Genomic DNA, 52,709 nt, shown 5'->3' on the forward strand with positions numbered 1-52,709 from the left:
TGATTTCACCGCAAAGTATCGCCATTGCGGTTTCGGCAACCAAAATGGAAGGACAGGCGAATCAGATAATGTCCGGCACTATGAAGTACTGCTGTGCCTATATTGTAATCCTTGGATTAAAAGTTGGTCTCTTTTATTACTGGTTTATGGCTTAACGTTATTTTGCGCAACGACGACTGCTCATCAACTGGCAAATGCCTCTGTTTTCCTGTAGCCACGCCACTTTGACGGGGCTATGCTTACTAGCGAAAACATAACAATTACAGAGGCAATGTCATGGATCAGGAACTACTGGATGCGGGTTACCGGGCCTATACCGGCGAGAAAATCGATGTCTATTTCAATACGGCCATTTGTCAGCACTCGGGTAATTGCGTGCGCGGTAGTGCGAAGCTCTTTAATCTGAAACGTAAGCCGTGGATCATCCCGGATGAAGTGGATGTGGCAACGGTTGTGCATGTTATTGATACCTGTCCGAGCGGCGCGCTGAAATACCGCCAGAAATAAGTGAGGAAATGATGGAGATACTCGAAGGCCACAACAAATTTTATGTGAATGATGCTGCGGGTAATCAGGTCGCCGAAATCGTATTTGTACCGACGGGCGAACATCTGAGCATTATTGAGCATACGGATGTCGATCCCAGCCTGAAGGGGCAGGGCGTCGGTAAACAGCTTGTCGCGAAGGTGGTTGAAAAGATGCGCGAGGAGAACCGCAAGGTTATTCCGCTTTGCCCTTTCGCCAAACATGAGTTTGATAAAACGCGCGAGTATGACGATATCCGCGCCTGATGCGTTTTACCGGTCATCGCCGTGGGTTTCTGCCCACGGTCTTTTCCGGCGCCCCGCTGTTTATTATCGGTTTCTCATAAACCCAGCGATTACCGTGGTCGTTGATAAGCTCGTACCTGACGGTACGACAATGTCCCACTTTCCCGGATAACGCTAGCGGTTGTGAAGACAGCGGAGCGATCATCAGCGGCGTTGCGCTGGTGTTGTCACATGCCAGCGCTGCCAGCGTGATGTACCACGGCGTCGGGTTATTAACATAAAGCTGCGCCTCCTGCGGCTGGAATGTGAAGGTCAGCCGTTCGCCATCCTGCTCTCTCAATGGCCCAACGCCCTGTGGACGAATAAACACTTTCATGCGGATGCGCAGCGGCAGCACGAGTTTTTGCCGCGTTTTCGCGTCCTGATCGGTCATCGGCGGGATCTGGTAGATATTCAGCCAGTAAAGCGACTCCCGCTCGCGCGCTAACCCAGGCTTCTCTGCGAGCTGTAACTTTACTGTCCGAATTTCCGTCGGCTGCATTTTGAATACGGGCGGTATCGCGACGATGGGCGTGATGGTCTCAGCAGGCTGACTCAGCGGATTGCCTTCATCCGTCCAGATTTGAACCAGGGCAGGGTGCTGCGCTGAATTTGCCAGCGCCAGCGAATAATGGCTCTCCCCGGCGTTAAAAATAACGCGAGTCACTTCCGTATTGACCACGGCCCGTGCAGGAGTCGCTGTCCATCCTGTCCAGACGATAAAAAGCGTGTATGTGGGCCAGTTACTGAAAACTGACCACCACCTGGAGCTGTGCATAGACCGTTCCTGCTGTTACGTTTTCCCCCGGAATCGCTTCCAGAGAGGCGGTAAAGTCGCCGCTGTAGAGGCTGGTTGAGCCGCTGGCGGTTTGCGTGGTCAGATCCTGATAGCCGTACCAGCCGCCCGCGTTGCCCGTGGCTGTGGCTATTTGGTTGGGCAGAAGATTCAGCGCATTGCCATTTTGCTTGTCGCTGTAGAGGCGAATGCCGACGCCTGATGCAACGCCGTTTACGCCATAATGATTGTCGAGTAGCCATGTATAGGCGCCGGAACCGGTCTTGAGGCCCAACTGAGAGGCCGCATTGGCTGCGGTGGGATTGCTGACCAGGAATCCCATCGCTACATATGCTCTTAAGCTGGTGGACGCCGTCGTGCCGGACAACGCCCCGGTTTCGCATTCAACGCTAATGCTAAAAGGAGCCTGACTGCTGCCGCCGCTGATGAGTTCGCCAACGCTGGTAGGCGGTAACCTGACAATGGCAGGATAGTCGTTGACCCGGCAGGCGGCGCCGCGCACGAACACGGTCTGGCTGGTTAACGTCCAGCCGCCGGGCCACTGCGCCGCGCCCCAGCCGCTATAGTTGGTTCGGCTGTCAGCGCCCTCGAAAAGCCCTGAACTCATGCCGCCACCGTGGAAAGCGATATAGCCTGCCGGTCCCGCGTAGGGATAGGTATAACGGTTGGAACCATCAACGCCTCTGGCGCTGTCATCAACCCGAAACAGTTCAACAAATACGTCGCTAAAGGCGCTGGCTGGGACGTAGATATAGGTGCCGTCATTGAACATTTCACTTTCCGGGATTGCGCGCGCTTTCCAGTAACGGGAGTAATATTCTCCGGTTTTTAGATTGGTCAGCCTGACCGCCACGTTTTTAACGTAGGTGTAGTAAGCGCCGTCGATTCCCGGTACGTCGACCATGCCTCCCCAGTAATCGTCGCCGTTGGTGGCATAGTATTCATATACCTGGCCGATTTCGGAAACGGTACAGCGAAACATAATCTGATTGGCCGTGACGCCCTGCGTTCGTCCATTGGGGACGAAACTGGCAGCGGCGCTGCCCAGCAACGTGCCTTCGCTCTGAAATCCCGTCCCGTTGCTTAAGGTAATGACGCCGGGCAAGCCCAGTTTCCCTTTTACATCGCCATCCCCCACGCCGCCCCAACTGGCGCCCACATAGCCTGCGTCTTTCGCCGCCTGAGAAAGGGGGCTGGCTGACGTGACTTTGATGCAGGCGGACAGGGCAGGATGCGCAACCATGCCGCTGAATAACAGGCCGTAAAAGAGCTGTCTGATTTTCATACGTTATTCCTGACGACAAGGTAGTGTGAGCTGATACAGCGGCGCATGCGTTTTAGCCGGTAGTTGATACCAGACCTGGCACCGCTGCGTGGATTTTTGCCCCCACTGTACGAACAGCACGCCGGATTGTTCCGCCAGTCGGGCGTAAATTTGCCCGCCCTGGCCGACCATTCCCACGGATTCGCCGTGGCCGTCCGTCACGTCAGCGCCCATCGGCGGCTGCTCGCCATCGGGAAGCGTTGTGTTGATGAGCGCCGCTTTACCGCTGGTGGTCGTGAATTTCACGCGGGAAATCGCGCCGGCGTAGGGCACGATGCGCTTGCTGCCGCTCTGTAGCTCAACTTCGGCATTCATGTTTCCGCTGTCCAGGCTTACGGTGTTATAGCGATAGGGGGTCATGGAAGGGAGCAGGGCATAGCCGAAATAATCAACCGTTGCGCCTTGCCCGTTACGTACCGCCGCGCCGCGTGCGCCTGGCGCTTCGATAAGCGCAAATGTATCGCTGGTGTAGGGGCCAGCGGTGATCCCGCCGCGGTGCGCAACCAGCGTGCCGGACATCCCCAGACCATATTGCTGGTAATCGCTGCCGCGGGAGGCAAAGCCGCGAAACGCGCCGACGGCGGTTCGTTGCTCCACGTTGCCGCCCCAGGTTGCGCTGCTGCCGTCGTGCTTATCTCGCTCCAGACCGCTATAAACGGCCCAGGATGTGGCGCTGTTCTCGCCCGTGGCGCCGCTTATCCCCACCGTGGCGGTGCGAACGTCGCGGCTGCGATTCATATCCAGATTTAGCTGCGTGCGGCTGGCGCCAACATCGAAGGGGATGGAGATCCCCAGTGAAAGCGTGTTTTCGGTGTATTTATGCTGGTTTTCGCGGTCAAAATCCCGGTCGTTTACACTGGTGCCGTAGCGGCTGGCATAACTGCTGCGCTGTCTGGCGGCGCTAAGATTAAAGGTGATGTTGCGCCAGCTGTTGCTGTAGCCAAACTGGAGTTGGGTGATGCGCGACGCGTCGCTGTAGTAATCTGACGTGCTGCCGGTGAAGCTAACCATGCCCCAGTCGCCCATCGGCTGGCTGAGCGTAGCGGAAAAGTTATTACGCTGGTGCAGCGTATCCGAATAATACGCCACGCTGTTTTTCTGCTGACGGCGCACGCCCAGCACATCCTGTAAATCACGATAACCGCTGGTGGAGTAACGATAGGCCGCCAGCACCAGATTTGTGCCGGTGGTAAACGTTTTGCTGTAGCTGGCCTCAATGCGCCAGCCCTGCTCGTTATCGTCGTTTTCGACTCTGGCGTTTGAGTAAACGGTATTGAGGCCGAATGCCCCGACGGATGTTGCCATTACCCCGCCCAGCAGAAACGCCTGATAATCATCGGCCAGCCGTGAACCCAAATTGGCGGTTAGCGTGTTGCTCATCCCGCGCTGCAAAACGCCTTCGACAAATTTATTCTCCACGCTGTAGTAGTGGCGAACGTAGCCCATTGCCAGCTCATAGTTCCAGTTTCCCGGTCGAACGGAATCAGGAACCGCCGAGTAGGGAACGGTAAAACTTGAGATTTGCCCGTTCGCTTCGATGACATCGACGGCCAGATCGCCCTGGCCACGGGTATTGTAGAGATCGTTAATAACAAAAGCGCCGGGCGCGACGGTGGTTTCGTAAATCACTTTACCCTGTTGGCGTACCACCACGCGGGCGGTTGTGGTCGCCACGCCGCGCACTTCCGGCGCATAACCGCGTTTGCCCTGCGGCCACATCCGTTGATCGGTGTTCAGTTTTATGCCGTTGAATGAGAGACTGCCGAACAGGCTGCTGTTGGTGTAATTGTCCCCAAACGCTATCACGCTCTCAAACTGAGGAAGAGGGCGCTGAAGCGCGGTCGCTACCGCATTGTATTTGTAGTGGCTACCCGTCTGGTTGTCATCGGCATAGCGGAGGTTCCCCTGATGGCGAAATTGCCACAGCCCGATGTTGAAACCGCCATTGATATTGCTCCACAGGTAGTCGTAGCGCAGGTGTGAGTCTGTATTTTCCGTATGATAAAAATTGGTATTGTGGCGCAAAAACAGTGCGGTCTCTCCGGCGTCCCATTCGGAAACGGGAATATACCCCCGGGGAGCGTGGTAAAGCCCGGCCTGAGGAATCGTCATATTCAGGCGCAGCTTCGCCATATCCACTTGCCAACTGATTTTTTGCCCGGTCTCGCTGATGCGCAGACAGTGCGGCGTTGAAGACGCCGCAGAGGAGCGTGTGCGAATCGCGCTGGCGCGAACCACCTCAAACGGCAGACAGGGTTCAACGGCGCTATCCGGCGTGGCGGATGCGATAAGTTCGATCTTTTCCTGCTGGCGAATCAACTGGTTATTAAGATAAACATCCAGCACGTATTCACCAGCAGGCACGCTGTCTTGGGTATGATTAAAGCGCTGGAGATCCAGACCATGACCGTATGCGGACCCCTGGAGCAGCGCGGGATCAAAATAGTAATCAGCCCTGGCCGCAGCGGAAAATGCCGTAACGCATACCATCAGGCCGAAACCCGCCGGGCGATTAAAGAGGAAAATCTTCACTGATTCTGGCTCCCTGATCGTTAATCAACGTGATGCGAACACGCTGATTTGCAGTCGATCGGGCGTCGGTAAAGACATAACGTTCACTGCTGAAAGGGGCAATCATGCCTGCTTTTTGGGCGCGGGTTTCTGAGGCATTGATCAACTGTAGCCCGGCAATGGTGATGTAATAAGGCTGATTATTTTTAATGGTGATGCCGGTTTGACCTGTCCGCGTGACCTGAAGGTTCGCCAGCATTTTTTGTGGATTACCGTTTAATTCAGCCGGACGATAAAATAACTTCACCCGGTTACGTAGCATGATCAGCAGGCTGTTTTGATTGCCCTGATCCGGGCTACGTTGGCCCACATTCGCGGGCGGAACCTGCATAAAATTAAAATAGAACAGAGATTCCCTGTCTTGTGGCAGGGACTGGGCCGCAGTAAAAACAATCCGAATAATTTGCCCTTCGCCGGGTTGAATACGAAATACCGGCGGCGTGGCGATAAAGGGAAGTTGAGCTGATTTCTCCGGCCCGTCTGCCATATTGCCGTTATCGAACCAGGTTGAGACCACATAAGGGAAGGAATCTTTATTCTTTAAATGAACATCGACAGAGTTGGCTGAGCCATTATAAATAATTCGCGTCCCGGTCATGGTAATACTGGCGGCGACGTGTTCACTCCAGAGTGTAAAAAAGATAAACAGAAACCCCGCGAGAGAATACAGGGCGTCGCGAATGGGGTTCATTTATTACTCCCTGGTCGAAAGAGGGCGGGACGAAATTCCCGCCTGGGTTAAATTACTGGTAAGAAACCGCGTATTGCATGGAGGCTTGTACCGTACCGGTGGTTGCTGCGCCCCCTGAGTAATATTGGGCCTTGTAGGTTGCCGTGGCTGATGTCTCATTTGCCGCCAGCGCTAAATCTCCGCCGCCATTAAACGCGTTGCGAAAATCGATCTCTGTATCGCTGGTGTCGAGGATCTGAATTTCAACATCGCTCGCCGAGCCATTGCTGGCCAGGTTTCCGGTCGTGGCGCTGATGTTGTTCCCGACGAAGACGGTTGAAATATTGATCCCGGAGGCTGAGCCGGTGCATCCGCTGACGCCGATGTTGAAGGTTGTTTGTCCTGCAACCTGATTGGTGTTCAAGGTGTTTACCGTGACGGTAGGCAGTAAGACGACAGGTGAGGCCTCAGAACCATTTACCGATACGGAACAGGTTTCATCAGAAACTTCTCCCATAAATGTAATGGTATTATCAGAAGCCAGCGCGCCCGCAGAATAGATCGCGGAGATCACCAGCGCCGGAATTAGGGCACGATTCAGTTTCATAACTAAACTCCATTTTCATTCAGTCGTGTTGATTTACCCTGAGAATTCAGGGTGTTCCCAATGCTCAGGGACATTCATAAAAATGGCACTGTGCTGGAATGTTGCTGTATTAAGTCAGTGTTGGCGAAAATATTGGTATTAATCCTGGTGTTGAGGCGTTGAAATAGAAAAATGTGCTGCTGCACACGCCTTCTCAGTTTTTATTCAACAATGCGTCCCAGGCGACAAATAGCCCATCTGAAAATATATCTTTTTTCTTATGCCGGAATTTTAACGACAGTAATCTTAAATATGAAAATCGTTTAAAACATCCGAATAAATCTTTTGTAATAGGTGGCGGCTATTAAAAACTGGAAATAGATCGGTTGCGTCGATATTAAGATAATTAGATATTCGCTTTATTGGTATTAATGATTTAGCCGTAAAGTCGTTCCATGTCGGTGTGTTAATTAATTGAATGTGTGATGTAAACAGATACCGGTTTTATAATAATCATCAGCATCACTATATTGTTTCTGTTGCTGACTATTAGGTGCGTACTCTTTACTTTAGGAATTTTATTTTATTTTGTTGGATCTTTTGGAGCTTAAAAGGCTTAGTTTCCAATAAACCCTATTTGATTAAGATCAACAATTGATGCAATCGTATTTAAGTTGCCAGTTGATATAGTGCGTTTTGTTCGCATGAAGCGTGTTTTCTGCGCGGAATAATGCTGATGTTGAGCGTAGGAGAGAACAATTTTTCCGCAATAAATCCGCAATGCCTGCGCGCTTGTCGCAAAAGCGCGGAACTGCAATACGCGTTGGGTAATAGCATCGAATTATACGGCCAGGCGACTTTCTGGAAAGATTCGTTAATGCGCTTCACTCATCAGAGCGGCTTACCGCCCGTCTACGGTCTGCTCATGGCTTGCGAAAAATTGATATGAACGGACGTGCAGCACTTGGGTCGCTACACGTTTGTGGAAAAAGGCGGGGAACAATTAGTGGATAATGCCCAGATAACCATGCATTCCCATATAAAGCCCCACCAGACCGATCAGTATGCTGGAGAAATAGGGGGCTTTTCTCGCCAGGGTATTAAATCCGCTCCAGCGTTTTGCGGCTTGTTGCACGCTGATGGCTGCGCCCACGCCAACGGCTACCAGCGTTAACGCCAGACCAATGCTGAAGCACAGTACCATCGTGGCTCCCAGCGTGAAGGCTTTAAGCTGGATGCAGATCAGCAATACGGTGATGGCTGCCGGGCAAGGGATCAGGCCGCCCGTCAGGCCAAACAGTAAAATCTGTCCGTTTGTCACTTCCCGGTCGTGAAAGCGGCGCTGAATATCGGTTGCATGTGCCCGTTCATGGGCATCCTGCCAGGCGTGCGATCCGTCCGTTAGCCCCTTCAGGGAAATATGAACATGCTGGTGGTCGTGGTGATGGTCGTGGTCGTGATGGTGGTGCTCATGGTCGTGATGGTGGTGAGTGTGGGCAGGAGGCCTGTTAGCCAACCCGTCCCGCTCCCCTTTCCAGGTACGCCAGAACATCCAGAACGCCGTGCTCAGAATAATGATGGCGGAGACCAGCTGTAGCCAGGGTTCCACGGATTCTGCGGTAAACGCTCTGCTGATGTACATGCCGCCCAGGGCGATAAGCCACACAACGGCGGTATGTGAAAGCGTGGCTGCCAGCCCCAGCATCACAGCCTGCTTAATCGTCCCTTTGATGGCGATGATAAACGCCGCCATCATCGTTTTGGAGTGCCCGGGTTCCAGCCCATGTAATACGCCCAACAGAATGGCGCTGGGAATGAAGAACCAGGCGTTTCCTTGCTGAAGTAATGTTGAAAATTCGCCCATGAGAATGATTCTTAGTTGTCTTATTTCCCCGCATTCTACTCCCCCCCAGTACCAAATACTACCCCCCAGTAGCGTCACAATGCTATAATCCATAATGATTTATGTTAATAAGGCGTTGTTATGTCACATACGATCCGGGATAAACAAAAACTTAAAGCTCGCGCCAGTAAAATCCAGGGGCAGGTTGTCGCACTGAAAAAAATGCTGGATGAGCCTCACGAATGTGCCGCGGTATTGCAGCAAATCGCGGCGATACGTGGCGCGGTGAACGGATTAATGCGTGAGGTGATCAAAGGGCATCTGACCGAACACATTGTTCATCAGAGCGATGAAGTGAAGCGCGAAGACGATCTGGAGGTGATCCTGAAGGTGCTGGATTCCTATATAAAATAGCCGGGACCGGTGCCCGACTGTTGTCTTCAATGCTAACGCCGTCTTTGCAGATGAATAAGCGAGCCTTTGCATTCCTTTGTGATCATTGGGAATGCGGCTTTTTCATTGGAGAGTGGATGCGAATGAATAAACAGCGTGTTTATCTTCCCGCCCATTCTTTTCTCGATCCTCTGTTTATAAGCATAGACGCTGCGGATATCCATACTCAGTAACTCGGCGATTTGATGCGGATTTTTCCCTGCAACCATGTTACCCATAATGATGAACTCCGTCTGGGTCAGGGTATTCCCTTTTGTAAAAGACAGATGTCGCCCAATAAATACTTGTCTGATTTTTTCATTTGCAACCGCCAGTCCATCATCGTGATAAATGACGACAGAAACCGCCGGATGATGTTTACGCCAGTAGTTGGCTAACGACTGCATGTTCCGATCGCTCACCAGTACAATACCCATACGTGTGCTGGCGAGATAATCAATCCACTGTTTGTCGAGAAACAGCCGCAAAAAGCTGATAGAAAAATCGACAAAAATATAACCATTTAATCGGGCATTATGATTATTATTTAAAATGCCCTCAATAACACCTCTGTTAAAGTAGATACTTTCTTCCGGCCACATACAAAAACATGCGTTAGCACAATATTGTAAACGAGGTGATTTTTCTGGCATTATTTTACAATGTAAAGAACAACTACTGCACGTAAGGTTTTTTAATTTAACATCCAGCTCCATACAGGAACCTCCCTATCCGTAGATAATTTCATAATTTCATCCGTTTTTAAATATGTCAATACTTTGCCAGACGGCGATTAGCGTGCGTAAAAAATCGATGTATATCACTTATTGCTATTTTTCTTAAAGCCTTGCGATGTATTTATAATAGTGGCTATTTACATGCTGCTTATTTTCCTGGAGCGACGTCTCGTCAGAGACAGAAACAATTTAGCATCCAGGACTTTTATAGCAAAATCCAGGAATAGTTATATTGCAAAAATGTTTAAGATATTTTGTTAAATGGCATTTATGGACAAAAGTTGCATCAATGTTAATTACTGTATCTTAATTGTAAAATCGCTATTGTTTTTCATAATTAATAAATTATGTATTTGTGTGCTTTTTAAGCTTATCGTAATAATATCAGGAGAGCATGAAAATGCTTTAAAAATAGTCTTAATTAAGAACAAATGATCTTTTTTGACTTAAGGTTTTTGATTTATAAGTAATTTTACCGCTGGCGTTTGACAGTAATCGCATAATCAAATATTTATAGTGATCTCGATATAAGAATTTTGTAGCATGGCATTCATCATGTGAATGCCAGAAGGAATACTGTGTCGGATTTGTTAAAACACGCCAGATGTTACACAATTAATAACCTGGTTGACTTTCACCCTGGAAATCGGGCGTTATCGAATAGCGCAATGCAGAAGACCGTAACGTTACAAAGTCCTGCAAGCCTTATCCTTTTATATCTTATTCAGCATAACAACACGGTGGTTTCTCAAAACCAGCTGATTACAGCGGGTTGGGGAGAGAAGAATCATGTTACCTCGGCGAATACTTTTTATCAGACGATTCTCATTCTAAGAAATGCGTTAAGTGATATTGGGTTACCGCGCGATCTTATAAAAACCATTGCCCGTCGCGGTATGATGATTTCAGCGAATATTCAGACGGATGAGATAACCGCAAAAGCATCAGCGATCGAAGCGCCGGCGCAGATTGTTGCACCCCCTATGGAGTCGAAGGGAGACACGCCAATAAAAAAGCGCCATCTCTCGTTGCCTGCGGCGCTTTGCGGACTGGCGCTTCTGGTGGTGATGATAAGCATTGCCGCCAGCCTGTTTTATATGTCTCCAGAGTCGCTGCTGTCGTCTTATGAGGTTCTGGACTCCGAGACTTTTTCATCCTGTACCGTCCTGCAAAAAGGGAATGATGTGCTGGAGCTAAATTATATTCGCTTTATGCACAAACATCGCGAGATTTGCGATAACAATAACTATGTGTTTCTCTCAGGAATGAGCAGCGCAAAAAATATCACGGCGATTATATGCCCGGAGGATGCCAGAGAAAATCCGTCCGTAAAGTGTATAACCTACTATTCGATAAATGATGAAAATTAAAATACTGGCAGCGGCTATTATTATCACGTTCTTCATTGTGGGCGGCGGAGGACTCTGGTATGCACACAGCATTAACCCGAAAATTGATTGCAGTGGTTATGCCGTCTGGGATATTGATCATGAACTTTTTGCTGGTGATATTACCTACCAGATGCATAATCATCAGGGGATCGTGACATTAACCGGCGTGTTGAATACGCCCGACGCTCATTCTTATAAAATTAGCCGGATTATTTATTTTACGTACCAGAAGTTGCAGCAAAACTATATTATTACGACGCATAATCTGGTCCGATATCCGTCTGACGAATTACAGGGCAGTCATGAACGCAAGGCCATGCCGCTTATTTATTTATCAAAGGACGCGACGTTCTCGTTTTTGATACAACCCTGGCGGGAAGGCTGGACGTTTACGACAGTCGGGTCGCCCTCACTATTATGCCGATAGATTAAAGACTGAGTAAAACGGCTCGCCCCTCTTCAGGTGGATGAGCCGTTTTGTATTGAGATTAGCCAAAAAACATCACGGACACGCAAAGCAGACCCACAATCAGGGTAAGCAGATTTCCCAGAGAGCGGTATGGTTTGAGCGCGGGGATCAGATAGGTCGACAGCGTCGGCATGATAAACAAAATCATGGCAATAAGCGGGCCGCTGATCGCATAAATCATCGAAATGGCGTTGGGATTAATGCAGCAAACGACAAAGGTAATCAGCGAGACCAGCATGATCGACAGGGCGCGATTAAATGCCCGGCTTTTCTTCACGCCAGTCTGAAGTAACGCCGTTCGTACTATCTCTGTCGCCCCTTCAATCACCCCAAAATAGGTGCCCAGAAACGATTTTGACATCGCGACAACGGCGACAATAATCCCTGAAATGGAGAGCCATGCCGGTGCGGCTGGCATCATAGACAGCGCTGACAGGATGGTCACGCCTTCATGTTTCGCGGCTTCAATATAGGATGGCGGAATGGAGAGCAGACAGCTGAAAACGAAAAACAGCACGCTCAGGCAAATGATCAGATAAGCCACCTTCATGATTTTTTTGCATTTACCCATGGCCTGCTCGCCGTATCTTTCACGTCTGTCGATAGCAAACGTGGAGATAATGGGCGTATGGCTAAAAGCGAAAACCATCACCGGAATGGATATCCATACCTGATGAAGTGTGTGCCGATCGAAAGACATCTGGCTGGTCAATAACGCGGGCTGCCAGCTTCCGGTCAAATAAAGCGACAGAAATAAGAAATAGGCGATAAGCGGAAACACTAAAAAGCCCATCACGCGGATAGTCGCATGTCGTCCCATCAGGAAAATCAGATTCAGAATCAATACGACGCCCAGACTGACCAGAACACGCACCCGCAGGTCTATCGTCATCTGCTTTGCCAGCTGTTCCGTCAGGGAATTGGTTATCGCCACGGCGTAAATCAGGACCACCACGAAAAACGCAATAAAGTATAGCGAGGTGATGAGACTGCCGATCTTCTTGCCGTAGTAATGCGTTACCGCACCGGTGATCCCTTCGCCAGCGGAGGTTTTCGAAGAGAGGATAAACTGGCACAGCGCTTTATGAGGCCAGTAAGTCAGAGGCCAGGCAACCAGTGCGGTAATAAACAGCACGATGGCCCCCGCGGAGCCCAACTGAATGGGGAGGAAAAGGGTGCCTGCGCCGACCGCAGTCCCATATAGTGCAAAACTCCAGAGAGTTTCTTCTTTTGACCAAATTTTCGACATTATTTGAACGTATCAACTATAAAATAAACAAAAAGAAGCGCAATTTACCATAAATGGCATGAGGCTGGGGAAACTAAAGCGGTGTGCGAAGGCAGGCAGGAAGCGCCGGAACGGGGAATGTTCCGGCTAAACAGAGCATTATCAGGCAGTAACGCGCTGCTGGCGGCGTCTTACTACGCGAAGACGCAACGTGTCATAGGCCCAGTTGTAGAACATGGTGTATGGCAGGAAGAAAAGGAAGAAACCGATTTCCAGCGTGAAGGCCTGCAACAGGCTGACGTTCAGCGCCCAGGCGACAATACTCACACCAATAACGATAAAGCCGCTTTCAAATCCCAGCGCGTGCAGTGCGCGAACTTTAGCGGTGCGCGTCACTACGTGTGACGGCCAGAAGCGGTCAAACAGCGCGTTATAGATGATATTCCAGATCATCGCCGTGGTTGCCAGCAGAATGGTTAAGCCTCCCATTTCCAGCACTGAGCGCTGCATCAGCCAGGCGGTAGTCGGGGCCAGAATGGCGGTGGCAATGCCTTCGAAGCAGACCGCATGGAAAATGCGTTCGAGTAGCGAACGGCGTTGGACTAAATCATGTTGCATAGGATCAAACCTTTTTTTCATCTCCGGGAAAACGGAATGTCAGGCATTTTATCGTTTAATATGATATCTAAAAGATAGAATCCATCGATAAAGTAGATAGTTCATGCGCTACTCTCCCGAAGCATTGATCGCATTTGTTGAGACGGTCTCCTGCGGCTCGTTTTCCGCTGCGGCGCGCCGGTTACGGAAAAGTCAGTCCACCGTCAGTACGGCGATTGCCCACCTGGAAGCCGATCTGGGGTTTTCACTGTTTGATCGCTCTTCACGACAGCCAGTGCTGACGGAAGAGGGCAAGCGGGTGCTCAGCTATGTGCAGGCTATTCTGTCAGCAAGCGATCGTCTGGATGAGGTGGCGTTATCCCTGTCTGGCGAAACGGAAACCCGTCTGACATTCGTGCTATCCGACACCCTGCATCCAGACGTTCTGGAAGAATTAATGGTGCAGTTCGACCGCCAGTTTCCCCATACAGAATTTGAATGTCTGATCGGCGAAGATGAAGATGTCATCGATCTCCTGCAAAAGGGACGCGCGCAGGTCGGGCTGATTGAAGCGCGCAATCATTACCCTACCGAGATGGGGGTGACGCGTCTGCCCATGCAGACCTGGATGGGACTCTACGTGGCGGCCTCGCATCCTCTGGCCGCGCAGAAAACCCTGCAATGGGATCAGCTGCATACCTGGCGTGAACTGCGGCTGAATACCTATCTGGAAAGTGGCGCCAGCGTGGCGCGCGGCCCGGCCTGGTCTGCACCTAACTATTTGTTATTACTGAGTATGGCGGTACAGGGATTTGGCTGGTGCGCATTGCCTTGCGCGCTGGTGGAAGAGTTCGCGGCTGAAAAACCGCTGGTGCAACTGGATGTGCCCGGCTGGCCGAAGGCGATCTCGATTGATCTTCTCTGGAACAAGAAGTCGCCGCCGGGCGCGGCGGGAAGCTGGCTCCGCGATCATTTACAGCAGGGGCGTATACCGGCTGATTAAAATAGCTGCAATTTCCTTTGTGATAAAACTCACCATTTTTAAACAAGCAGGATAATTATCTTTAACAATCCTCTACTATTGCGGTGTTATTTTGCGCTGAGGTGGTGATGAAAGAGGTTGTGATAGTTGGGGCTTTACGTACGCCGATCGGATGCTTCCAGGGAACGCTGTCCCGCCATTCTGCCGTTGAACTGGGCAGCATGGTGGTAAAAGCGTTGATGGAGCGTACCGGCGTTGATGTACATGCTATCGATGAAGTTATCCTCGGTCAGGTGCTCACGGCGGGCGCAGGACAAAACCCGGCGCGGCAGTCAGCCATCAAAGGTGGGCTGCCCAACACCGTTTCCGCTATCACCATCAACGATGTCTGCGGCTCCGGCCTGAAAGCGCTGCACCTGGCTACGCAGGCAATTCAGTGCGGCGAGGCGGATATTGTCATTGCCGGCGGGCAGGAGAACATGAGCCGGGCGCCGCACGTTCTTACCGACAGCCGCACAGGGGCGCAGCTCGGTAACAGCCAACTGGTGGACAGCCTGGTTCACGACGGCTTGTGGGATGCGTTTAACGATTACCACATGGGCGTTACCGCTGAAAATCTGGCGCGGGAATACGGCATCAGCCGCGAATTGCAGGACGCCTATGCCCTCAGCTCCCAGCAAAAAGCGCGGGCGGCCATTGATGCCGGGCGTTTTAAAGCTGAGATTGTCCCGGTTGTCACCCAGCGTAACGGCCAGCCTGTCGTTGTCGATACTGATGAGCAGCCAAGAACCGATGCCAGCGCGGAAGGATTGGCCCAGTTGAACCCGGCATTTGATCTCCTCGGCTCGGTCACGGCGGGCAATGCCTCGTCAATTAACGATGGCGCGGCTGCCGTCATGATGATGAGCGAAGCCAAAGCGCAGGAACTGGATTTACCCATACTGGCGCGTATTCGCGCTTTTGCCAGCGTCGGCGTCGATCCCGCACTGATGGGCATTGCGCCCGTTTACGCCACCCGACGTTGTCTTGAACGGGTAGGCTGGCAACTGGCGGATGTGGATCTTATCGAGGCTAACGAGGCTTTTGCTGCGCAGGCGTTATCCGTTGGCAAAATGCTGGAGTGGGACGAACGCCGGGTGAACGTTAACGGCGGAGCGATTGCGCTCGGTCATCCCATTGGCGCATCCGGCTGCCGGATTCTGGTGTCGCTGGTGCATGAGATGGTTAAACGCAATGCGCGAAAGGGCCTGGCGACGCTCTGCATTGGCGGTGGGCAAGGTGTGGCGCTTGCTATCGAACGAGATTAAAACCGCTTTCATTTTCCGCTTCCCCCATACAGGCGCTGCCAACCGCGCCAGCCGCAATATGTGCTGATATTTCCCCTCCCTGACGCCGCGGGTTGCAGCAATCCGGCGTTTCTTTTCAGGAGCACACGCTGCTCCCATATCCACCTGATAAACCTATCTTATTGTTTTTAATTTTATTTTAAGTATCTCCGCCTGTGCCTGTTAAAGGGAAATCTCGCGCTGACGTGATCGCAATTACACTTTTGATAATAAGATGCAGAAAAACTGAAACAACGTTTTATTTGTAATTGAAAACCCGTTTCTGGAGGGATATCATTACCGCATAAAGTAAAACGGAACGGTGTTTCGCCTTCCGTTCTGACATTCACGGTCGGTTTATTATTGGAGGTTGATGTGGACGTAAGACAGAGCATCCACAGCGCGCACGCTAAAACGCTGGACACCCAGGGGCTGCGCAACGAGTTTTTGGTCGAGAAAGTGTTTGTTGCTGATGAATACACCATGGTTTACAGCCACATCGACCGCATTATTGTCGGCGGCATCATGCCGGTAGCGAAAACGGTTTCCGTTGGCGGTGAAGTCGGTAAACAACTGGGCGTTACCTACTTCCTGGAGCGTCGTGAACTGGGGGTGATCAACATCGGCGGGCCGGGCACGATCGCTGTTGATGGCCAGTGCTATGAGATCGGCCACCGCGATGCCTTATATGTCGGTAAAGGCGCGAAAGAAGTTGTTTTCGCCAGCGTTGATGGAGCAAATCCGGCGAAGTTCTACTACAACTGCGCGCCGGCGCATACCACTTATCCGACTAAAAAAGTGACGCCAGCCGATGTCGCGCCGGTCACTCTGGGCGACAACCTCACCAGTAACCGCCGCACCATTAACAAATACTTCGTGCCGGACGTACTGGAGACCTGCCAACTGAGCATGGGCCTGACCGAACTGGCGCCCGGCAACCTGTGGAACACCATGCCTTGTCACACCCATGAACGCCGCATGGAAGTGTACTTCTATTTCAACATGGAAGAGAACGCCTGCGTCTTTCATATGATGGGGCAGCCTCAGGAAACGCGTCATATCGTGATGCATAACGAGCAGGCGGTTATCTCCCCAAGCTGGTCTATTCACTCCGGTGTCGGCACCCAGGCCTATACGTTCATCTGGGGGATGGTGGGTGAAAACCAGGTCTTTGATGATATGGACCACGTTGCAGTAAAAGATCTGCGCTAGTCGCGGACGGCAATCATGTCTGTCCGTGACAGGCACTAAGAAAATAAGGATTAACAATGATTTTGAATGCATTCTCTCTTGAAGGTAAGGTCGCGGTAGTCACAGGTTGTGATACCGGTCTGGGTCAGGGGATGGCGCTGGGTCTGGCGGAAGCGGGCTGTGATATTGTCGGGATCAACATTGTTGAGCCGACGGAAACCATTGAACGCGTCACCGCGCTGGGCCGCCGTTTTTTAAGTCTGACGGCGGATTTGCGTCAGATTGACGGTATTCCAGCCCTGCTTGAACGTGCGGTGGCGGAGTTCGGCCACATCGATATTCTGGTGAATAACGCCGGTCTGATCCGCCGTGAAGACGCGATCGACTTCAGTGAAAAAGACTGGGATGACGTCATGAACCTGAACATTAAGAGCGTGTTCTTTATGTCTCAGGCTGCGGCGAAGCACTTCATCGCCCAGGGTAACGGCGGCAAAATTATTAATATCGCCTCTATGCTCTCCTTCCAGGGCGGGATTCGCGTTCCTTCTTACACCGCGTCTAAAAGCGGCGTTATGGGCGTAACGCGCCTGATGGCGAACGAATGGGCGAAACATAACATCAACGTGAACGCTATCGCGCCGGGTTACATGGCGACGAACAATACTCAGCAACTGCGTGCTGATGAGCAGCGTAGCGCGGAAATCCTCGACCGTATTCCGGCGGGGCGTTGGGGGCTGCCGAGCGACCTGATGGGGCCGGTGGTGTTCCTGGCATCCAGCGCATCTGACTATATTAACGGCTATACCGTTGCGGTGGATGGCGGCTGGCTGGCGCGTTAATTCTGATGTCGTAAAAGCCTCGCCCCGGTGAGGCGATAACATCCGGCCTGCGCAGGGGTTCCTGTACAGGCCGGATGCGTATGGCTTACGCGTTGAGGAAATCTTCGCGTACTGGCGTGAAGGTATCCAGCAGTGTTCCCGGTTGTAAACACACGCAGCCATGCATGATATTGGGCTGTTTATATAGCGTATCGCCGGCGCGCACCACATGCTTTTCTTCACCAATAGTAAACTCAAATTCACCAGACAAAACGTAAGTCAGCTGTTCATGAGGATGATTGTGCAACGGCCCGATTGCGCCTTTTTCGAAATTTACCTCTACCGCCATCATGTTACCGTCGTGAGCCAGAATACGCCGGGTAACGCCATTTCCCAGATCCTCAAGCGTCGTCTCATTATGAAAAATAAACATGCGGTGATCCTGTTATTTATTGAAACAATGTTTCAACTAAATTAGTTCATACCGGGGGAAAAGAAAATGGCAGACCAAATGAACTGGAAACTTGATCACAAGTTTGCTTCACTGCTGTCATCAAGGTGAGAAGGAGAAGGTAATGAAAACGATTGGACTGCTGGGCGGCATGAGTTGGGAATCGACGATCCCCTATTACCGTTTGATTAATGAAGGAATCAAAGCACGCCTGGGCGGTTTGCATTCCGCCAGCCTGTTGCTGCATAGCGTTGATTTCCATGAAATTGAAGAGTGTCAGCGCCAGGGCGAGTGGGATAAAACGGGAGATATTCTGGCGCAGGCCGCACTGGGTTTGCAGCAGGCGGGCGCAGAAGCGATAGTGCTGTGTACTAATACCATGCATAAAGTGGCGGAGACGATTGAGTCGCGCTGTTCACTGCCGTTTTTACATATTGCGGATGCGACAGGGCGGGCGATTGCGCGCAAAAACATGACGCGCGTGGCGCTACTGGGGACGCGCTACACGATGGAGCAGGATTTTTATCGCGGGCGTCTGGAGCAGCGGTTTGCGATTGAAACCCTGGTGCCGGAAACTGACGACCGCGCGCAGATCAACCAGATAATCTTTGACGAACTGTGCCTCGGCGAGTTTAGCGAACGCTCCCGCCAGTATTATTTGCAGGTGATCGAACGTCTGGCGGCGCAGGGCGCTCAGGGCGTGATTTTCGGCTGTACTGAGATCGGGTTGCTGGTGCCGGAAGCGCAGAGCGCGCTGCCGGTGTTTGATACTGCGGCGATCCATGCGGCTGACGCCGTGGAATTTATGCTTTCGTAACCGGCTCCAGAATGGCCTCCAGCGGATCGACAAGACGCGGAAGGCTGGTTTGCAGGTGCTCGCTGAACGCATCCACCAGCGCGGATGATGGCCGGTGCAGCGGGCGGATCAGACTGACGGTAAACGGAACGTCGACACTGAACCGCCGCACGGTCACTCCGCTGGCGGCATAATCCAGCGCGGTGAGCGGGTTAACCACCGAAAGCCCGGCGCCCGCGCGCACCATCGCGCAAACCGACGCCGCGCTGTGGGTTTCCACGACCATCCGGCGTTTAACCTGGTGTTCGTTAAACAGCGCATCCAGCAACTGACGATAGCTGTCGGTGCGCGACAGGCTGATGTAGTTCTCTCCCTGAAAGTCGCCCGGCGTCAGCACGGATTTGGTCGCCAGCGGGTGGCCGGGCGGCAGCACGCACACTTCATTTAGCGTCAACAACGCGGTGCGTTCGGTGCCTGCCGGGGTATGCAACGTCTCCGTCAGGCCGAGGTCGTGGCGTTGAGCGGAAAGCCACTCTTCCAGCAGCGGCGACTCCTGCGGCACGATGTTCAGGCTGACATCAGGATAGCGGGCGAGAAACGGTTGCAGCAGCGTGGGTAAAAAGGACTGGGAGAAAACGGGCAGGCAGACAATCGACAGCTCGCCCTGGCGAAATTCACGCAGGCTCTCCGCCGCGTTTACAATGCGATCCAGCCCATACCAGGAACGCTGCACCTCTTCGAATAGCCGTAATCCTTGCACCGTCGGGTGCAGGCGTCCGCGCGTGCGCTCAAACAGTTTAAGCCCCAATACTTTTTCGAACCGCGCCAGCTCCCGGCTAACGGTGGGCTGCGAGGTATGCAGCAGGCGCGCCGCTTCGGTCAGGTTTCCGGCGGTCATCACGGCATGAAAGATTTCAATGTGGCGCAGGTTCACGGCTGCCATCGTTGGCTTTCCCCTCAGTGGATATCATCCATATCATTTTTGCATAGACTCGCCATAAAACGATATTTTTTATTCCCTTCAGTTTGTGGCGTAATCATAAAAAATGTCTTGCCCGGAGCCTGCTATGCCACATTCACTGAATTGCACTGATACCGACCTCAACGCTGAAAATCTGCTCAGACTACCGGCGGAATTCGGCTGCCCGGTATGGGTCTATGACGCGCAGATTATTCGCCGTCAGATCGCGGCCCTGCAACAGTTTGATGTGGTGCGCTTTGCGCAAAAGGCCTGCTCGAATATTCATATTTTGCGCCTGATGCGTGAGCAGGGCGTAAAGGTGGATTCCGTTTCGCTGGGTGAAATTGAGCGCGCGCTGGCGGCGGGATATGATCCGCAAAACCATCCTGATGATATCGTCTTCACGGCTGATGTCATTGACGCCGCCACGCTGGCCCGCGTCAGCGAACTGCGCATTCCGGTGAATGCCGGGTCGGTGGATATGCTGGATCAACTGGGGCAGGTTTCGCCGGGTCATCGCGTCTGGCTGCGTATCAATCCCGGTTTTGGTCACGGGCACAGCCAGAAAACCAATACCGGCGGCGAGAACAGCAAACACGGCATCTGGCATACCGATCTGCCTGCCGCGCTGGCGGTGATGCAGCGCCATCGGCTTCAGCTTGTCGGGGTTCACATGCACATTGGTTCCGGCGTTGATTACGGTCATCTGGAGCAGGTGTGCGGCGCGATGGTGCGCCAGGTTATCGATTTTGGGCAGGATCTGGAGGCGATTTCGGCGGGAGGCGGGCTGTCGATCCCTTATCACGAGGGAGAAGAGGCGGTCGATACGCAGCATTACTTCGGACTGTGGAACGCTGCCCGCGAGCAAATCGCTCGCCATCTGGGGCATCGGGTGAAGCTGGAAATTGAGCCGGGACGTTTTCTGGTGGCGCAATCCGGCGTGCTGGTGACGCAGGTACGCAGCGTGAAAGAGATGGGGCGCCGTCATTTTGTGCTGGTGGATGCCGGTTTCAACGACCTGATGCGCCCGGCAATGTACGGCAGCTATCACCATATTACGGCGCTGGCGGCGGACGGTCGCTCGCTTGAACATGCGCCGCTGCTGGACACCGTGGTGGCGGGGCCGTTGTGTGAATCTGGCGATGTCTTTACGCAGCAGGAAGGCGGTAACGTGGAAACGCGTGCGCTGCCTGCGGTCGCGCCGGGGGATTACCTGGTTCTGCACGATACCGGCGCGTACGGCGCGTCCATGTCATCAAATTACAACAGCCGACCGCTGCTGCCGGAAGTGCTGTTTGATAATGGTAAAGCGCGATTGATTCGCCGCCGCCAGACGATTGAAGAGTTGCTGGCGCTGGAAGTTTTTTAACCGGCAGGCCGGATAAGGTTCCTTTGCCTGATGGCGCTACGCTTATCAGGCCTACGATACTGTAGGCTGGATAAGGCGCTTGCGCCGCCATCCGGCAAACCATCAGCAATCCGACTGAAAAAATGGCCCGGTGGTCACTGAATCACGCAGCACTAATGTTCCTGTAAACGGCGGGATCGGCTCCAGCTCCTCGCCGCTCGCCAGCCGAATCGCCTGATCGATTGCGGTGGTGATCATACTGTCGATCGGCAGATAAACAGTGGACAGCGCCGGTTCCAGCCACTTCGCGCTGGGCGCGTCATCGAAGCCAAACAGCGAAATATCCTGCGGTATCCGCAGCCCGGCCTGATGCAGCGCCTTTGATGCGCCAAGTGCCATATCGTCGTTACAGGCAAAGAGCGCGGTAAAGGCGATCCCTTCCTCCAGCAGTTCACGGCACGCTTCGTACCCGCGTGTCATACTGGAGTCGCCGTATTTCACTTTCGCCGGGTCCCAGGCGATCCCGTTTTTCTCCAGCGCCTTGCGGTAGCCCGTCAGACGGGATTTTCCCGTTGGCGTGTGATTCGGTACGGTAATGCAGGCGATATCCCGATGGCCCTGTGAGATCAGGTAATCCACCGCCTGAAACGCGGCATCTTCCTGTTCAAAGAATATGGCGCGATCGCGGGCCAGACTGACATCGCGGTTGATCACGACCAGCGGCGTCTCTATGGTATTAATCAACGAGATGATCGTTTTTTCGCTCATATAGCGGGTATAGAGAATGATCGCGTCGCACTGCCTGTCGGCCAGCATTTGCACCGCCTCTTGCTCGCGTTCCGGCGTGTCATGGCCATCGGTCACGATAAGCTGCTTACCGTGCGACTCCGTCTGGCGTGACGCCTGTTGCAGCAAACGCCCGAAGTAAAATCCGTCAAAGGTCGAGACAACAAGCCCAATGCTGTTACTGGTGCGGTTCGCCAGCGATCGCGCCAAAAAATTGGGTCGGTAATCTAACGCCTGCATCGCTTTGAAGACTTTCTGGCGCGTGCTCTCTTTCACCTGTCCCGTTCCGTTCAGCACGCGAGAAACCGTCGCTTTTGATACGCCCGCGCGACGTGAAACATCCAGCATTGTTGTCATGACGCTATCCTGATTAATCGTTTGACGAAGAATTCCCGGTTTCCGACGGCGTCGAAACGGAATGCCGACGTACCAGAGTAGGGCTAAAGACATGGGTGATTTCGGGTACAGGCCGTTTTTCCGCCAGTGCGAGCGCCAGTTCGGCGGCCTGGGTCGCCATGGTCACGATCGGGTAGCGTACCGTGGTCAGACGTGGACGCACGTAGCGCGAGACCAGCACATCATCGAAACCAATCAGTGAAATTTCGCCCGGCACGTCAATACCGTTGTCGTTTAATACGCCCATTGCGCCTGCGGCCATCGAATCGTTGTAACAAGCGATCGCCGTGAAGTTTCTTCCGCGACCTAACAGTTCGGTCATTGCCTGTTCACCGCCGCTCTCATCCGGTTCACCAAATGTGACCAGCCTGTCGTTAGCCGGAATATGGCTCTCTTCCAGCGCGTCGTAATAACCCTTGAGCCGGTCTTCCGCATCAGAAATCGAATGGTTGGAACAGATATAGCCGATGCGGGTATGGCCCTGCTGAATTAAGTGACGCGTTGCCAGCCAGGCGCCGTAACGGTCATCTAACGCCACGCAGCGCTGCTCAAACCCAGGCAGGATGCGGTTAATCAGCACCATGCCAGGCATCTGTTTCATTAATGACGCCAGGTCCGCGTCCGGGATCATCTTGGCGTGTACGACTAACGCCGCGCAACGATGGCGGATCAGTTGTTCAATCGCCTGACGCTCTTTTTGTTCATTATGGTAGCCGTTGCCAATCAGTAAGAAATTACCGGTGTGGTAGGCCACCTGCTCGACCGCTTTAACCATCGCGCCAAAGAAAGGGTCGGAGACATCCCCCACGACTAAACCAATTGTCTCCGTGGATTGCTGCGCCAGCGCTCGCGCATTGGCGTTGGGGTGATAGCTGAGCGATTCCATCGCGCTGGTGACCGCGAGGCGGGATGCTTCGCTGGCTTTCGGGGAATCATTAATAACGCGAGAAACGGTGGCGACTGAAACACCAGCCAGTCGGGCTACATCCTTTATGGTCGCCATGACAGTACCTATAGTGGGTAAACGCTTACATTTCGTCAGTGTTACGGAAAATGGCTATCTGTTCAAGCAGATTGCCTGACGGGAACGCGCAAATGTGAGCGCACGCCGGGGAAGTAAGACAGAAAAGGGAGAATGCAAACCTTTGGTTACACTTTGCGAAGCGCTGTTGCGATTGTTCGCTGGTGAGGGCGTCGGGCGGATTGCTAGAGTTGAGATCCCAGAGGTATTGATAGGTGAAATCAGCTTTCGGGTTGATCACAAGAATTACACCAACCTGCGCATCATGTGCAGGTTTTTTTTTGCGATTACACCAATCTGTAACAGTAACCGATAATTTACACAACTCGTTGCATTTGTGTTCATTCCTTTGCGTTTTGCTGGTGGCGCGCAGCGTCGCCGGAGACCACAATCAAGATCCCAGAGGTATTGATTGGTGAGATTATTCGGTACGCTCTTCGTACCTGTCTCTTGCACCAACCTGCGCGGATGCGCAGGTTTTTTTTCGTCCTTCCATTTACCTGTCGCGCCTGTTCCCCATCTCGTATAATCTGCAACCATGCATCTTTACCGAACTGTGAGCAAAGGGAGTTGACATGCTTTTTGGATTTTTTCGCAACCTGTTCCGCGTGCTTTATCGTGTACGCGTCACCGGGGATGCCAGGGCGCTACAGGGTGAGCGCATCCTGATCACGCCAAACCATGTCTCTTTTATCGACGGTATTTTACTCGCCCTGTTTTTACCGGTTCGCCCTGTTTTCGCGGTCTATTCCTCTATCAGCCAGCAATGGTATATGCGCTGGTTAAAGTCGCTGATTGATTTCGTGCCGCTCGACCCGACGAAGCCGATGGCGATTAAGCACCTGGTACGCCTGGTAGAGCAGGGCCGCCCGGTGGTTATCTTCCCGGAAGGGCGAATTTCGGTGAGCGGTTCGTTGATGAAAATCTACGACGGCGCCGGGTTTGTGGCGGCGAAGTCTGGCGCAACGGTGGTGCCGGTTCGTATTGAAGGCGCAGAGCTTACGTACTTTAGCCGCCTGAAAGGTCTGGTAAAACAGCGCTTTTTCCCGCGCATTCACCTGCATATCCTGCCGCCCACCCATCTGCCGATGCCGGAGGCGCCGCGAGCGCGCGAGCGCCGCAAACTGGCCGGAGAAATGCTGCATCAAATTATGATGGAAGCGCGCATGGCGGTGCGCCCGCGTGAAACGCTGTATGAATCACTGTTAGCTGCGCAGTACCGCTACGGGGCGGGTAAAAACTGTGTTGAAGATATTAACTTCACGCCGGACACTTATCGCAAATTGCTGACAAAAACGCTGTTTGTCGGCCGCATTCTGGAAAAATACAGCGCGCAGGGCGAAAACATCGGCCTGATGCTGCCAAACGCGGCCATCAGCGCCGCCGTCATTTTTGGCGCGGTTTCTCGTGGCCGTATCCCGGCGATGATGAACTACACGGCGGGTGTGAAAGGGTTGACCAGCGCCATTACCGCTGCGGAGATCAAAACCGTATTCACCTCCCGTCAGTTTCTTGAGAAAGGCAAACTCTGGCATCTGCCGGAGCAACTGACGCAGGTTCGCTGGATTTATCTCGAAGATTTAAAAGCTGATGTGACGCTCGCCGATAAGCTCTGGATTTTTGCGCATCTGCTGATGCCGCGCCTGGCGCAGGTCAAACAGCGGCCGGAAGAGGCGGCAATGATCCTCTTTACATCCGGTTCGGAAGGGCACCCGAAAGGCGTGGTGCACAGCCATAAAAGCCTTCTGGCGAACGTTGAGCAGATAAAAACCATTGCCGATTTCACGGCGAACGACCGCTTTATGTCAGCGCTGCCGCTGTTCCACTCCTTCGGCCTGACCGTCGGCCTGTTGACGCCGCTGCTGACCGGCGCTGAGGTGTTTCTCTATCCCAGCCCGTTGCACTATCGCATTGTGCCGGAACTGGTCTATGACCGGAACTGCACGGTGCTGTTTGGCACGTCGACGTTTCTGGGCAACTACGCGCGCTTTGCCAACCCGTATGACTTCTATCGCCTGCGCTATGTCGTCGCCGGCGCGGAAAAATTGCAGGACAGCACCCGACAGCTCTGGCAGGACAAATTCGGTCTGCGCGTTCTGGAAGGTTACGGCGTGACCGAATGCGCGCCGGTCGTGTCGATTAACGTACCTATGGCGGCGAAGCCGGGCACCGTTGGGCGCATTTTGCCAGGCATGGATGCGCGCTTGCTGGCGGTTCCGGGCATTGATGACGGCGGACGTCTGCAACTCAAAGGGCCTAATATCATGAACGGCTACCTGCGGGTTGAAAAACCGGGCGTGCTGGAAGCGCCTGCGGCGGAAAATGCGCTGGGCGACGTTGAACAGGGCTGGTACGACACGGGCGATATTGTGCGTTTCGATGAAAACGGTTTTGTGCAGATCCAGGGGCGAGCGAAGCGCTTTGCGAAAATCGCCGGAGAGATGGTTTCGCTGGAGATGGTCGAACAGCTGGCGCTGAGCGTCTCGCCAGATAAAATGCACGCTACGGCGATTAAAAGCGACGCCAGCAAGGGCGAAGCGCTGGTGCTGTTCACGACAGACGGCGAGCTGACGCGTGAAAGCCTGCTGCAATATGCCCGCACACACGGCATTCCTGAACTTGCCGTACCGCGTGATATCCGCTATCTGAAACAACTTCCGTTACTGGGCAGCGGCAAGCCGGACTTTGTGACGCTGAAAAGCTGGGTTGATGAACCGGAAAAACAACATGCGTGAGTCAGTACATACTAACACTTCGATCTGGTCGAAAGGGATGATGTCGGTTATCGCCGCGCAGTTTCTCTCTGCGTTTGGCGATAACGCTCTGTTGTTCGCGACGCTGGCGCTGCTGAAGGCGCAGTTCTACCCGGACTGGAGCCAGCCGATCCTGCAAATGGTGTTTGTAGGCGCTTACATTCTTTTTGCCCCCTTTGTCGGGCAGGTGGCGGACAGCTTTGCTAAAGGTCGGGTGATGATGTTCGCCAACGGCCTGAAACTGTTGGGCGCTGCGAGCATCTGTTTTGGTTTTAATCCCTTTGTCGGCTATACGCTGGTGGGGATTGGCGCGGCGGCTTACTCTCCGGCGAAATATGGCATTCTTGGCGAGCTGACCACGGGCGACAAACTGGTGAAAGCCAATGGTCTGATGGAAGCCTCCACTATTGCCGCGATTCTGCTGGGATCGGTGGCGGGCGGCGTACTGGCAGACTGGCATGTGATTGCGGCGCTGGTCGCCTGTGCGTTGGCCTATGCGGGCGCAGTCGTCGCTAACCTTTTTATTCCGAAACTCGCGGCGGCGCGGCCAGGCCAGTCCTGGCATTTGCGTAAGATGGTGCGCAGCTTCTTCTGTGCCTGCATGTCGCTCTGGCGTAACGGGGAGACGCGTTTCTCGCTGGTTGGCACCAGCCTTTTTTGGGGCGCGGGCGTCACGCTGCGTTTTCTGCTGGTGCTGTGGGTGCCGGTAGCGCTGGGAATTACCGATAACGCCACGCCGACTTACCTGAACGCAATGGTGGCGATCGGTATTGTTGTGGGCGCAGGCGCTGCGGCGAAGCTGGTTACGCTGGAGACGGTAGCGCGTTGTATGCCTGCGGGTATTCTGATTGGCGTGGTGGTGCTGATTTTCTCTTTGCAGCACGCATTGCTTCCGGCCTATGCGCTGTTGACGCTTATTGGCGTGCTGGGCGGCTTTTTCGTGGTGCCGCTCAATGCGTTATTGCAGGAGCGCGGCAAGAAAAGCGTTGGCGCGGGCAATGCGATTGCGGTACAGAACCTGGGGGAGAACAGCGCGATGCTGTTGATGCTGGGTCTCTATTCGCTGGCCGTACTGGTGGGCATTCCGGTCGTGGCGATCGGCATTGGTTTTGGCGGGCTGTTTGCGCTGGCGATTGCGGCGCTGTGGATTTGGCAGCGCCGCCAGATGTGATTGTTGCGCCGTCGGTAGGCCTGATAAACGCAGCGCCATCAGGCAGAAGCGCCGGATGAGCGCATTACGGTGCCGGGTAGGTATAAACCTGATGCACCGCTTCGATCTCCGCCAGCACCTCTTCGCTTAACTCCAGATGCAAACTCTCAACGTTGGTTTTTAACTGCGCCATCGTCGTTGCGCCCAACAGGGTGCTGGCGACGAACGGCTGACGACGCACAAACGCCAGCGCCATCTGGGCCGGATCGAGGTTGTGGCGTCTGGCGATGTCGACGTAGGCCGCAACCGCCTTTTGCGCCTGCTCGCCGCTGTAGCGCGTAAAACGGCTAAACAGGGTGTTGCGCGCGCCGGCGGGTTTGGCGCCATTCAGATATTTACCGGTCAACGTACCGAACGCCAGGCAAGAGTAGGCCAGCAGCTCGACGCCTTCATACTGGCTGACTTCCGCTAATCCCACCTCATAACTGCGGTTCAGCAGGCTGTAAGGGTTCTGGATAGTAACAATGCGCGGCAGATCATGTTTATCCGCCAGATGCAGATAGCGCATGACGCCGAAGGCCGTTTCGTTAGAGACGCCGATGTAGCGAATTTTGCCCGCGCGCTGGAACTCCGTCAGCGCGTCCAGCGTTTCGAGCAGCGTGACAACCGGTGCCGAATCCGTCCAGCTGTAGCCCAGCTTGCCGAAGCAGTTGGTCGGGCGCTGCGGCCAGTGAACCTGATACAGATCCAGATAGTCGGTTTGCAGGCGTTTGAGGCTGTCGTGTAAGGCCTCACGGATATTTTTACGATCCAGCGCCTGATTGGGGCGAATTCCGCTGTCGTTATTACGCGATGGGCCGCTTACCTTGGAAGCGATAACCAGCTTCTCACGGCTGCCGTGTTTAGCAAGCCAGTTACCGACATAGGTTTCTGTTAGCCCCTGGGTTTCCGGGCGTGGAGGCACCGGATACATTTCGGCGACGTCGATCAGGTTAATGCCCTGATCCACGGCGTAATCGAGCTGTGCATGTGCGTCGGCTTCGCTGTTTTGTTCACCAAACGTCATTGTGCCCAGCCCCAGTGTACTTATTTCAAGCGAGCTGTGGGGTATACGGTGATAGTGCATAGCCGTTTCCTTCTTATTATGAAGTCAGTAAATCCCGACAAAGGAATATAAAAATGGCAGAGGGAAGAGAAAAGGGAAAGAGAAAATTCTAAGGCCAGCAGGGCTGCTGACCTCAACAATTAGCGTTCAATGATCTGAGAGACTTCGTCACGATTGATTTGCATCGCGTTGCCTTGCTGATCGTGGTAGCTCACCAGACCCGTATCATCGTCAATTTCTGGTTTACCGTCGGTCAGAATCATCCGACCATCTTTGGTCGCCATTACATAATCGCTGCTACATCCAGAAACAGCAAAAGCCAGTCCTACAGCGGAAATCACAACTGCCCATTTTTTCATCCATTTATCCTCACGTGGCCTGCGTCTGATAATAGTCTAGTAATAACCTGAAGTTATGTCTGATAAAAGCAGTAAAATCTTAAACTGTGAGGAACGGGAGAGGCATTGCGGGTATTCGCTCCCCTTACAGGGAGCGACAGAGTGAATCAGAGAGGGTTCTTTTTATTGCGCATCAGGTTCAGGCTCTCTACCGCGATAGAGAAGAACATGGCGAAGTAGATGTACCCTTTCGGAACGTGTACATCGAAACTTTCCAGAATCAGGGTAAAGCCGACCAGAATCAGGAAAGAGAGCGCCAGCATTTTTACGGAAGGGTGGCGGTCAACAAACTCGCCGATAGGGCGCGCCGCGAACATCATCACGCCGACGGCAATCACAACTGCCGCCATCATGATAAACAGATGATCCGAGAGGCCCACCGCCGTGATGACGGAATCAAGGCTGAAAATAATATCCAGCATCATGATCTGGACAATCGCGCCCAGGAAGGAGGAGACGCGCGTTTTCAGCCCTTCTTCCTCGCCTTCAATCGATTCGTGAATCTCTTTACTGGCTTTCCAGATCAGGAACAACCCACCCAGCAGCAGGATCAGATCGCGGGCGGAAATCGCTTCGCCGAAAACCTCGAACAGCGGGTTTGTCAGGCGTGTGACCCAGGCGATAGAAGCCAGCAAAGCCAGGCGCATTACCATCGCCGCCGCCAGCCCAAGGCGTCGGGCGTGATTCCGTTGCGCTGTAGGAAGTTTCGCCACCACCAGAGAGAGGAAAATAATATTGTCGATCCCAAGAACGATCTCCAGCAGCGTCAGCGTACCGAGCGCGAGCCAGGCGTTAGGATCGGTTACCCATGCAAATAACATCGAACAAAGTCCTGCCAAAAAAAAGAAGCGCTAATTATAGGCGCGCAATGCGGCAGGTGAAAGTCCAGTCTGTGCCTGTTAGCCCTGTAACAGGAAATGGCGGGCCAGCAGCGTGCGAGTGAAGTTCTTTTTCAGATAAAAGCCGCGCGGCAGCGTCAGAATGGTCTCTCCCTGCGCGCCAATTGCTTCGGTAAGGGCTTTGGCATTCGCCGCTTTTGGCCGCAGTTGTAAAAATTCGCCATGCCGGGCGGTGATCCGCTCAACCTGACCCAGCACAATCATGTCCATCAACTCTTCCCAGTCGAGGCGAAGTTGCTGATCTTCTTCTTCATTTGGGCTCCACAACAGTGGGGAACCGACGCGCCGATCGGCTAACGGAATACTGCGATCCCCCTCTACGGGAACCCATAACACACGTTTTAATTTGTGGCGGACGTGACTTGTTTCCCACGTCACGCCGCTGTTGCCGGTTAGCGGCGCGACGCAGACAAACGTGGTTTCCAGCGGGCGGCCAAGGCTATCGACGGGAATGGTTTTCAGCTCCACGCCAAGCGCGGCGAAATCTTGTTCCGGTTTGCTACCGGCGCTGGCGCCGAGCCAGATCTCCAGCAGCACGCCAATCCAGCCTTTATCCCGTTTCAAATCTTTGGGGGCCACTAAACCGGCCAGCGCCGCCAGTTCGCCCAGCGAGTAACCTGAAAGCTGCTGCGCCTGGGCAAGCAAAAGGGCTTCAGATGCTGGCGGAGAAAGTAGCGGGCGGAGTCCGGGCATGACGTTATACCTTAGGCGAAAAAGTGAACAATGATTTTATACCGTATGAACAGAGTTTAACGATTTCCACACGCGATGTTCAATCGCATGATTTATATTGGTTTTTAGGATCTGATTCTGCAAGTTGCGCAACAGAGCAATGGGTTTTCCAAATCTGGTCACTGAAAATAAACAGGATCTTACACCATGTTATCCACAGAAAGATGGGATAACTGTGAAAAACCGCCACTACTGTTTCAATTTACAGCCTTGACGTGCGACGAAAATCGAATTTTTACACAAATTGTGCCTAACTTATTGGCACAATCTGTGGATAAAAGCGACGGTGGTTGATCTTTCATCAGCCTGACGATCTTCAATGTGATGGCTGTCACGATTTAGCACGAATAGACGCAGGCTTTGCATTTAACTTAATGAATTTACGAGGCTATTTTTTGATGGTGTTTGCCGCCCAATTCAGACTGTTCCGGGTTTTCCCGTAGTAATTCCGTACTTCTTCACAACTATATCCACAGAAAAGGTGAATAAAATCGTCTGTGAACACACCTCTCTGTTTATAACTCGGCTATTTGCTGTGAGTTATTCAATTGTTATTAGTAGCGCGTACGCCTAACAGAGTGGTTTACCGTCTCTCTGGAGTGTGAAACAATCATTCATATATAAGGTTTATGTTGAGGTAGTCCGGTGATTGATGACGATGGCTACCGCCCAAATGTAGGTATCGTAATTTGTAATCGCCAGGGGCAGGTTATGTGGGCCCGGCGATTTGGTCAGCACTCCTGGCAATTCCCGCAAGGCGGGATAAATTCAGGGGAGTCAGCAGAACAAGCGATGTACCGGGAACTGTTTGAAGAAGTCGGGTTGAGCCGTAAAGACGTGCGGATACTTGCTTCTACTCGCAACTGGTTGCGTTACAAGTTACCGAAACGTTTGGTGCGTTGGGACACGAAGCCGGTTTGTATCGGCCAGAAACAAAAATGGTTTCTTCTGCAATTGATGAGCGCTGATGCGGAAATCAATATGCAAACCAGCAGCACCCCTGAGTTTGATGGCTGGCGCTGGGTAAGTTACTGGTACCCGGTCAGGCAGGTGGTGTCATTTAAACGCGATGTCTACCGCAGGGTGATGAAAGAGTTCGCAAGTGTCGTGATGGCGCTTCAGGAGAGTACGCCGAAGCCACAAAACGCACCTGCCTGGCGACGTAAAAGAGGTTAAAGCTACGCAAATTATGCTCACCCGCCTGCGCGAAATAGTGGAAAAGGTGGCCAGTGCGCCGCGCCTTAACGAGGCGTTGAATATTCTGGTCACTGATATCTGTCTTGCGATGGATACAGAGGTCTGTTCGGTCTATCTGGCCGATCACGACCGACGTTGTTACTACCTCATGGCGACGCGAGGGCTAAAAAAACCGCGTGGCCGTACTGTCACACTCGCATTTGATGAAGGTATCGTCGGCCTGGTTGGCAGGCTGGCGGAACCGATCAACCTTGCCGATGCGCAGAAACACCCCAGCTTTAAATACATCCCGTCAGTAAAAGAGGAGCGTTTCCGCGCTTTTCTGGGCGTGCCGATTATTCAGCGCCGCCAGCTACTGGGGGTGCTGGTGGTACAGCAGCGTGAACTGCGCCAGTACGATGAAAGCGAAGAGTCTTTCCTCGTTACGCTGGCGACCCAGATGGCGGCTATCCTTTCGCAGACGCAGCTAACCGCGTTATTTGGTCAATACCGCCATACGCGCATCCGTGCGCTGCCCGCCGCGCCCGGCGTGGCGATAGCGGAAGGCTGGCAGGATGCAACGTTGCCGCTGATGGAGCAGGTCTATGAAGCCTCCACCCTTGACCCGGCGCTTGAGCGCGAGCGGCTGACCGGCGCGCTGGAAGAGGCCGCTAACGAATTTCGTCGTTACAGTAAGCGCTTTGCCGCTGGCGCGCAGAAAGAGACGGCGGCGATCTTCGATCTGTATTCACACCTGCTTTCTGATGCCCGACTGCGTCGTGAACTGTTTGCCGAAGTCGATAAAGGCGCGGTGGCGGAGTGGGCCGTCAAAAAAGTCATCGAAAAGTTTGCCGAGCAGTTTGCCGCCCTGACGGATGGCTACCTCAAAGAGCGTGCCGGAGATTTACGCGCGCTGGGCCAGCGTCTGTTATTCCACCTGGATGACACCATTCAGGGGCCGAACACATGGCCCGAGCGTTTTGTGCTGGTGGCGGACGAACTCTCAGCCACCACGCTGGCGGAACTGCCGCAGGACAGACTGGCCGGCGTCGTGGTTCGCGACGGCGCGGCTAACTCGCATGCGGCGATTATGGTGCGCGCGCTCGGTATTCCGACCGTGATGGGCGCGGATATTCAGCCTTCGGTTCTTCATCACCGCACGCTGGTGGTGGATGGCTATCGCGGGGAGCTGCTGGTCGATCCTGAACCGGTATTGTTGCAGGAATATCAGCGGCTTATCAGCGAAGAGAATGAACTAAGCCGGCTGGCGGAAGATGATGTCAATCTGCCAGCGCATCTGAAAAGCGGCGAACGCGTTAAGGTGATGCTTAATGCAGGGTTAAGCCCGGAACATGAAGAGAAGCTGGGCAGCCGTATCGACGGTATCGGGCTTTATCGCACCGAAATTCCGTTCATGTTGCAAAGCGGTTTCCCCTCGGAAGAAGAGCAGGTGGCGCAGTATCAGGGGATGCTGCAAATGTTTAACGACAAACCGGTGACTCTGCGTACGCTGGATGTCGGCGCGGACAAGCAACTGCCCTATATGCCGATCAGCGAAGAAAACCCGTGCCTGGGCTGGCGCGGCATTCGTATTACGCTCGATCAGCCGGAGATCTTCCTGATCCAGGTGCGCGCGATGCTGCGCGCCAACGCCGCGACCGGCAACCTGAGCATTTTACTGCCGATGGTCACCAGCATTGATGAAGTGGATGAAGCGCGACGCCTGATTGAGCGTGCCGGGCGCGAAGTCGAAGAGATGATCGGTTACGCGATCCCCAGACCGCGCATTGGGATCATGCTGGAAGTGCCGTCGATGGTATTTATGCTGCCGCAACTGGCGAACCGGGTCGATTTTATCTCCGTTGGCACTAACGATCTGACGCAGTACATCCTGGCGGTTGATCGCAACAATACGCGTGTGGCCAGTATTTACGACAGCCTGCACCCGGGGATGTTACGTGCGCTGGCGATGATCGCTCAGGAAGCCGAAAAACAGGGGCTTGATTTGCGGCTATGCGGTGAAATGGCGGGCGATCCGATGTGTGTGGCGATCCTGATAGGCCTGGGATTCCGCCATCTGTCGATGAACGGTCGCTCCGTCGCGCGCGTGAAATACCTGCTGCGGCACATTGATTATGAAGACGCGCAAACGCTGGCGCAGCGCAGTCTGGAAGCGCAAATGGCGACGGAAGTGCGTCATCAGGTGGCGGCGTTTATGGAGCGCCGTGGCATGGGAGGCCTGATACGCGGGGGGTTGTGACAGGCGTAGCGCCATCAGGCAAAGGTGTTGTGCCGTTTGTAGGCCTGATAAGCGTAAGCGCCATCAGGCATTCCTGGGATTGTCATTGATAGCCTATACAGATCTTTTACATCTTCCCGGCATCACCGATGCACCCCTTGTGCTATCATTCGCTCCTTTGGAGCGCCTGTGAACGGCTGGCGCGCATATCAATTGCTGTCTATTTTCAGCGAAATAACAAGAACTTGTGGTGACAGATGACCAGTAGCTATCTGCATTTTCCGGAATTTGATCCGGTCATTTTCTCAATTGGGCCCGTTGCGCTGCACTGGTACGGCATGATGTACCTGGTCGGTTTTGTCTTTGCAATGTGGCTGGCGATTCGCCGGGCAAACCGTCCGGGCAGCGGCTGGACCAAAAACGAAGTTGAAAACTTACTCTATGCCGGTTTTCTCGGCGTTTTCCTCGGTGGCCGTATTGGTTACGTCCTGTTCTACAACTTCCCGCTGTTCCTGGAAAATCCGCTCTATCTGTTCCGCGTCTGGGATGGCGGCATGTCCTTCCACGGCGGCCTGATCGGCGTCATTCTGGTGATGGTGATCTTCGCCAGACGCACTAAACGTTCTTTCTTCCAGGTATCCGATTTCATCGCGCCGCTGATTCCTTTTGGTTTAGGCGCAGGGCGTCTGGGGAACTTTATCAACGGCGAGCTGTGGGGGCGCGTCGATCCGAGCTTCCCGTTTGCCATGCTGTTCCCGGGCTCTCGCGCGGAAGATATCGCGCTGTTGCCGTCAAACCCGCAGTGGCAGTCGATCTTTGATACCTATGGCGTTCTGCCTCGCCATCCGTCCCAGCTGTATGAGCTGGTGCTGGAAGGTATCGTGCTGTTCATTATTCTTAACCTGTTTATCCGCAAGTCGCGCCCGATGGGGGCTGTCTCTGGCCTGTTCCTGATTGGCTATGGCGCCTTTCGTATCATTGTTGAATTCTTCCGCCAACCGGATGCGCAGTTTACCGGCGCATGGGTACAGTACATCAGCATGGGGCAGATTCTCTCTATCCCGATGATTGTCGCTGGTGTGATCATGATGGTTTGGGCTTACCGCCGCAGCCCACAGCAACACGTTTCCTGAGGAACCATGAAACAGTATTTAGAACTGATGCAAAAAGTGCTGGATGAAGGCACACAGAAAAACGACCGTACCGGAACCGGAACGCTTTCCATTTTTGGTCATCAGATGCGTTTTAACCTGCGGGAAGGATTTCCGCTGGTGACGACGAAGCGCTGCCATTTACGCTCCATCATTCACGAGCTGTTGTGGTTCCTGCAAGGCGATACCAACGTCGCTTACCTGCATGAAAACAATGTGACGATCTGGGACGAATGGGCCGATGAAAACGGTAATTTAGGCCCGGTATATGGCAAACAGTGGCGCGCATGGCCTGCGCCGGACGGTCGCCATATTGACCAGATCACCACGGTCATGAACCAGTTGAAAAATGACCCGGACTCCCGCCGTATTATTGTTTCCGCCTGGAACGTCGGCGAGCTGGATAAAATGGCGCTGGCGCCGTGTCATGCGTTCTTCCAGTTCTATGTTGCGGACGGCAAGCTCTCCTGCCAGCTGTATCAGCGCTCCTGCGACGTCTTCCTGGGGCTGCCGTTTAATATCGCCAGCTATGCGTTACTGGTGCATATGATGGCGCAACAGTGCGACCTGGAAGTGGGCGACTTCGTCTGGACCGGCGGCGACACGCACCTGTACAGCAACCATATGGAACAGACGCACCTACAGTTAAGCCGCGAACCGCGCGCGCTGCCGAAACTGGTGATCAAACGTAAGCCTGACTCTATCTTCGACTACCGTTTTGAAGATTTTGAGATTGAAGGCTACGACCCGCATCCTGGCATTAAAGCGCCGGTCGCTATCTGACCTGAGCTCATCCTGTCATAACCGACGCCTTTGCGCGTCGGTTTTTTTTACTCCGTACGCCATTCTTCGGCGCTGCTTCCCGAATTTTTGCAACGCGCTGTAATACGATAACTATTTCTCGTAACGCGCCGAATAATCTGCATTCTTGCCTCGTCATTTTCTCCGCCCCCGGCATACTGCCGCTATGAAAAAACAACAGGGCTATACGCTCATTGAAACAATGGTCGCAATGCTTCTTATGGTTAGCCTTAGCGCCACAGGGCTCTATGGCTGGCAGCGTTGGCAACAGCAGCAACGGTTATGGCAAACCGCCAGCCAGCTGCGGGATTACTTGCTGCAACTGCGTGAGGATGCGAACTGGCACAACCGGGATCACATTGTTCAGGTCATCAGAGAACGCGGCGGCTGGTGCTTTGTCAGCGCTGCTTCGGCGCAAGGTGCCTGTACGCCAGACGCGCCGTTTGTCTTTATTCCAGCATGGCGCGATATCGACATGGTGGAGATCACCCCCTCGCTGGCGTTTTTTGGTCTGCGCAATACCGCCTGGGCCGGGCATATCCGCCTGAAAAACGCCGCGGGCGAATGGCGTCTGGTGGTTTCGTCCTGGGGGCGAATCCGACTCTGTGAGGGACGCGAGGCCGAAGCATGTCGGTGAACGAGCGCGGTTTTTCTCTGCTGGAGGTACTTATCGCGATGGCGATAAGCAGCATGCTACTGCTCGGCGCGGCACGATTTTTACCCGCGCTACAGCGTGAGATTCTACAGACCACGCGGCAGTTGTTGCTGGAAGATGAGATCTGGCAGCGTGCTTATACCGTGGCAAAACACCTGCAACGCGCGGGATATTGTCGGGGAAACTGCACAGGGAAAGGACTGGTGATTGCCGGGCAGGGGGAGTGCGTTATCGTACAGTGGGACGCCAATAATAACGGGCGCTGGGAGACTGCGCCGGGAAAAGAGGCCGAACAGACCGGGTTTCGTTTAAACAATAAAACGCTGGAAACATTGCGTGGGGCAACATCATGCGCAGATAAAGGGTGGGATAAAATGACCGATCCCGATACGGTACAGATTGAGGCATTTAACGTTGAGCGTCAGGAGATGCCCGGTTTTGCGCCGGTACTGACGCTGTCTCTTCAGGGGCGCAGTAAAGCGGCTTCTAAAACCGCTGTTGAGGCGCAATACAGCGTCACCGGGTTTAATCTGTGAAACGTGAACGGGGTGTGTCTTCTCTGGCGATGGTGCTTTTGCTGCTGGTATTGGGCAGCCTGCTGCTTCAGGGGGCAAACCAGCAGCAGGCGAGTTTTTCCACTCTGGTGGCGACAGAAAGCCGGGCCTTGCAGCGTCAGGCGGTGGCGCAGTCGGCGCTGGAATGGGGAAGGATGCAGTCATGGTCGGCGCAGGCTGCGGTTGAGTGTCGGCAATACGCCACGCCGAATGCCCGCGTTTGCCTGCGCCTGCTCGGGAACAACACCGCTTTATTGATTGCGCAGTATGATGGCGCATCGGTCTGGCGCCTGGGTGCTCTGGAGGAAAGCGGCGTTGTATTTTCTCCGCATGGATGGAGCGATTTTTGCCCGTTGAGTGAGGTGGCGTTATGCCAGATACCCTGAACAGGCAGCGTGGTTTTAGTCTGCCGGAAGTGATACTGGCGATGGCGCTGCTGGTGATAACCGTCACTGCGTTATCGGGTTATCAGCGGGCGTTGATGACGAGTCTTGTCGTCAGGGCGCAATATCAACAGCTCTGGCGGTACGGCTGGCAGCAAACGGCGCTGTATTCATTTTCACCTCCCGAAAGCTGGCAGGCCAACCGAATGCAGACAACACAAGCGGGATGTGTCAGCATCAGCGTTAAACTCATTTCCCCTTTGGGCAGGCAAGGCCAGATGTCGCGCTTACACTGCCCGAAAAGTCAGTAGTCAGGAGTTGCTATGTTAAGGGTCTACCACTCCAACCGTCTGGACGTGCTGGAAGCGTTAATGGAATTCATCGTTGAGCGCGATCGGCTTGACGATCCCTTTGAACCCGAAATTGTGTTGGTTCAAAGTACCGGTATGGCGCAGTGGCTGCAAATGACCCTTTCGCAGAAATTTGGTATCGCCGCGAATATCGATTTTCCGCTACCCGCGAGTTTTATCTGGGATATGTTTGTACGCGTGCTGCCTGATATCCCGAAAGAGAGCGCGTTCAGCAAGCAAAACATGAGCTGGAAGCTGATGACGCTGCTGCCGCAACTGCTGGAGCGTGAGGATTTTACGCTACTGCGCCACTATCTGACGGACGACGCTGATAAGCGCAAGCTATTCCAGCTTTCCTCGCGTGCCGCCGATCTTTTCGATCAGTATCTGGTCTATCGCCCCGACTGGCTTACCCAGTGGGAGGCGGGGCAGATGGTTGACGGGTTAGGGGAGGCTCAGATCTGGCAGGCGCCGCTGTGGAAGGCGCTGGTGGAATACACGGCTGAACTGGGGCAGCCGCGTTGGCACCGTGCGAATGTGTATCAGCGTTTTATCCAGACGCTGGAAAATGCGACAACCAGCCCGACGGGGCTGCCTTCGCGCGTCTTTATTTGTGGTATTTCCGCGCTGCCGCCGGTGTATCTCCGGGCCTTGCAGGCGCTGGGAAAGCACATCGAAATCCATCTGCTGTTCACTAACCCCTGCCGTTATTACTGGGGGGATATCAGAGATCCTGCCTGGCTGGCAAAACTGGTGGCTCGTCAGCGTCGTCACAGCTTTGAGGAGCGCGACTTACCGCTGTTTCGCGATAACCAACGCGCCGGGGAGTTATTTAATAGCGACGGCGAGCAGGATGTCGGGAACCCGATGCTGGCGTCCTGGGGGAAACTGGGGCGGGACTACATCTACTTGCTTTCCGAACTGGAAAACACGCAGGAACTGGATGCGTTTGTCGATATTCCCCCGGACAACCTGCTTCATAACATTCAGGCGGACATCCTTGAGCTGGAAAGTCGCGCCGTGGCTGGGGTGAACCTCGAAGAGTACGCCCGAAGCGACAACAAGCGTCCGCTTGACCCGAATGACGCCAGCGTGACCTTTCACGTATGCCATAGCCCGCAGCGTGAAGTGGAGATCCTGCACGATCGTCTGCTGGCGATGCTGGAGGCCGACCCGACGCTGATGCCGCGCGATATTATCGTCATGGTGGCGGATATCGACAGCTATAGCCCCTTTATTCAGGCCGTATTTGGCAGTGCGCCTGCCGAACGCTACCTGCCTTATGCCATCTCCGATCGCCGGGCGCGTCAGTCGCATCCTGTTTTGCAGGCGTTTATCAGCCTGCTGTCGTTGCCGGACAGCCGTTTTGTCTCTGAAGATGTGCTGGCGCTGCTGGACGTGCCGGTTCTGGCGGCTCGGTTTAACATCAACGAAGAAGGGCTGCGCTATCTTCGCTTATGGGTCAATGAGTCGGGTATCCGCTGGGGGATTGATGACGACAACGTGCGCGAGCTGGCGCTTCCTGCAACGGGGCAGCATACCTGGCAATTTGGCCTGACGCGTATGCTGTTGGGTTACGCGATGGAAAGCGCGCAGGGCGAATGGCAGTCCGTGCTGCCTTATGACGAGTCCAGCGGGCTGATTGCGGAGCTGGTCGGGCATCTGGCGTCCCTGCTTATGCAGTTGAACCTCTGGCGTCGCGGGCTGGCGCAGGCGCGTCCGCTGGAAGAGTGGCTCCCGGTTTGCCGCGACATGCTCAATGACTTTTTCTTGCCCGATGCGGAAACGGAAGCCGCAATGACCCTTATCGAGCAGCAATGGCAGGCGATTATCACCGAAGGGCTTGAGGCGGAGTATGGCGATGCGGTGCCGCTGTCTCTGTTACGGGACGAGCTGGCGCAAAGGCTGGATCAGGAACGCATCAGCCAGCGTTTTCTGGCGGGGCCGGTAAACATCTGTACGCTCATGCCTATGCGTTCTATCCCCTTTAAGGTTGTGTGTCTCCTTGGTATGAATGACGGCGTCTATCCGCGTCAGCTGGCGCCGCTCGGTTTTGACCTGATGAGCCAGAAACCGATGCGCGGGGATCGTAGCCGTCGCGATGATGACCGCTACCTGTTCCTTGAGGCCTTAATCTCTGCGCAGCAGACGCTCTATATTAGCTACATCGGGCGCTCTATTCAGGATAACAGCGAACGTTTCCCGTCAGTCCTGGTGCAGGAACTGATGGATTATATCGGGCAAAGTCACTATTTGCCGGGAGATGAAGAACTGACCAGCGATGAGAGCGAGGCCCGCGTGAAAGCGCATATCGCTCGCCTGCACACGAGGATGCCGTTTGATGCGCAAAACTATCTTCCCGGAGAACAGCAAAGCTACGCGCGCGAATGGCTGCCTGCTGCAAGTCAGTCAGGCGAGGCCCACTCTGATTTTGTACAGCCGTTGCCCTATGAACTCCCTGAGACGTTGACGCTGGAAAAACTTCAGCGCTTCTGGGCGCATCCGGTGCGGGCGTTTTTCCAGATGCGGCTACAGGTGAATTTCCGCGCGGAAGAGAGTGAAATTCCCGATACGGAGCCGTTCATTCTGGAAGGGCTAACCCGCTATCAGCTTAATCAGCAGTTGCTTAATACGCTGGTCGAAGAAGAGGATGCCGGGCTTTTATTCCGTCGCTTCCGGGCGGCGGGCGATCTCCCGTATGGCGCTTTTGGCGAGATCCTCTGGGATACGCAGCGTCAGGAGATGCAGTCGCTGGCGGACAGGATTATCGCGTGTCGTCAGCCGGGGAAAAGTATGGAAGTTGATCTGCTCTGCAATGGCGTGCAGATCACGGGGTGGTTGCCGCAGGTGCAGGAAGACGGTTTGTTGCGCTGGCGCCCATCTTTAATAAGCGTTGCGCAGGGAATGCAACTTTGGCTGGAACACCTTGTCTATTGTGCCTGTGGCGGAAAAGGCGAAAGTCGTTTGTTCCTGCGTAAAGAGGGAGAGTGGCGCTTCCCGCCGTTAGAGGCTGAACAGGCGTTAACTTACCTCGCACAGCTGATTGACGGTTATCGGGAAGGGATGTCGTCCCCACTGATGGTTCTTCCTGAAAGCGGCGGCGCATGGATAAAAGCTTGTTATGACGCGGCGAATGATGCCATGTTAGATGATGCTGACACGCTGCAAAAAGCCCGGACGAAGTTCTTGCAGGCTTATGAAGGTAACATGGTGATACGCGGAGAAGGGGATGATATCTGGTATCAACGGTTGTGGCGTCAGCTGGAGCCGAAGACGATAGAGAGCATTATTTCTCAGTCTCAACGTTATCTGTTACCGCTATTTCGTTTTAATCAGTCGTGAGGGTTGTATAAAAATTGCGCAATTAAATGGCTTCATTTATGATGCGTTTTCTGTCACGGACTGATTTTACAATAAGAGATGCTGACTCGTTTAGCACACAGTTTTGTCCTGCTCAATAAGCGCCAGCGTCGCGCTCGCGCTTCACCTGAGCGGGAAAGAAAGTTAATGATGAGGTTCGTGAATGCCCCGCAGCACCTGGTTCAAAGCGTTACTGTTGTTTGTCGCCCTTTGGGCACCCTTAAGTCAGGCAGATACCGGTTGGCAGCCTTTGGTGGAAACCATCCGTAAAAGCGAGAAAGATACGCGTCAGTATCAGGCGATTCGTCTGGACAATGACATGGTGGTTTTGCTGGTATCCGACCCGCAAGCGGTAAAATCGCTTTCCGCGCTGGTGGTGCCTGTTGGATCGCTGGAGGACCCCGATGAACATCAGGGGCTGGCGCACTATCTCGAACATATGAGTCTGATGGGATCTAAAAAATATCCCCAGCCTGACAGCCTTGCCGAATACCTTAAAATGCACGGCGGCAGCCATAATGCCAGCACCGCGCCGTATCGTACCGCCTTCTATCTGGAGGTGGAAAACGACGCCCTGTCAGGTGCGGTCGATCGCCTTGCCGATGCCATTGCCGCCCCGTTGCTGGATAAAAAATATGCCGAGCGTGAGCGCAATGCGGTCAATGCCGAACTGACGATGGCGCGTACGCGAGACGGTATGCGTATGGCGCAGGTCAGCGCAGAAACCATCAACCCGGCGCACCCGGGTTCGCGTTTCTCTGGCGGCAATCTGGAAACCTTAAGCGACAAACCTGGCAATCCGGTTCAGCAGGCGTTGCAGGCGTTTCACGAAAAATATTATTCAGCGAACCTGATGAAGGCGGTGATTTACAGTAACAAACCGCTGCCGGAACTGGCGCGTATTGCGGCTGAAACCTATGGCCGGGTGCCGAATAAAAATATCAAAAAGCCGGAAATTACCGTGCCGGTAGTAACGGACGCGCAAAAGGGCATCATCATTCATTATGTGCCTGCTCTGCCGCGTAAAGTGCTGCGCGTAGAGTTTCGTATTGATAACAACAGCGCGCAGTTTCGCAGCAAAACCGACGAACTGGTGACCTACCTGATTGGCAACCGTAGCCCGGGAACGCTCTCCGACTGGCTGCAAAAACAAGGATTAGTGGAAGGCATTCGTGCGGACTCCGACCCGGTGGTTAACGGTAACAGCGGCGTACTGGCCATTTCTGCTACCCTGACGGACAAAGGGCTGGCGAACCGGGACGACGTTGTCGCCGCCATCTTCAGCTATCTCAACCTGTTACGTGAAAAAGGCGTGGATAAACGCTACTTCGATGAGCTGGCGCATGTGCTGGATCTCGACTTCCGTTACCCCTCTATCACCCGTGATATGGATTACGTCGAATGGCTGGCGGATACGATGATTCGCGTTCCGGTGGAGCATACGCTGGATGCGGTGAATATCGCCGATCAATACGATGCGGCGGCGGTGAAATCACGCCTGGCGATGATGACGCCGCAGAATGCGCGTATCTGGTACATCAGCCCGAAGGAACCGCATAACAAAACGGCCTATTTTGTCGACGCGCCTTATCAGGTGAATAAAATCGACGACAAAACGCTCGCCGACTGGCAGCAAAAAGCGCAGGGCATTGCGCTGTCATTACCGGAGCTTAACCCCTATATTCCAGACGATTTCACGCTGATCAAACCAGAGAAGGAATATCCTCACCCGGAGCTGATTGTCGATGAACCGGATTTGCGCGTGGTTTATGCGCCGAGCCGTTATTTTGCCAGCGAGCCTAAGGCGGATGTCAGCGTTATTCTGCGTAACCCGAAAGCAATGGACAGCGCCAGAAACCAGGTGATGTTTGCGTTAAACGATTATCTCGCGGGGATCGCGCTCGACCAGTTAAGCAACCAGGCATCGGTCGGCGGGATTGGCTTTTCCACCAACGCCAACAATGGTCTGATGCTTAACGCGAACGGTTACACGCAGCGCTTGCCGCAGCTTTTCCAGGCATTGCTGGAAGGGTATTTCAGCTACACCGCGACGGAAGAACAGCTGGAACAGGCGAAATCCTGGTATGCGCAGATGATGGATTCCGCAGAAAAAGGGAAGGCCTACGATCAGGCGATTATGCCGGCACAGATGCTTTCTCAGGTGCCTTACTTCCAGCGTGATGAACGCCGTAAGCTGTTGCCTTCGATCACGCTGAAAGAGGTCATGGCTTACCGCGATACGTTAAAAGCAGGCGCGCGACCGGAGTTTCTGGTGATTGGCAATATGCGCGAAGCGCAGGTGAAAACCATGGCGCGGGATATCCAACAGCAGCTTGGCGCCAACGGTTCAGAGTGGTGTCGCAATAAAGACGTACTGGTGGATAAAAAGCAGTCGGTCATCTTTGAGAAGGCGGGAAGCAGCACTGATTCCGCGCTGGCGGCGGTATTCGTTCCAACCGGTTACGATGAATATGCCAGTTCAGCCTACAGCGCGATGTTAGGGCAAATCGTTCAGCCGTGGTTCTATAATCAGTTGCGTACTGAAGAACAGTTAGGTTATGCGGTGTTCGCTTTCCCGATGAGCGTCGGGCGTCAGTGGGGGATGGGTTTCCTGCTGCAAAGCAGCGACAAGCAACCGTCTTATCTCTGGGAGCGTTACAAAGCATTCTTCCCAACGGCGGAAGCGAAGCTACGGGCGATGACGCCGGAAGAGTTTGCGCAAATTCAGCAGGCGATCATCGCGCAGATGTTGCAAGCGCCGCAAACGCTGGGCGAAGAAGCGTCGAAATTAAGCAAAGATTTCGATCGCGGCAATATGCGCTTTGATTCACGTGATAAAATCGTGGCTCAGATTAAACTGCTGACGCCGCAAAAACTTGCCGATTTCTTCCATCAGGCGGTGGTTGAGCCGCAAGGCATGGCGATACTGTCACAGGTTTCCGGCAGTCAGAACGGGAAAGCAGAGTACGTGCGCCCGGAAGGCTGGAAAGTGTGGGAGAACGTCAGCGCGTTGCAGCAAACCTTACCCCTGATGAGTGAAAAGAATGAATGATGCCGCTGAGTCCCTTGATCCTTTACGCTTGCCCCTTACGGGCGAGCGTCTGATTGAAGCCTCTGCGGGCACTGGCAAAACGTTTACTATCGCCGCGTTGTATCTGCGCCTGCTGCTCGGATTGGGCGGCTCTGCCGCCTTTCCCCGACCGCTGACCGTGGAAGAACTGTTGGTCGTGACGTTTACCGAGGCGGCCACCGAAGAGTTACGCGGCCGCATCCGCAGCAACATCCATGAACTGCGCATCGCCTGTCTGCGTGAAACTACCGATAACCCGTTATATGCCCGCCTGCTGGAAGAGATCGAGGATAAAAAGCAGGCGGCGCAGTGGTTACTGTTGGCGGAAAGACAGATGGATGAGGCGGCGGTATTCACCATCCACGGTTTTTGCCAGCGCATGCTCAGCCTGAATGCGTTTGAGTCCGGCATGCTGTTCGAGCAGCAACTAATCGAAGATGAATCTCTTCTGCGCTATCAGGCCTGCGCCGACTTCTGGCGGCGTCACTGTTATCCGCTGCCGCGCGAAATTGCCCAGGTTGTCTTTGAAGCGTGGAAAGGCCCCCGGGCGCTACTGAAAGATATCGATCGTTATTTGCAGGGCGAAGCGCCGGTTATCAAAGCCCCGCCGCCGTCAGACGAGACGCTGGCGTCTCGCCACGAACACATTTTGTCGAGTATTAACGCCCTGAAGCAGCAATGGTGCGCGTCCGTTGATGAACTGGATGGGGTGATAGAGTCGTCGGGAATCGATCGCAGAAAATTCAATCGCGGCAACCAGACGAAATGGATCGAGAAGATCACGGCGTGGGCGCAGGCGGAAACGCAAACCTATCAATTACCCGATGCGCTGGAGAAATTCTCCCGGCGATTCCTGGAAGAGAGAACCAAAGCGGGCGGCATAACCCCGCAGCATCCGCTGTTTGTCGCCATTGAGGAACTGCTGGCTGAACCGTTGACGATAAAAGATCTGCTGATCACCCGTGCGCTGGCGGAAATCCGCGAGACGGTTGCGCAGGAAAAACAACGCCGGGGTGAATTAGGTTTCGACGACATGCTGAGTCGTCTGGATGTTGCGCTGCGTAGTAATAGCGGCGATGCGCTGGCAAGCGCAATTCGTGGCCGTTTCCCGGTGGCGATGATTGATGAGTTTCAGGATACCGACCCGCAGCAGTACCGCATTTTCCGCCGCATCTGGCGGCATCAGCCGGACACCGCGCTGTTGTTGATTGGCGATCCGAAACAGGCGATTTATGCGTTTCGCGGCGCGGATATCTTCACCTACATGAAAGCCCGCAGCGAGGTCAGTGCCCATTATACGCTGGATACTAACTGGCGTTCCGCACCGGGCATGGTCAACAGCGTGAATACGTTGTTCAGTCAGATGAACGACGCCTTTATGTTCCGCGAAATTCCATTTGCGCCGGTTAAATCGGCCCAGAAGAACCAGTTGCTGCGCTTTGTGCTGAACGGCGAGACGCAGCCCGCCATGAATATGTGGTTGATGGAAGGGGAAAGCTGCGGCATTGGCGACTATCAGAGTTACATGGCGCAGGTGTGCGCGACGCAAATTCGTGACTGGCTGAAAGCCGGGCAAACTGGCGATGCGCTGCTTGTTAGCGAGAAAACCTCACGCCCGGTTCGAGCCTCGGATATCAGCGTGCTGGTGCGAAGCCGCCAGGAAGCGGCGCAAATTCGTGATGCGCTGACGCTGCTGGCGATTCCGTCCGTTTATCTCTCCAACCGCGACAGCGTATTTGAGACGCTGGAAGCGCAGGAGATGCTGTGGATCTTACAGGCCGTCATGACGCCTGAGCGTGAAAATACGCTGCGTAGCGCGATGGCGGCCTCAATGATGGGGCTGACCGCGCAGGACATCGAAACGCTGAATAACGACGAAAATGCCTGGGATACGGTGGTCGAAGAGTTCGACGGCTATCGTCAAATCTGGCATAAGCGCGGCGTCATGCCCATGCTGCGCGCGCTGATGTCAGCGCGGAATATTGCCGAAAACCTGCTGGCGACGGCGGGAGGCGAGCGCCGCCTGACCGATATTCTGCACATCAGCGAATTGTTGCAGGAAGCCGGTTCGCAGCTGGAAAGCGAGCATGCGCTGGTGCGCTGGCTGTCGCAGCATATTCTTGAGCCGGACAGCAATGCCGCCAGCCAGCAACTGCGGCTGGAAAGCGATAAACATCTGGTGCAAATCGTCACCATCCATAAATCAAAAGGGCTGGAATATCCGCTCGTCTGGCTGCCTTTTATTACCCATTTCCGCGTGCAGGATCAGGCGTTTTATCACGATCGCAATTCGTTTGACGCGGTGCTGGATCTCAGCCACGCCGAGGAGAGTGTTGAACTGGCGGAAGCAGAGCGTCTGGCGGAAGATCTGCGTTTGCTTTATGTGGCGCTGACCCGTTCGGTGTGGCATTGCAGCCTCGGCGTTTCGCCGTTGGTGCGTCGTCGCGGAGATAAGAAAGGCGATACCGATGTACACCAAAGCGCGCTCGGGCGCCTGCTGCAAAAAGGTGAGCCGAAAGATGCCGCTGGGCTTCGCGCCTGCATTGACGCGCTTTGCGGGGAGGATATCGCCTGTCGGACGCCAGCCGAACCGGACAGCGAACGCTGGCAGGTAACGGAGGCGTCGCGTGCGGCGCTAAGCGCCAGAGCGTTACGCCGAACGCCTGCCGACAACTGGCGAGTAACCAGTTATTCCGGCTTACAGCAGCAAGGCCATAGCGTCGCCCAGGATTTAATTCCGCGTCTGGATGTGGATGCCGCCGGGGTGGGGGACGTGGCGGAAGAGCCGGAGCTGACGCCGCACCAGTTCCCGCGAGGGGCATCGCCGGGTACATTCCTGCATAGCCTGTTTGAAGACCTCGACTTTACGCAGCCCGTTGACCCGGCCTGGGTGCGGGAAAAACTGGAGCTTGGCGGTTATGACACGCACTGGGAGCCGGTTTTAACGCAGTGGCTGGACGCTGTTTTGCAGGCTCCCCTGACCGAACGCGGCGTGAGTCTGCGTCATCTTTCTGCCCGTGAAAAACAGGTGGAGATGGCGTTTTATCTGCCGATCGCACAGCCGCTTATCGCCAGTCAACTGGATGCGCTGATTCGCCGGTTTGATCCGCTCTCGGCGGGCTGCCCGCCGCTCGACTTCATGCAGGTTCGCGGCATGCTGAAAGGGTTTATCGACCTGGTGTTTCGCCATGAAGGGCGGTATTACCTGCTCGATTACAAATCAAACTGGCTGGGCGAAGACAGCACGGCCTACACTCAGGAGGCGATGGCCTCAGCGATGCAGGCGCATCGCTATGACCTGCAATATCAGCTGTATACGCTGGCGTTGCACCGCTATCTGCGCCATCGCATCGCCGATTATGACTATGAACGCCATTTCGGCGGCGTGATCTACCTTTTCCTGCGCGGCGTTGACCGTGAATATCCACGGCAGGGCATTTTCTCGACCCGGCCGGACAGCGAACTGATTGCGTTAATGGATGAGATGTTTGCAGGCGTTGTAGCGGAGGAGGCGCAATGACAATTCAGAAGCGATTACTGGAGGCCGTAGAACAAAAGTTGTTGCGGCCATTAGACGCTCAGTTTGCGCTGGCGGTTGCCGGGCAGGACGCTCCGTGCGTGACGCTGGCCGTTGCATTGCTCAGCCGCGATGCGGGGGAAGGGCATGTCTGTATGCCGCTTTCGCGCCTGGCGATAACGGAAGAGTCGCATCCGCTACTGGTCTCCTGGTTTAGCGAGAGGGACGCGCCTGAAGACTGGGCATCGTGTCTGCTGGCTTCCGGGGCGGTCAGTCGGGGAGAGCGGCCAACGCCGTTGATTCTGCATGAAGATCGCCTTTACCTGAACCGGATGTGGAGTAACGAGCGCACGGTAGCCCGCTTTTTTAGCGAGGTTAACCAGGCGATCGCGGTAGATGAACAGCAACTGGCCCGCACGCTGGATGCGCTTTTCCCGCCGACGGATGACGTCAACTGGCAAAAGGTGGCGGCGGCCGTGGCGTTGACGCGCCGTATTTCCGTCATTTCCGGCGGGCCTGGCACCGGTAAAACCACTACCGTGGCGAAGCTGCTGGCCGCGTTGATTCAGATGGCGGACGGCGAGCGATGCCGTATACGACTGGCGGCGCCGACGGGGAAAGCGGCGGCGCGTCTTACCGAGTCGCTTGGCGCGGCATTGCGCCAGCTTCCGCTCACGGATGAGCAAAAAAAACGCATCCCGGATGACGCCAGTACGTTGCACCGGCTGTTGGGCGCACAGCCCGGTAGCCAGAGGCTGCGCCATCACGCGGGAAATCCGCTGCATCTGGACGTGCTGGTGGTGGATGAGGCATCAATGATCGATTTGCCGATGATGTCGCGGCTAATTGAGGCGCTGCCGCCGCACGGACGCGTGATTTTTCTCGGCGATCGCGATCAGCTGGCTTCCGTTGAGGCGGGGGCGGTGCTGGGCGATATCTGCGCCTGGGTAAATGCCGGATTTACCGCCGGGCGCGCACAGCAGCTGAGCCGATTGACGGGAAGCCCCATTCCTGCGGGCGCAGGCACGGAGGCGGCCTCTTTGCGCGATAGCCTGTGTTTGCTGCAAAAAAGCTATCGCTTCGGGCATGATTCCGGCATTGGTCAACTGGCGGCAGCCATTAATCGCGGCGATAAAGCGGCGATGAAAACGGTCTTTCAGCAGGGATTCAGCGATATTGAAAAACGAACGCTACAGAGCAGCGAGGATTACGCCGCCATGCTCGATGAGGCGCTGGCCGGTTATGGGCGTTATCTGGCGCTTGTTCGCGAGGGCGCGGAGCCGGGGGCGATTATTCAGGCTTTCAATGAGTACCAGTTGTTGTGCGCGCTGCGTGAAGGGCCGTTTGGCGTTGGCGGTCTGAATGAACGCATCGAACAGGTTATGCTGCAAAAACGCAAAATTCAGCGTCACCCGCACAGCCGCTGGTATGAAGGGCGTCCGGTAATGATTGCGCGCAATGACAGCGCGTTGGGGTTGTTCAATGGCGATATCGGCATTGCGCTCGATCGCGGCCAGGGGTTGAGGGTGTGGTTCGCCATGCCGGATAGCAGCATTAAGTCGGTGCAGCCCAGCCGTTTGCCGGAGCATGAAACAACCTGGGCGATGACGGTGCATAAATCGCAGGGATCGGAGTTCGATCATGCGGCGCTGATTTTACCCAGCCAGCGCTCGCCGGTTGTGACCCGTGAGCTGGTGTATACCGCCGTGACGCGCGCACGTCGTCGCCTGTCTCTCTATGCCGATGAACGGGTTTTGAGCGGGGCAATTGCGACGCGCACGGAGCGACGTAGCGGACTGTCCGCGTTTTTTAATAACGGGCTGTGAGGCAAGTTGCCGGATGGCGCCTGCGCTTATCCGGCCTACAGCATCCCCGTAGACCCGATAAGACGCTTTAGCGTCGCCGTCAGGCAAAATGGGTTATCCCAAATCTGCCATCAACACCTTTGAACGACGCTGATAGTTGTACATCTCTTTTTTGCTCTCGGGCAGCAGTTCGATATCCACCGGCGTAAACCCACGTTCCTGGAACCAGTGAATACTGCGCGTTGTCAGCACAAACAGCTTGCTGAGGCCCATCTGTCTTGCCTGCACGGCTATCCGCTCCAGCAAAACTTCGCCACGCGATGAACTGCGATAATCTGGATGTACCGCCACGCAGGCCATTTCGCCGATTTTTTCTTCGGGGAAAGGGTACAGTGCGGCGCAGGCGATGGTCAGATTATCTCGCTGGATAATCGTGAATTTGTCGATCTCCATCTCCAGTTGTTCACGGGAGCGGCGCACCAGAATCCCCTGTTGTTCCAGCGGGCGAATCAGCTCCAGGATCCCGCCGATATCGTTAATGGTGGCGCGGCGAATCTGCTCGGCGCTCTCCATCACGATTTGCGTCCCGATCCCGTCGCGTGAGAACAGCTCCTGCAATAGCGCGCCGTCTTCCTGGTAGCTAATCAGATGGCAGCGACGCACGCCGCTGCGACAGGCTTTCACCGCGCCGCGCAGGAACCGCACGGTGCCTGAATTGTAATCGCCTTTTTCTTCCTGCGCTTCAACGCGTGCCTGCGCTTCGTTCGGGAAAAGTTCGGAAACGATGTCGCCTTCGTCGTTAGTTACCCCTTGCGACGAACAGAAGCCGATCATCTTCTCCGCCTTCAGTTTGATGGCGAGCTGCGTGGCGATCTCTTCTGAGGTCAGGTTAAAACTTTCGCCTGTGACGGAAACCGCGACCGGCCCCATCAGCACAATTGCGCCGCTGTCTAACTGGCGATGAATCGCCTCTTCATCAATACGGCGAATGCGTCCGCTGTGGCAGTAATCCACGCCGTCATCCACGCCCAGCGGCTGTGCAATAATAAAATTGCCGCTGACGACGTTGATGTGCGCGCCCTGTAAGGGGGTGTTGTTCAGGCTCATCGACAGACGGGCGGTGATATCCAGCTGCAACGTGCCTGCCGCTTGCTTAACCAGTTCCAGCGTTTTGGCGTCCGTCACGCGGGTATTTTTGTGGTACAGCGGCTCATGATGATGTGCGGCAAGGTTCGCGTCGATTTGCGGACGCGCGCCATACACCACCACCAGGCGAATGCCCAGACTGTGCAGAAGCCCGATGTCATTGACGATACTGGAGAAATTTTCATGCTCAATGGCCTCACCGCCAAGCATAATGACAAACGTTTTTCCCCGATGGGTATTGATATAGGGAACAGAATGGCGGAATCCCTGTACCAGTTCGGTTCTACGTTCCTTCACCACGGCACACCCTCATTGCATGATTATTCGAAATTAATGTATTTTTATTCTGTTTTTCCGTCGTGCGCAAGCGCAAATTTTAATCCCGCTGAAGTTTTCTCTCAGTAATACCGTGAATACAAAAAGAAAGTTTACCCTTTTATAGATGACAGATTATGCGTCATTCGCTAAAGTTTCCGGTCAATTTAGACGTTTTGTACATCAGCACCGTTAAGTTTGTTTTGCTCGGGAGAAGCATGTCGGGATCCAACTCAGCAATCAGTCGCCGTCGTTTACTACAAGGGACGGGCGCCATGTGGCTATTGAGCGTAAGTCAGGTCGGTTTGGCTGCCGTCAGCCAGGTCGTCGCGGTACGCATCTGGCCTGCGTCCAGCTATACCCGCGTCACGGTGGAATCGAACCGTCTGCTGAAATACAAACAGTTTGCCCTGAGTAACCCTGAGCGCGTGGTGGTGGATATTGAAGGCGTGAATCTGAACTCGGTGCTTAAAGGCATTGGCGCGCAGATCCGCGCGGACGATCCGTATATCAAGTCAGCGCGAGTGGGGCAGTTTGATCCACAGACGGTGCGGATGGTGTTTGAGCTGAAGCAAAACGTGAAACCGCAGCTGTTTGCCCTTGCGCCGGTGGCGGGCTTTAAAGAACGCCTGGTGATGGATCTCTACCCTGCCAATGCGCAGGATATGCAGGACCCGTTGCTGGCGCTGCTGGAAGATTACAACAAAGGCGATCTGGATAAGCAGGTGCCGCCTGCGCAGAGCGGGCCGCAGCCGGGCAAGGCGGGGCGCGATCGCCCGATCGTGATCATGCTCGATCCCGGTCATGGAGGGGAAGATCCCGGCGCCGTGGGGAAATACAAGACGCGCGAAAAAGACGTGGTGTTGCAGATTGCCCGCCGCTTGCGCGCGTTAATTGAGAGAGAAGGCAATATGAAGGTCTACATGACGCGTAATGAGGATATCTTCATTCCGCTGAAAGTGCGCGTGGCGAAAGCCCAGAAGCAGCGCGCCGACCTGTTTGTCTCTATCCATGCGGACGCGTTTACCAGCCGACAGCCCAGCGGTTCATCCGTTTTTGCGCTCTCGACGAAGGGTGCGACCAGTACGGCGGCAAAATACCTCGCGCAAACTCAGAATGCCTCGGATTTGATCGGCGGCGTGAGTAAAAGCGGCGATCGCTATGTCGATCACACAATGTTCGACATGGTGCAATCGTTGACCATCGCCGATAGTCTGAAGTTCGGTAAAGCGGTGCTCAACAGGCTGGGAAGGGTTAATAATCTGCACAAAAATCAGGTTGAGCAGGCCGGCTTTGCGGTGCTGAAAGCGCCGGATATTCCCTCTATTCTCGTGGAAACCGCCTTTATCAGTAATATTGAAGAGGAGCGTAAGCTCAAAACGGCGAAGTTCCAGCAGGAAGTGGCGGAGTCGATTCTGGCGGGTATTAAAGCCTACTTTGCCGATGGGGCGACGCTGGCGAGAAGGGGATAATAAAAAAGCGCTGAAAGGCGCTTTTTTTACGGGCCGCAGAAACGAAAAAACACCCGTTAAGGTGTTTAATATTGGTTGCGGGGGCCGGATTTGAACCGACGACCTTCGGGTTATGAGCCCGACGAGCTACCAGGCTGCTCCACCCCGCGT

General features: G+C 54.3%; 46 protein-coding genes and 1 tRNA gene (1 of these 47 cut by a window edge). 28 read left to right on the forward strand and 19 right to left on the reverse strand.

Annotation, left to right across the window (positions count from 1 at the left end; all coding sequences use genetic code 11):
• The 3 genes from OGV82_RS11430 to OGV82_RS11440 form a co-directional block, all read left to right on the forward strand.
• Window positions 1-155: the end of an L-lactate permease gene (locus tag OGV82_RS11430; protein WP_101744091.1), read on the forward strand. 1,399 nt of this gene lie to the left of the window's left edge; only the last 155 of its 1,554 coding nucleotides appear in the window; its start codon lies beyond the left edge, outside the window; it ends in the stop codon at window positions 153-155.
• 121 nt (window positions 156-276) lie between these two features.
• On the forward strand, window positions 277-507 hold the full coding sequence (yjdI, locus tag OGV82_RS11435; RefSeq protein ID WP_071257888.1) for a 4Fe-4S mono-cluster protein YjdI: 231 nt from the start codon (window positions 277-279) through the stop codon (window positions 505-507).
• 11 nt (window positions 508-518) lie between these two features.
• The gene (locus OGV82_RS11440) at window positions 519-791 is read left to right on the forward strand and encodes a GNAT family N-acetyltransferase (RefSeq protein ID WP_058669118.1); all 273 of its coding nucleotides are present in this window, start codon (window positions 519-521) and stop codon (window positions 789-791) included.
• Window positions 792-804: 13 nt separating this feature from the next.
• Here the strand turns inward: OGV82_RS11440 and OGV82_RS11445 are convergent, their stop codons facing one another.
• The 6 genes from OGV82_RS11445 to OGV82_RS11470 form a co-directional block, all read right to left on the reverse strand.
• The gene (locus OGV82_RS11445; protein ID WP_101744092.1) at window positions 805-1,587 is read right to left on the reverse strand and encodes a fimbria/pilus periplasmic chaperone; all 783 of its coding nucleotides are present in this window, start codon (window positions 1,585-1,587) and stop codon (window positions 805-807) included.
• A complete protein-coding gene (gene stbD, locus OGV82_RS11450) occupies window positions 1,553-2,890 on the reverse strand; it encodes a fimbrial usher protein StbD (RefSeq protein WP_101744093.1) in 1,338 nt (445 codons plus the stop codon). The genes OGV82_RS11445 and stbD overlap by 35 nt, the downstream gene beginning before the upstream one ends.
• A 3-nt stretch (window positions 2,891-2,893) precedes the next feature.
• The gene (locus OGV82_RS11455; RefSeq protein ID WP_101744094.1) at window positions 2,894-5,461 is read right to left on the reverse strand and encodes a fimbrial outer membrane usher protein; all 2,568 of its coding nucleotides are present in this window, start codon (window positions 5,459-5,461) and stop codon (window positions 2,894-2,896) included.
• On the reverse strand, window positions 5,442-6,191 hold the full coding sequence (locus tag OGV82_RS11460) for a fimbria/pilus periplasmic chaperone (RefSeq protein WP_101744095.1): 750 nt from the start codon (window positions 6,189-6,191) through the stop codon (window positions 5,442-5,444). The genes OGV82_RS11455 and OGV82_RS11460 overlap by 20 nt, the downstream gene beginning before the upstream one ends.
• Window positions 6,192-6,243: 52 nt before the next feature.
• Entirely contained in the window at window positions 6,244-6,777 is a 534-nt protein-coding gene (locus tag OGV82_RS11465) for a fimbrial protein (protein WP_101744096.1), read from the reverse strand.
• Between the two features lie 982 nt (window positions 6,778-7,759).
• Window positions 7,760-8,620, reverse strand: coding sequence for a nickel/cobalt efflux protein RcnA (locus tag OGV82_RS11470; RefSeq protein ID WP_200028791.1), 861 nt, complete (start codon window positions 8,618-8,620; stop codon window positions 7,760-7,762).
• 120 nt (window positions 8,621-8,740) lie between these two features.
• Between OGV82_RS11470 and rcnR the strand changes: the two genes are divergently transcribed.
• Window positions 8,741-9,013 carry a Ni(II)/Co(II)-binding transcriptional repressor RcnR gene (rcnR, locus tag OGV82_RS11475; protein ID WP_012134972.1) on the forward strand — a complete coding sequence of 91 codons (273 nt, stop codon included), beginning with the start codon at window positions 8,741-8,743 and terminating at the stop codon, window positions 9,011-9,013.
• A gap of 32 nt (window positions 9,014-9,045) precedes the next feature.
• On the opposite strand, the gene OGV82_RS11480 is transcribed toward rcnR, so the two are convergent.
• Complete coding sequence (locus OGV82_RS11480; RefSeq protein ID WP_024130913.1) at window positions 9,046-9,747, reverse strand: helix-turn-helix transcriptional regulator; 702 nt, start codon at window positions 9,745-9,747, stop codon at window positions 9,046-9,048.
• A 689-nt stretch (window positions 9,748-10,436) separates the two neighbouring features.
• Here OGV82_RS11480 and OGV82_RS11485 point away from each other — a divergent pair.
• Both OGV82_RS11485 and OGV82_RS11490 read left to right on the forward strand, forming a co-directional pair.
• Window positions 10,437-11,138 carry a winged helix-turn-helix domain-containing protein gene (locus OGV82_RS11485; protein ID WP_101744099.1) on the forward strand — a complete coding sequence of 234 codons (702 nt, stop codon included), beginning with the start codon at window positions 10,437-10,439 and terminating at the stop codon, window positions 11,136-11,138.
• Window positions 11,125-11,586, forward strand: coding sequence for a YqeJ family protein (locus OGV82_RS11490; protein WP_101744100.1), 462 nt, complete (start codon window positions 11,125-11,127; stop codon window positions 11,584-11,586). The genes OGV82_RS11485 and OGV82_RS11490 overlap by 14 nt, the downstream gene beginning before the upstream one ends.
• Before the next feature lie 61 nt (window positions 11,587-11,647).
• On the opposite strand, the gene OGV82_RS11495 is transcribed toward OGV82_RS11490, so the two are convergent.
• Both OGV82_RS11495 and OGV82_RS11500 read right to left on the reverse strand, forming a co-directional pair.
• A complete protein-coding gene (locus OGV82_RS11495; protein ID WP_101744101.1) occupies window positions 11,648-12,877 on the reverse strand; it encodes an amino acid permease in 1,230 nt (409 codons plus the stop codon).
• A 141-nt stretch (window positions 12,878-13,018) separates the two neighbouring features.
• Window positions 13,019-13,474 carry a multidrug/biocide efflux PACE transporter gene (locus OGV82_RS11500; protein ID WP_024130912.1) on the reverse strand — a complete coding sequence of 152 codons (456 nt, stop codon included), beginning with the start codon at window positions 13,472-13,474 and terminating at the stop codon, window positions 13,019-13,021.
• A 103-nt stretch (window positions 13,475-13,577) separates the two neighbouring features.
• On the opposite strand from OGV82_RS11500, the gene OGV82_RS11505 reads away from it, so the two are divergent.
• The 4 genes from OGV82_RS11505 to kduD all read left to right on the forward strand — a co-directional run bounded on the left by OGV82_RS11505 (window position 13,578) and on the right by kduD (window position 17,790).
• Complete coding sequence (locus OGV82_RS11505) at window positions 13,578-14,456, forward strand: LysR family transcriptional regulator (RefSeq protein WP_047461486.1); 879 nt, start codon at window positions 13,578-13,580, stop codon at window positions 14,454-14,456.
• A 107-nt stretch (window positions 14,457-14,563) separates the two neighbouring features.
• Window positions 14,564-15,742: an acetyl-CoA C-acetyltransferase gene (locus OGV82_RS11510; RefSeq protein ID WP_060815925.1), complete on the forward strand. Its 1,179-nt coding sequence runs from the start codon at window positions 14,564-14,566 to the stop codon at window positions 15,740-15,742.
• A 393-nt stretch (window positions 15,743-16,135) separates the two neighbouring features.
• Window positions 16,136-16,972 (forward strand): 5-dehydro-4-deoxy-D-glucuronate isomerase, encoded by an 837-nt coding sequence (gene kduI / locus OGV82_RS11515; RefSeq protein ID WP_024130911.1) that lies wholly within the window; start codon window positions 16,136-16,138, stop codon window positions 16,970-16,972.
• A gap of 56 nt (window positions 16,973-17,028) precedes the next feature.
• Window positions 17,029-17,790 (forward strand): 2-dehydro-3-deoxy-D-gluconate 5-dehydrogenase KduD, encoded by a 762-nt coding sequence (kduD, locus tag OGV82_RS11520; RefSeq protein WP_005123393.1) that lies wholly within the window; start codon window positions 17,029-17,031, stop codon window positions 17,788-17,790.
• Between the two features lie 85 nt (window positions 17,791-17,875).
• On the opposite strand, the gene OGV82_RS11525 is transcribed toward kduD, so the two are convergent.
• Entirely contained in the window at window positions 17,876-18,202 is a 327-nt protein-coding gene (locus OGV82_RS11525; RefSeq protein ID WP_047461492.1) for a cupin domain-containing protein, read from the reverse strand.
• 142 nt (window positions 18,203-18,344) lie between these two features.
• Here OGV82_RS11525 and OGV82_RS11530 point away from each other — a divergent pair, with 142 nt between their 5' ends.
• Entirely contained in the window at window positions 18,345-19,037 is a 693-nt protein-coding gene (locus OGV82_RS11530) for an aspartate/glutamate racemase (protein ID WP_058668045.1), read from the forward strand.
• Here OGV82_RS11530 and OGV82_RS11535 read toward each other — a convergent pair.
• Window positions 19,024-19,959 carry a LysR family transcriptional regulator gene (locus OGV82_RS11535; protein WP_012134960.1) on the reverse strand — a complete coding sequence of 312 codons (936 nt, stop codon included), beginning with the start codon at window positions 19,957-19,959 and terminating at the stop codon, window positions 19,024-19,026. The genes OGV82_RS11530 and OGV82_RS11535 overlap by 14 nt on opposite strands.
• Window positions 19,960-20,083: 124 nt before the next feature.
• Between OGV82_RS11535 and lysA the strand changes: the two genes are divergently transcribed.
• Window positions 20,084-21,346 (forward strand): diaminopimelate decarboxylase, encoded by a 1,263-nt coding sequence (gene lysA / locus OGV82_RS11540; protein ID WP_012134958.1) that lies wholly within the window; start codon window positions 20,084-20,086, stop codon window positions 21,344-21,346.
• 102 nt (window positions 21,347-21,448) lie between these two features.
• On the opposite strand, the gene OGV82_RS11545 is transcribed toward lysA, so the two are convergent.
• Together OGV82_RS11545 and galR are read right to left on the reverse strand one after the other, a co-directional pair.
• Window positions 21,449-22,468 (reverse strand): LacI family DNA-binding transcriptional regulator, encoded by a 1,020-nt coding sequence (locus tag OGV82_RS11545; RefSeq protein WP_047461502.1) that lies wholly within the window; start codon window positions 22,466-22,468, stop codon window positions 21,449-21,451.
• A gap of 13 nt (window positions 22,469-22,481) precedes the next feature.
• A complete protein-coding gene (gene galR / locus OGV82_RS11550) occupies window positions 22,482-23,510 on the reverse strand; it encodes an HTH-type transcriptional regulator GalR (protein ID WP_047461505.1) in 1,029 nt (342 codons plus the stop codon).
• 593 nt (window positions 23,511-24,103) lie between these two features.
• Between galR and aas the strand changes: the two genes are divergently transcribed.
• Window positions 24,104-26,263 (forward strand): bifunctional acyl-ACP--phospholipid O-acyltransferase/long-chain-fatty-acid--ACP ligase, encoded by a 2,160-nt coding sequence (gene aas, locus OGV82_RS11555; RefSeq protein ID WP_101744103.1) that lies wholly within the window; start codon window positions 24,104-24,106, stop codon window positions 26,261-26,263.
• Entirely contained in the window at window positions 26,256-27,452 is a 1,197-nt protein-coding gene (lplT, locus tag OGV82_RS11560; protein WP_047461510.1) for a lysophospholipid transporter LplT, read from the forward strand. The genes aas and lplT overlap by 8 nt, the downstream gene beginning before the upstream one ends.
• 64 nt (window positions 27,453-27,516) lie before the next feature.
• Here the strand turns inward: lplT and OGV82_RS11565 are convergent, their stop codons facing one another.
• The 4 genes from OGV82_RS11565 to mutH form a co-directional block, all read right to left on the reverse strand.
• Entirely contained in the window at window positions 27,517-28,557 is a 1,041-nt protein-coding gene (locus tag OGV82_RS11565; RefSeq protein ID WP_047461513.1) for an NADP(H)-dependent aldo-keto reductase, read from the reverse strand.
• A gap of 119 nt (window positions 28,558-28,676) precedes the next feature.
• Window positions 28,677-28,895, reverse strand: a complete 219-nt coding sequence (gene ygdR / locus OGV82_RS11570) for a lipoprotein YgdR (RefSeq protein WP_012134951.1) — start codon at window positions 28,893-28,895, stop codon at window positions 28,677-28,679.
• A 146-nt stretch (window positions 28,896-29,041) separates the two neighbouring features.
• Window positions 29,042-29,755 (reverse strand): TerC family protein, encoded by a 714-nt coding sequence (locus tag OGV82_RS11575; protein WP_049012027.1) that lies wholly within the window; start codon window positions 29,753-29,755, stop codon window positions 29,042-29,044.
• A 78-nt stretch (window positions 29,756-29,833) separates the two neighbouring features.
• Entirely contained in the window at window positions 29,834-30,526 is a 693-nt protein-coding gene (gene mutH, locus OGV82_RS11580; protein ID WP_047461516.1) for a DNA mismatch repair endonuclease MutH, read from the reverse strand.
• Window positions 30,527-30,712: 186 nt separating this feature from the next.
• On the opposite strand from mutH, the gene OGV82_RS22970 reads away from it, so the two are divergent.
• From OGV82_RS22970 to recD, 13 genes are all read left to right on the forward strand, one after another.
• Entirely contained in the window at window positions 30,713-30,859 is a 147-nt protein-coding gene (locus OGV82_RS22970; RefSeq protein WP_047461519.1) for a hypothetical protein, read from the forward strand.
• 351 nt (window positions 30,860-31,210) lie between these two features.
• A complete protein-coding gene (gene rppH / locus OGV82_RS11585; protein ID WP_024130909.1) occupies window positions 31,211-31,741 on the forward strand; it encodes an RNA pyrophosphohydrolase in 531 nt (176 codons plus the stop codon).
• Window positions 31,742-31,754: 13 nt separating this feature from the next.
• Window positions 31,755-34,001 (forward strand): phosphoenolpyruvate--protein phosphotransferase, encoded by a 2,247-nt coding sequence (gene ptsP / locus OGV82_RS11590; protein ID WP_012134945.1) that lies wholly within the window; start codon window positions 31,755-31,757, stop codon window positions 33,999-34,001.
• Between the two features lie 236 nt (window positions 34,002-34,237).
• Window positions 34,238-35,113 (forward strand): prolipoprotein diacylglyceryl transferase, encoded by an 876-nt coding sequence (lgt, locus tag OGV82_RS11595; protein ID WP_047461522.1) that lies wholly within the window; start codon window positions 34,238-34,240, stop codon window positions 35,111-35,113.
• 6 nt (window positions 35,114-35,119) lie between these two features.
• On the forward strand, window positions 35,120-35,914 hold the full coding sequence (gene thyA, locus OGV82_RS11600; protein ID WP_012134943.1) for a thymidylate synthase: 795 nt from the start codon (window positions 35,120-35,122) through the stop codon (window positions 35,912-35,914).
• 184 nt (window positions 35,915-36,098) lie between these two features.
• The gene (locus OGV82_RS11605) at window positions 36,099-36,569 is read left to right on the forward strand and encodes a prepilin peptidase-dependent protein (RefSeq protein ID WP_012134942.1); all 471 of its coding nucleotides are present in this window, start codon (window positions 36,099-36,101) and stop codon (window positions 36,567-36,569) included.
• Window positions 36,560-37,123: a prepilin peptidase-dependent protein gene (locus OGV82_RS11610; RefSeq protein ID WP_047461525.1), complete on the forward strand. Its 564-nt coding sequence runs from the start codon at window positions 36,560-36,562 to the stop codon at window positions 37,121-37,123. The genes OGV82_RS11605 and OGV82_RS11610 overlap by 10 nt, the downstream gene beginning before the upstream one ends.
• Window positions 37,120-37,527: a DUF2509 family protein gene (locus tag OGV82_RS11615; RefSeq protein WP_101744105.1), complete on the forward strand. Its 408-nt coding sequence runs from the start codon at window positions 37,120-37,122 to the stop codon at window positions 37,525-37,527. The genes OGV82_RS11610 and OGV82_RS11615 overlap by 4 nt, the downstream gene beginning before the upstream one ends.
• Window positions 37,512-37,835: a prepilin-type N-terminal cleavage/methylation domain-containing protein gene (locus OGV82_RS11620; protein WP_012134939.1), complete on the forward strand. Its 324-nt coding sequence runs from the start codon at window positions 37,512-37,514 to the stop codon at window positions 37,833-37,835. Before OGV82_RS11615 ends, OGV82_RS11620 begins: the two co-directional genes overlap by 16 nt.
• Before the next feature lie 12 nt (window positions 37,836-37,847).
• Window positions 37,848-41,216, forward strand: a complete 3,369-nt coding sequence (gene recC / locus OGV82_RS11625; RefSeq protein ID WP_101744106.1) for an exodeoxyribonuclease V subunit gamma — start codon at window positions 37,848-37,850, stop codon at window positions 41,214-41,216.
• Window positions 41,217-41,397: 181 nt separating this feature from the next.
• Window positions 41,398-44,286: a pitrilysin gene (gene ptrA / locus OGV82_RS11630; protein ID WP_101744107.1), complete on the forward strand. Its 2,889-nt coding sequence runs from the start codon at window positions 41,398-41,400 to the stop codon at window positions 44,284-44,286.
• Complete coding sequence (gene recB, locus OGV82_RS11635) at window positions 44,279-47,824, forward strand: exodeoxyribonuclease V subunit beta (RefSeq protein ID WP_047461537.1); 3,546 nt, start codon at window positions 44,279-44,281, stop codon at window positions 47,822-47,824. Before ptrA ends, recB begins: the two co-directional genes overlap by 8 nt.
• Window positions 47,821-49,647 carry an exodeoxyribonuclease V subunit alpha gene (gene recD, locus OGV82_RS11640; RefSeq protein ID WP_101744108.1) on the forward strand — a complete coding sequence of 609 codons (1,827 nt, stop codon included), beginning with the start codon at window positions 47,821-47,823 and terminating at the stop codon, window positions 49,645-49,647. Before recB ends, recD begins: the two co-directional genes overlap by 4 nt.
• 93 nt (window positions 49,648-49,740) lie before the next feature.
• On the opposite strand, the gene argA is transcribed toward recD, so the two are convergent.
• Window positions 49,741-51,072 (reverse strand): amino-acid N-acetyltransferase, encoded by a 1,332-nt coding sequence (argA, locus tag OGV82_RS11645; RefSeq protein WP_024130906.1) that lies wholly within the window; start codon window positions 51,070-51,072, stop codon window positions 49,741-49,743.
• 233 nt (window positions 51,073-51,305) lie between these two features.
• Here argA and amiC point away from each other — a divergent pair, with 233 nt between their 5' ends.
• Entirely contained in the window at window positions 51,306-52,559 is a 1,254-nt protein-coding gene (gene amiC / locus OGV82_RS11650) for an N-acetylmuramoyl-L-alanine amidase AmiC (RefSeq protein ID WP_047461541.1), read from the forward strand.
• A gap of 72 nt (window positions 52,560-52,631) precedes the next feature.
• Here amiC and OGV82_RS11655 read toward each other — a convergent pair.
• Window positions 52,632-52,708: transfer RNA gene (locus tag OGV82_RS11655), tRNA-Met, on the reverse strand.
• Window position 52,709: the final 1 nt, after the last annotated feature.

The sequence above is a fragment of the Citrobacter sp. CK191 genome, from assembly GCF_030333435.1.
Taxonomy (GTDB): domain Bacteria; phylum Pseudomonadota; class Gammaproteobacteria; order Enterobacterales; family Enterobacteriaceae; genus Citrobacter_B; species Citrobacter_B koseri.

What these genes read in the sequence shown, in the direction of transcription:
- yjdI (WP_071257888.1), top strand. Translation starts at nt 277, where the DNA reads ATGGATCAGGAACTACTGGATGCGGGTTACCGGGCCTATACCGGCGAG.
- OGV82_RS11440 (WP_058669118.1), top strand. Translation starts at nt 519, where the DNA reads ATGGAGATACTCGAAGGCCACAACAAATTTTATGTGAATGATGCTGCG.
- OGV82_RS11445 (WP_101744092.1), bottom strand. Translation starts at nt 1,587, where the DNA reads ATGCACAGCTCCAGGTGGTGGTCAGTTTTCAGTAACTGGCCCACATAC.
- stbD (WP_101744093.1), bottom strand. Translation starts at nt 2,890, where the DNA reads ATGAAAATCAGACAGCTCTTTTACGGCCTGTTATTCAGCGGCATGGTT.
- OGV82_RS11460 (WP_101744095.1), bottom strand. Translation starts at nt 6,191, where the DNA reads ATGAACCCCATTCGCGACGCCCTGTATTCTCTCGCGGGGTTTCTGTTT.
- OGV82_RS11465 (WP_101744096.1), bottom strand. Translation starts at nt 6,777, where the DNA reads ATGAAACTGAATCGTGCCCTAATTCCGGCGCTGGTGATCTCCGCGATC.
- OGV82_RS11470 (WP_200028791.1), bottom strand. Translation starts at nt 8,620, where the DNA reads ATGGGCGAATTTTCAACATTACTTCAGCAAGGAAACGCCTGGTTCTTC.
- rcnR (WP_012134972.1), top strand. Translation starts at nt 8,741, where the DNA reads ATGTCACATACGATCCGGGATAAACAAAAACTTAAAGCTCGCGCCAGT.
- OGV82_RS11480 (WP_024130913.1), bottom strand. Translation starts at nt 9,747, where the DNA reads ATGGAGCTGGATGTTAAATTAAAAAACCTTACGTGCAGTAGTTGTTCT.
- OGV82_RS11485 (WP_101744099.1), top strand. Translation starts at nt 10,437, where the DNA reads ATGCAGAAGACCGTAACGTTACAAAGTCCTGCAAGCCTTATCCTTTTA.
- OGV82_RS11490 (WP_101744100.1), top strand. Translation starts at nt 11,125, where the DNA reads ATGATGAAAATTAAAATACTGGCAGCGGCTATTATTATCACGTTCTTC.
- OGV82_RS11495 (WP_101744101.1), bottom strand. Translation starts at nt 12,877, where the DNA reads ATGTCGAAAATTTGGTCAAAAGAAGAAACTCTCTGGAGTTTTGCACTA.
- OGV82_RS11500 (WP_024130912.1), bottom strand. Translation starts at nt 13,474, where the DNA reads ATGCAACATGATTTAGTCCAACGCCGTTCGCTACTCGAACGCATTTTC.
- OGV82_RS11505 (WP_047461486.1), top strand. Translation starts at nt 13,578, where the DNA reads ATGCGCTACTCTCCCGAAGCATTGATCGCATTTGTTGAGACGGTCTCC.
- OGV82_RS11510 (WP_060815925.1), top strand. Translation starts at nt 14,564, where the DNA reads ATGAAAGAGGTTGTGATAGTTGGGGCTTTACGTACGCCGATCGGATGC.
- kduD (WP_005123393.1), top strand. Translation starts at nt 17,029, where the DNA reads ATGATTTTGAATGCATTCTCTCTTGAAGGTAAGGTCGCGGTAGTCACA.
- OGV82_RS11525 (WP_047461492.1), bottom strand. Translation starts at nt 18,202, where the DNA reads ATGTTTATTTTTCATAATGAGACGACGCTTGAGGATCTGGGAAATGGC.
- OGV82_RS11530 (WP_058668045.1), top strand. Translation starts at nt 18,345, where the DNA reads ATGAAAACGATTGGACTGCTGGGCGGCATGAGTTGGGAATCGACGATC.
- OGV82_RS11535 (WP_012134960.1), bottom strand. Translation starts at nt 19,959, where the DNA reads ATGGCAGCCGTGAACCTGCGCCACATTGAAATCTTTCATGCCGTGATG.
- lysA (WP_012134958.1), top strand. Translation starts at nt 20,084, where the DNA reads ATGCCACATTCACTGAATTGCACTGATACCGACCTCAACGCTGAAAAT.
- OGV82_RS11545 (WP_047461502.1), bottom strand. Translation starts at nt 22,468, where the DNA reads ATGACAACAATGCTGGATGTTTCACGTCGCGCGGGCGTATCAAAAGCG.
- galR (WP_047461505.1), bottom strand. Translation starts at nt 23,510, where the DNA reads ATGGCGACCATAAAGGATGTAGCCCGACTGGCTGGTGTTTCAGTCGCC.
- aas (WP_101744103.1), top strand. Translation starts at nt 24,104, where the DNA reads ATGCTTTTTGGATTTTTTCGCAACCTGTTCCGCGTGCTTTATCGTGTA.
- lplT (WP_047461510.1), top strand. Translation starts at nt 26,256, where the DNA reads ATGCGTGAGTCAGTACATACTAACACTTCGATCTGGTCGAAAGGGATG.
- OGV82_RS11565 (WP_047461513.1), bottom strand. Translation starts at nt 28,557, where the DNA reads ATGCACTATCACCGTATACCCCACAGCTCGCTTGAAATAAGTACACTG.
- ygdR (WP_012134951.1), bottom strand. Translation starts at nt 28,895, where the DNA reads ATGAAAAAATGGGCAGTTGTGATTTCCGCTGTAGGACTGGCTTTTGCT.
- OGV82_RS11575 (WP_049012027.1), bottom strand. Translation starts at nt 29,755, where the DNA reads ATGTTATTTGCATGGGTAACCGATCCTAACGCCTGGCTCGCGCTCGGT.
- mutH (WP_047461516.1), bottom strand. Translation starts at nt 30,526, where the DNA reads ATGCCCGGACTCCGCCCGCTACTTTCTCCGCCAGCATCTGAAGCCCTT.
- OGV82_RS22970 (WP_047461519.1), top strand. Translation starts at nt 30,713, where the DNA reads ATGTTATCCACAGAAAGATGGGATAACTGTGAAAAACCGCCACTACTG.
- ptsP (WP_012134945.1), top strand. Translation starts at nt 31,755, where the DNA reads ATGCTCACCCGCCTGCGCGAAATAGTGGAAAAGGTGGCCAGTGCGCCG.
- lgt (WP_047461522.1), top strand. Translation starts at nt 34,238, where the DNA reads ATGACCAGTAGCTATCTGCATTTTCCGGAATTTGATCCGGTCATTTTC.
- thyA (WP_012134943.1), top strand. Translation starts at nt 35,120, where the DNA reads ATGAAACAGTATTTAGAACTGATGCAAAAAGTGCTGGATGAAGGCACA.
- OGV82_RS11605 (WP_012134942.1), top strand. Translation starts at nt 36,099, where the DNA reads ATGAAAAAACAACAGGGCTATACGCTCATTGAAACAATGGTCGCAATG.
- OGV82_RS11610 (WP_047461525.1), top strand. Translation starts at nt 36,560, where the DNA reads ATGTCGGTGAACGAGCGCGGTTTTTCTCTGCTGGAGGTACTTATCGCG.
- OGV82_RS11620 (WP_012134939.1), top strand. Translation starts at nt 37,512, where the DNA reads ATGCCAGATACCCTGAACAGGCAGCGTGGTTTTAGTCTGCCGGAAGTG.
- recC (WP_101744106.1), top strand. Translation starts at nt 37,848, where the DNA reads ATGTTAAGGGTCTACCACTCCAACCGTCTGGACGTGCTGGAAGCGTTA.
- ptrA (WP_101744107.1), top strand. Translation starts at nt 41,398, where the DNA reads ATGCCCCGCAGCACCTGGTTCAAAGCGTTACTGTTGTTTGTCGCCCTT.
- recB (WP_047461537.1), top strand. Translation starts at nt 44,279, where the DNA reads ATGAATGATGCCGCTGAGTCCCTTGATCCTTTACGCTTGCCCCTTACG.
- recD (WP_101744108.1), top strand. Translation starts at nt 47,821, where the DNA reads ATGACAATTCAGAAGCGATTACTGGAGGCCGTAGAACAAAAGTTGTTG.
- amiC (WP_047461541.1), top strand. Translation starts at nt 51,306, where the DNA reads ATGTCGGGATCCAACTCAGCAATCAGTCGCCGTCGTTTACTACAAGGG.